Origin of the sequence: Peribacillus simplex NBRC 15720 = DSM 1321, from assembly GCF_002243645.1 — a bacterium.
Taxonomy (GTDB): Bacteria; Bacillota; Bacilli; order Bacillales; family DSM-1321; genus Peribacillus; species Peribacillus simplex.
The window spans coordinates 4,059,460-4,117,130 of record NZ_CP017704.1 but is presented as its reverse complement, the minus strand read 5'-3'; the positions used below and the strand labels follow the sequence as shown (position 1 = coordinate 4,117,130).

55 protein-coding genes and 1 riboswitch (2 of these 56 only partly in view) are annotated in these 57,671 nt (G+C 42.6%); of the genes, 11 read left to right on the top strand and 44 right to left on the bottom strand.

The features are described 5' to 3' along the window. Both citZ and BS1321_RS19870 read right to left on the bottom strand, forming a co-directional pair. Positions 1-248, bottom strand: partial view of a citrate synthase gene (citZ, locus tag BS1321_RS19875; protein ID WP_063232731.1) — the 5' end (the start) only. It extends 868 nt beyond the left edge of the window; only the first 248 of its 1,116 coding nucleotides appear in the window; it begins with the start codon at positions 246-248; its stop codon lies beyond the left edge, outside the window. 538 nt (positions 249-786) lie between these two features. Further along, positions 787-1,248 (bottom strand): DUF441 domain-containing protein, encoded by a 462-nt coding sequence (locus BS1321_RS19870; RefSeq protein ID WP_034309113.1) that lies wholly within the window; start codon positions 1,246-1,248, stop codon positions 787-789. Between the two features lie 193 nt (positions 1,249-1,441). On the opposite strand from BS1321_RS19870, the gene ytvI reads away from it, so the two are divergent. Continuing rightward, complete coding sequence (gene ytvI, locus BS1321_RS19865; protein WP_063232730.1) at positions 1,442-2,566, top strand: sporulation integral membrane protein YtvI; 1,125 nt, start codon at positions 1,442-1,444, stop codon at positions 2,564-2,566. A gap of 87 nt (positions 2,567-2,653) precedes the next feature. Here ytvI and aceA read toward each other — a convergent pair whose 3' ends face one another. The 10 genes from aceA to dnaE all read right to left on the bottom strand — a co-directional run bounded on the left by aceA (position 2,654) and on the right by dnaE (position 16,842). Continuing rightward, complete coding sequence (aceA, locus tag BS1321_RS19860; protein ID WP_063232729.1) at positions 2,654-3,937, bottom strand: isocitrate lyase; 1,284 nt, start codon at positions 3,935-3,937, stop codon at positions 2,654-2,656. Positions 3,938-3,975: 38 nt separating this feature from the next. Next, positions 3,976-5,568, bottom strand: coding sequence for a malate synthase A (gene aceB / locus BS1321_RS19855; RefSeq protein ID WP_063232728.1), 1,593 nt, complete (start codon positions 5,566-5,568; stop codon positions 3,976-3,978). A gap of 380 nt (positions 5,569-5,948) precedes the next feature. Continuing rightward, the gene (locus BS1321_RS19850) at positions 5,949-6,341 is read right to left on the bottom strand and encodes an FxsA family protein (protein WP_034309123.1); all 393 of its coding nucleotides are present in this window, start codon (positions 6,339-6,341) and stop codon (positions 5,949-5,951) included. 81 nt (positions 6,342-6,422) lie between these two features. Next, positions 6,423-8,183, bottom strand: a complete 1,761-nt coding sequence (gene pyk, locus BS1321_RS19845; RefSeq protein ID WP_063232727.1) for a pyruvate kinase — start codon at positions 8,181-8,183, stop codon at positions 6,423-6,425. Between the two features lie 122 nt (positions 8,184-8,305). Continuing rightward, positions 8,306-9,265: a 6-phosphofructokinase gene (pfkA, locus tag BS1321_RS19840; protein ID WP_063232726.1), complete on the bottom strand. Its 960-nt coding sequence runs from the start codon at positions 9,263-9,265 to the stop codon at positions 8,306-8,308. Between the two features lie 279 nt (positions 9,266-9,544). Beyond that, positions 9,545-10,543, bottom strand: a complete 999-nt coding sequence (accA, locus tag BS1321_RS19835) for an acetyl-CoA carboxylase carboxyl transferase subunit alpha (RefSeq protein WP_063232725.1) — start codon at positions 10,541-10,543, stop codon at positions 9,545-9,547. Further along, positions 10,540-11,403, bottom strand: a complete 864-nt coding sequence (gene accD / locus BS1321_RS19830) for an acetyl-CoA carboxylase, carboxyltransferase subunit beta (RefSeq protein WP_063232724.1) — start codon at positions 11,401-11,403, stop codon at positions 10,540-10,542. The genes accA and accD overlap by 4 nt, the downstream gene beginning before the upstream one ends. Positions 11,404-11,493: 90 nt before the next feature. Next, positions 11,494-12,123: a FadR/GntR family transcriptional regulator gene (locus BS1321_RS19825; RefSeq protein WP_094246639.1), complete on the bottom strand. Its 630-nt coding sequence runs from the start codon at positions 12,121-12,123 to the stop codon at positions 11,494-11,496. Between the two features lie 5 nt (positions 12,124-12,128). Next, the gene (gene ystJ / locus BS1321_RS19820) at positions 12,129-13,370 is read right to left on the bottom strand and encodes an NADP-dependent malic enzyme (protein ID WP_063232723.1); all 1,242 of its coding nucleotides are present in this window, start codon (positions 13,368-13,370) and stop codon (positions 12,129-12,131) included. Positions 13,371-13,482: 112 nt separating this feature from the next. Beyond that, entirely contained in the window at positions 13,483-16,842 is a 3,360-nt protein-coding gene (dnaE, locus tag BS1321_RS19815) for a DNA polymerase III subunit alpha (protein ID WP_311621469.1), read from the bottom strand. Between the two features lie 182 nt (positions 16,843-17,024). Between dnaE and ytrH the strand changes: the two genes are divergently transcribed. Further along, positions 17,025-17,360, top strand: a complete 336-nt coding sequence (gene ytrH / locus BS1321_RS19810; RefSeq protein WP_063232721.1) for a sporulation membrane protein YtrH — start codon at positions 17,025-17,027, stop codon at positions 17,358-17,360. Then, entirely contained in the window at positions 17,357-17,860 is a 504-nt protein-coding gene (gene ytrI, locus BS1321_RS19805; protein WP_063232720.1) for a sporulation membrane protein YtrI, read from the top strand. Before ytrH ends, ytrI begins: the two co-directional genes overlap by 4 nt. Positions 17,861-17,928: 68 nt before the next feature. Here ytrI and BS1321_RS19800 read toward each other — a convergent pair whose 3' ends face one another. Beyond that, a complete protein-coding gene (locus BS1321_RS19800; RefSeq protein ID WP_063232719.1) occupies positions 17,929-18,867 on the bottom strand; it encodes a DHH family phosphoesterase in 939 nt (312 codons plus the stop codon). A gap of 168 nt (positions 18,868-19,035) precedes the next feature. Here BS1321_RS19800 and BS1321_RS19795 point away from each other — a divergent pair, with 168 nt between their 5' ends. After that, positions 19,036-19,338, top strand: coding sequence for a YtpI family protein (locus BS1321_RS19795; RefSeq protein WP_034309143.1), 303 nt, complete (start codon positions 19,036-19,038; stop codon positions 19,336-19,338). A 27-nt stretch (positions 19,339-19,365) separates the two neighbouring features. On the opposite strand, the gene BS1321_RS19790 is transcribed toward BS1321_RS19795, so the two are convergent. The 3 genes from BS1321_RS19790 to BS1321_RS19780 all read right to left on the bottom strand — a co-directional run bounded on the left by BS1321_RS19790 (position 19,366) and on the right by BS1321_RS19780 (position 21,861). Next, entirely contained in the window at positions 19,366-20,685 is a 1,320-nt protein-coding gene (locus BS1321_RS19790; protein WP_063232875.1) for a DRTGG domain-containing protein, read from the bottom strand. A gap of 71 nt (positions 20,686-20,756) precedes the next feature. Next, positions 20,757-20,981, bottom strand: a complete 225-nt coding sequence (locus tag BS1321_RS19785; RefSeq protein WP_063232718.1) for a hypothetical protein — start codon at positions 20,979-20,981, stop codon at positions 20,757-20,759. Positions 20,982-21,180: 199 nt separating this feature from the next. Then, entirely contained in the window at positions 21,181-21,861 is a 681-nt protein-coding gene (locus BS1321_RS19780; RefSeq protein WP_063232717.1) for a metal-dependent hydrolase, read from the bottom strand. Positions 21,862-21,979: 118 nt separating this feature from the next. On the opposite strand from BS1321_RS19780, the gene BS1321_RS19775 reads away from it, so the two are divergent. Both BS1321_RS19775 and BS1321_RS19770 read left to right on the top strand, forming a co-directional pair. Beyond that, complete coding sequence (locus BS1321_RS19775; RefSeq protein ID WP_063232716.1) at positions 21,980-23,077, top strand: M24 family metallopeptidase; 1,098 nt, start codon at positions 21,980-21,982, stop codon at positions 23,075-23,077. Between the two features lie 221 nt (positions 23,078-23,298). Next, complete coding sequence (locus BS1321_RS19770; protein ID WP_063232874.1) at positions 23,299-23,733, top strand: universal stress protein; 435 nt, start codon at positions 23,299-23,301, stop codon at positions 23,731-23,733. 55 nt (positions 23,734-23,788) lie between these two features. On the opposite strand, the gene argH is transcribed toward BS1321_RS19770, so the two are convergent. Both argH and BS1321_RS19760 read right to left on the bottom strand, forming a co-directional pair. Further along, the gene (argH, locus tag BS1321_RS19765; protein ID WP_063232715.1) at positions 23,789-25,168 is read right to left on the bottom strand and encodes an argininosuccinate lyase; all 1,380 of its coding nucleotides are present in this window, start codon (positions 25,166-25,168) and stop codon (positions 23,789-23,791) included. Next, complete coding sequence (locus tag BS1321_RS19760) at positions 25,165-26,370, bottom strand: argininosuccinate synthase (protein ID WP_063232714.1); 1,206 nt, start codon at positions 26,368-26,370, stop codon at positions 25,165-25,167. Before BS1321_RS19760 ends, argH begins: the two co-directional genes overlap by 4 nt. A gap of 212 nt (positions 26,371-26,582) precedes the next feature. Between BS1321_RS19760 and BS1321_RS19755 the strand changes: the two genes are divergently transcribed. Further along, positions 26,583-26,897 (top strand): hypothetical protein, encoded by a 315-nt coding sequence (locus tag BS1321_RS19755; protein WP_063232713.1) that lies wholly within the window; start codon positions 26,583-26,585, stop codon positions 26,895-26,897. Between the two features lie 58 nt (positions 26,898-26,955). Here the strand turns inward: BS1321_RS19755 and BS1321_RS19750 are convergent, their stop codons facing one another. The 4 genes from BS1321_RS19750 to BS1321_RS19735 all read right to left on the bottom strand — a co-directional run bounded on the left by BS1321_RS19750 (position 26,956) and on the right by BS1321_RS19735 (position 30,900). Further along, positions 26,956-27,468, bottom strand: a complete 513-nt coding sequence (locus BS1321_RS19750) for a MogA/MoaB family molybdenum cofactor biosynthesis protein (protein ID WP_063232712.1) — start codon at positions 27,466-27,468, stop codon at positions 26,956-26,958. After that, a complete protein-coding gene (locus tag BS1321_RS19745; RefSeq protein ID WP_063232711.1) occupies positions 27,465-28,307 on the bottom strand; it encodes an EcsC family protein in 843 nt (280 codons plus the stop codon). The genes BS1321_RS19750 and BS1321_RS19745 overlap by 4 nt, the downstream gene beginning before the upstream one ends. A 222-nt stretch (positions 28,308-28,529) precedes the next feature. Beyond that, the gene (locus BS1321_RS19740; RefSeq protein WP_063232710.1) at positions 28,530-29,735 is read right to left on the bottom strand and encodes an acetate kinase; all 1,206 of its coding nucleotides are present in this window, start codon (positions 29,733-29,735) and stop codon (positions 28,530-28,532) included. Between the two features lie 178 nt (positions 29,736-29,913). Further along, on the bottom strand, positions 29,914-30,900 hold the full coding sequence (locus tag BS1321_RS19735) for a class I SAM-dependent methyltransferase (RefSeq protein ID WP_063232709.1): 987 nt from the start codon (positions 30,898-30,900) through the stop codon (positions 29,914-29,916). A gap of 280 nt (positions 30,901-31,180) precedes the next feature. Here BS1321_RS19735 and BS1321_RS19730 point away from each other — a divergent pair, with 280 nt between their 5' ends. After that, the gene (locus tag BS1321_RS19730; protein WP_063232708.1) at positions 31,181-31,525 is read left to right on the top strand and encodes a hypothetical protein; all 345 of its coding nucleotides are present in this window, start codon (positions 31,181-31,183) and stop codon (positions 31,523-31,525) included. A gap of 165 nt (positions 31,526-31,690) precedes the next feature. Here BS1321_RS19730 and tpx read toward each other — a convergent pair whose 3' ends face one another. The 9 genes from tpx to BS1321_RS19685 form a co-directional block, all read right to left on the bottom strand. After that, positions 31,691-32,191, bottom strand: a complete 501-nt coding sequence (gene tpx / locus BS1321_RS19725; RefSeq protein WP_034309176.1) for a thiol peroxidase — start codon at positions 32,189-32,191, stop codon at positions 31,691-31,693. 176 nt (positions 32,192-32,367) lie between these two features. After that, entirely contained in the window at positions 32,368-32,844 is a 477-nt protein-coding gene (gene ytfJ / locus BS1321_RS19720) for a GerW family sporulation protein (protein WP_063232707.1), read from the bottom strand. Between the two features lie 15 nt (positions 32,845-32,859). Continuing rightward, positions 32,860-33,552 (bottom strand): DUF2953 domain-containing protein, encoded by a 693-nt coding sequence (locus tag BS1321_RS19715; protein ID WP_063232706.1) that lies wholly within the window; start codon positions 33,550-33,552, stop codon positions 32,860-32,862. Positions 33,553-33,651: 99 nt separating this feature from the next. After that, on the bottom strand, positions 33,652-34,194 hold the full coding sequence (locus BS1321_RS19710; protein ID WP_232522711.1) for an RDD family protein: 543 nt from the start codon (positions 34,192-34,194) through the stop codon (positions 33,652-33,654). Between the two features lie 12 nt (positions 34,195-34,206). After that, on the bottom strand, positions 34,207-35,208 hold the full coding sequence (gene sppA / locus BS1321_RS19705) for a signal peptide peptidase SppA (protein WP_063232705.1): 1,002 nt from the start codon (positions 35,206-35,208) through the stop codon (positions 34,207-34,209). A gap of 306 nt (positions 35,209-35,514) precedes the next feature. After that, positions 35,515-36,510 (bottom strand): 4-hydroxythreonine-4-phosphate dehydrogenase PdxA, encoded by a 996-nt coding sequence (gene pdxA, locus BS1321_RS19700; protein WP_063232704.1) that lies wholly within the window; start codon positions 36,508-36,510, stop codon positions 35,515-35,517. After that, a complete protein-coding gene (locus BS1321_RS19695) occupies positions 36,510-37,802 on the bottom strand; it encodes a four-carbon acid sugar kinase family protein (RefSeq protein WP_063232703.1) in 1,293 nt (430 codons plus the stop codon). Before BS1321_RS19695 ends, pdxA begins: the two co-directional genes overlap by 1 nt. Before the next feature lie 28 nt (positions 37,803-37,830). Next, the gene (locus BS1321_RS19690; protein ID WP_063232702.1) at positions 37,831-38,805 is read right to left on the bottom strand and encodes a 2-keto-3-deoxygluconate permease; all 975 of its coding nucleotides are present in this window, start codon (positions 38,803-38,805) and stop codon (positions 37,831-37,833) included. A 155-nt stretch (positions 38,806-38,960) separates the two neighbouring features. Then, positions 38,961-40,628: a sigma-54-dependent transcriptional regulator gene (locus tag BS1321_RS19685; protein WP_063232701.1), complete on the bottom strand. Its 1,668-nt coding sequence runs from the start codon at positions 40,626-40,628 to the stop codon at positions 38,961-38,963. A gap of 333 nt (positions 40,629-40,961) precedes the next feature. On the opposite strand from BS1321_RS19685, the gene BS1321_RS19680 reads away from it, so the two are divergent. Further along, positions 40,962-41,762 (top strand): NAD kinase, encoded by an 801-nt coding sequence (locus BS1321_RS19680; RefSeq protein ID WP_063232700.1) that lies wholly within the window; start codon positions 40,962-40,964, stop codon positions 41,760-41,762. Between the two features lie 35 nt (positions 41,763-41,797). On the opposite strand, the gene BS1321_RS19675 is transcribed toward BS1321_RS19680, so the two are convergent. The 5 genes from BS1321_RS19675 to BS1321_RS19655 are packed head-to-tail and all read right to left on the bottom strand — an operon-like array spanning position 41,798 to position 45,390. Then, positions 41,798-42,568, bottom strand: a complete 771-nt coding sequence (locus tag BS1321_RS19675) for a TatD family hydrolase (protein ID WP_063232699.1) — start codon at positions 42,566-42,568, stop codon at positions 41,798-41,800. A gap of 15 nt (positions 42,569-42,583) precedes the next feature. After that, entirely contained in the window at positions 42,584-43,327 is a 744-nt protein-coding gene (locus BS1321_RS19670) for an ABC transporter ATP-binding protein (RefSeq protein WP_063232698.1), read from the bottom strand. Then, positions 43,311-44,093, bottom strand: coding sequence for an ABC transporter permease (locus BS1321_RS19665; protein ID WP_063232697.1), 783 nt, complete (start codon positions 44,091-44,093; stop codon positions 43,311-43,313). Before BS1321_RS19665 ends, BS1321_RS19670 begins: the two co-directional genes overlap by 17 nt. Then, positions 44,090-44,374 (bottom strand): thiamine-binding protein, encoded by a 285-nt coding sequence (locus tag BS1321_RS19660; protein ID WP_034309193.1) that lies wholly within the window; start codon positions 44,372-44,374, stop codon positions 44,090-44,092. Before BS1321_RS19660 ends, BS1321_RS19665 begins: the two co-directional genes overlap by 4 nt. A gap of 11 nt (positions 44,375-44,385) precedes the next feature. Beyond that, positions 44,386-45,390 (bottom strand): ABC transporter substrate-binding protein, encoded by a 1,005-nt coding sequence (locus BS1321_RS19655; RefSeq protein WP_063232696.1) that lies wholly within the window; start codon positions 45,388-45,390, stop codon positions 44,386-44,388. Positions 45,391-45,524: 134 nt separating this feature from the next. Continuing rightward, a riboswitch (TPP riboswitch) is annotated at positions 45,525-45,634 on the bottom strand. A gap of 313 nt (positions 45,635-45,947) precedes the next feature. On the opposite strand from BS1321_RS19655, the gene BS1321_RS19650 reads away from it, so the two are divergent. Further along, positions 45,948-46,775 (top strand): protein-glutamine gamma-glutamyltransferase, encoded by an 828-nt coding sequence (locus BS1321_RS19650; protein WP_069981688.1) that lies wholly within the window; start codon positions 45,948-45,950, stop codon positions 46,773-46,775. Positions 46,776-46,868: 93 nt separating this feature from the next. On the opposite strand, the gene rarD is transcribed toward BS1321_RS19650, so the two are convergent. The 7 genes from rarD to ezrA form a co-directional block, all read right to left on the bottom strand. Then, complete coding sequence (gene rarD / locus BS1321_RS19645) at positions 46,869-47,798, bottom strand: EamA family transporter RarD (RefSeq protein WP_063232695.1); 930 nt, start codon at positions 47,796-47,798, stop codon at positions 46,869-46,871. 80 nt (positions 47,799-47,878) lie between these two features. Continuing rightward, a complete protein-coding gene (locus BS1321_RS19640; RefSeq protein WP_063232694.1) occupies positions 47,879-49,480 on the bottom strand; it encodes an amidohydrolase in 1,602 nt (533 codons plus the stop codon). Positions 49,481-49,632: 152 nt separating this feature from the next. Next, the gene (gene mbcS, locus BS1321_RS19635) at positions 49,633-51,216 is read right to left on the bottom strand and encodes an acyl-CoA synthetase MbcS (protein ID WP_063232693.1); all 1,584 of its coding nucleotides are present in this window, start codon (positions 51,214-51,216) and stop codon (positions 49,633-49,635) included. A 750-nt stretch (positions 51,217-51,966) separates the two neighbouring features. Then, positions 51,967-52,173, bottom strand: a complete 207-nt coding sequence (locus BS1321_RS19630; protein ID WP_034309203.1) for an alpha/beta-type small acid-soluble spore protein — start codon at positions 52,171-52,173, stop codon at positions 51,967-51,969. 82 nt (positions 52,174-52,255) lie between these two features. Beyond that, positions 52,256-53,467 carry a tRNA uracil 4-sulfurtransferase ThiI gene (thiI, locus tag BS1321_RS19625; RefSeq protein ID WP_063232692.1) on the bottom strand — a complete coding sequence of 404 codons (1,212 nt, stop codon included), beginning with the start codon at positions 53,465-53,467 and terminating at the stop codon, positions 52,256-52,258. Beyond that, the gene (locus tag BS1321_RS19620) at positions 53,464-54,612 is read right to left on the bottom strand and encodes a cysteine desulfurase family protein (RefSeq protein ID WP_063232691.1); all 1,149 of its coding nucleotides are present in this window, start codon (positions 54,610-54,612) and stop codon (positions 53,464-53,466) included. Before BS1321_RS19620 ends, thiI begins: the two co-directional genes overlap by 4 nt. A gap of 229 nt (positions 54,613-54,841) precedes the next feature. Further along, a complete protein-coding gene (gene ezrA / locus BS1321_RS19615) occupies positions 54,842-56,536 on the bottom strand; it encodes a septation ring formation regulator EzrA (protein WP_063232690.1) in 1,695 nt (564 codons plus the stop codon). A gap of 166 nt (positions 56,537-56,702) precedes the next feature. Here ezrA and hisJ point away from each other — a divergent pair, with 166 nt between their 5' ends. Then, positions 56,703-57,506, top strand: coding sequence for a histidinol-phosphatase HisJ (gene hisJ, locus BS1321_RS19610; protein ID WP_063232689.1), 804 nt, complete (start codon positions 56,703-56,705; stop codon positions 57,504-57,506). 1 nt (position 57,507) lies between these two features. Here hisJ and refZ read toward each other — a convergent pair whose 3' ends face one another. Continuing rightward, on the bottom strand, positions 57,508-57,671 hold the final stretch of the coding sequence (gene refZ / locus BS1321_RS19605) for a forespore capture DNA-binding protein RefZ (RefSeq protein ID WP_063232688.1). Its footprint extends 493 nt past the window's final position; the window shows 164 of its 657 coding nt (coding positions 494-657); its start codon lies beyond the right edge, outside the window; its stop codon occupies positions 57,508-57,510.

Genomic DNA, 57,671 nt, shown 5'->3' with positions numbered 1-57,671 from the left:
TATGTTTTGAAGTGATTAACCACTTCAGCTGGAATTTCAGCATTTTCAGCAAGTTGTTTAGTTAATTCTTCTAGTTGGCTTTTGTTCGGAAGAGCTCCGTGCCATAAAAGATAGATTACTTCCTCGAATGTTGCGTTTGAAGCCAAATCATCGATGTCATAACCTACATACGTTAATGTGTCATCGATAATGGAGCTTACTGATGAAGTTGTTGCTACCACACCTTCAAGACCTTTTGTTGCTGTCATACTAAATCTCTCCTTTTCCTAAATATTCCCCTATGCCCTTGCTATTAGCGTATAAATATAGCGCTTCCAAGAAATTAGCTATTGTAAACAACCATCTATTTTTTAGCAGAAGACATACATCTTGTATTGGAAGCGTTCACAGAATATGACCCCAACAATAGTAAAATGTACGATAATCTTTAATAAGAAATTCTAAAAATAATGCTTGTAGCTATTCCTAGTGAGCGCTTGCTCAATAACTACATCTTTTTTTAAGATTCCTCAAAAATATCAATGATATTCTGAATCCCAATTTTAATAAATCAGAGCAGTTACATGATTATTATAAACAATAAACACTTTTTTGGGAATGAAAAGCACTTAAAATGTGAAAAAATTATTATTTTATTAGAAAAATTAGCTACATATTCTCTTGCTTTTTTTAATGCGATTCAAAACGTTTTTTTGAAAATTTGCCTCAAAGCAGAATAAACGAAACATTAAATAGAAAATTTACATTCCCAGTACTGACGGACTTTTCTACCCTTTGCGACTCTCTTCATTTAAAAAAATTGAATATCTGCATGCATAAATAAGCAATTCCCGCCCCGATTAACGGACCGACAGCCACACCTTTGAATAATGCGACCGCCAGAATCGTCCCAAAAACAAGAGCCGTGGTAATATGAGGATCATGTGATAGGAGCGTAATCCCATTTTTTGCTATGAGAGCAACCGCTATTCCTGATGCAAGCGCAATCCAGGCATAAGGAGATTTTATCGCGTCTCCAAGTTCCTTGAAACCTATCGCCCCGTTTGCTATGGGTATTAGTACGGAAATCGTAATGATCGTAACGCCCAGGTTGATTCCTTTCGCTTCCAGGTATGGAAACACTTTAGCGTCGAGGCCAATCAGTTTCATGCTTAAAAGAAAACCTGCAGCCATGATCAGTGAGGTATTTTTCCCAAACCAACCGATTGCAGCAAGCAGAATTAAAAATACAACAGGACCGTTGATCAATATCCCTACACCTTCTTCCTTCTGTTTTTGTTATTTTAACATAACAAACTCCCCTATTTCCTAGGAGAAAAATGATTTATGGAACGATGCATCGGCGGAAAAAAGTTAAGCCGAAAGATGAAAGAATCTTTCCTTTCTTTTCCATCATCGTTACAATTATAATACAAACTTTATGATTGAAGGAGGATATGACTTGAATCCGGTATATATGTATCGTTTCATTCGCTCTTTACTGGTCGTCGGAGGGATAATTTTAGGTGGAATTGCCTTGTTTTATTTATCTAAATATACATATCCATTCATCATTGCCCTGATAATCGCTTTCTTGATGAATCCCCTGGTCACTTTTTTCGAAAGGAAAGGAAGGCTGCCACGGGGGTTGGCTGTATTCGTTTCCCTTTTACTCATTTTCCTTTTATTTGCGGGTCTTATCACCTTACTGGTTACCGAAATCATTTCAGGGACCAACTACCTTGCCGGAGTCATCCCGAAACACATTGAAACCATCGTGGATTATATAGAAACATATATCGCTTCCACCGTCATCCCTTTATATAATCAAATAGCTGCCATGTTCAATAATTTGGATATCGAACAGCAAGACACAGTCCTCAAGAATATCCAAAATATCGGTGAATCCATCACTACCGGAGTAAGCGGCTTCATTCAAGCTTTCTTGAAGAACATCCCCACAATCATCGGATGGTTTCCAACTACAGCAACAGCACTCCTTTTTACCCTGCTGGGCACTTTCTTCATCAGCAAAGATTGGGATACCTTTGGCCGCATGACCGGAAAAGTGTTGCCTGATAAGATTTTTGCGGGTGCCAAGCGTTTATTTTGGGACTTAAAACGGGCTTTGTTCGGGTTTATCCGTGCACAATTCACTCTTGTTTCATTGACGACTGTCACGATTTTAATCGGATTTCTCATTTTGGGGGTGAATTACTCAATTACCATTGCCCTGATATGTGGACTGGTCGATATCATTCCCTATTTAGGGACAGGTACGATTTTCATACCTTGGATCATCTTTGAATTCATCGCCGGGAATACAAGTCTTGCAATCGGTTTGTCCGTCCTTTACATAATCGTCGTTGTCCAGCGTCAGTTAATAGAGCCAAAAGTACTTTCTTCCAGTATTGGTTTGGATCCGCTTGCCACTCTCATCGCCTTGTTCATCGGCTTCAAATTGATCGGTTTCCTAGGGCTGATTGCAGGACCTGTCGTACTTGTCATATTCAATACACTTCAGCGTGCAAATGTCTTCAAAGCCATATGGACTTTCATCATCGGAGATACAAAGAAAACCACTTAAGTTAATCCAGACATCTATTAGCATTCACCCATTTCCATTTAAAAATCCGCCTCGGCTACAAGGCGGATTTTTGGTTTTAAGCTAAAATTATTTTGACGTCTCGAATTGTTCTGTTTCAGTAGAACCTGCAAGTGCTGTTGTGGATGATGTTCCACCAGAAACGACTTGTGCCACTTCATCAAAGTAACCAGTTCCCACTTCACGCTGATGACGTGTTGCTGTATAGCCGTCGGGCTCACTAGCGAACTCCGCTTGTTGAAGTTCTGAGTATGCAGCCATGCCGCGATCTTTATAACCAAGAGCAAGGTTGAACATGCTGTGATTCAATGAGTGGAAGCCTGCAAGTGTAACGAATTGGAATTTATAACCCAATTTACCCAATTCCACTTGATAATTGGCAATCTCTTCATCACTTAATTTCGCTTTCCAGTTAAATGATGGAGAACAATTGTAAGCAAGCAGTTTGCCCGGGAACTCTGCATGGATCGCTTCGGCAAAGCGGCGAGCATCCGCTAGATTAGGTTCAGAAGTCTCACACCAGATAAGGTCGGCATACGGCGCATAAGCAAGGCCTCTTGCAATTGCTTGGTCAAGACCTGCATTCGTGCGGTAGAATCCTTCTGGGGTCCTTTCACCAGTGATGAATGGTGCATCGACGGGATCAATATCATCGGTGATTAAATCTGCAGCATCAGCATCCGTACGGGCAATCAAGATAGTCGGTGTACCCATTACGTCGGCTGCCAATCGGGCGGAAACTAAATTACGTACTGCCGTTTGGGTTGGAAGAAGGACTTTACCGCCTAGGTGACCACATTTTTTCTCGGAAGAAAGCTGGTCTTCAAAGTGAACGCCTGCCGCTCCAGCTTCGATCATGCCTTTCATTAATTCGAAAACGTTAAGGGAACCGCCAAAGCCTGCTTCAGCATCCGCCACGATTGGAGCGAACCAATCGATATCATTTTTTCCCTCAGCAAAGCTGATTTGGTCTGCACGCTGAAGTGTCTGATTAATGCGTTTAACTACTTGCGGCACGGAGTTGGCTGGATATAAACTTTGGTCAGGGTACATTTGCCCTGCAATGTTTGCATCTGCCGCCACTTGCCAGCCGCTTAAGTAGATTGCTTTTAAACCAGCTTTCACCTGCTGCATGGCTTGGTTACCAGTCAATGCTCCTAATGCGTTGATGAAATCCTCTGTATTCAATAGATTCCATAGTTTTTCAGAACCACGGCGTGCCAATGTTTGTTCAATATCGATGGAACCTCTTAGTTTAATCACTTCTTCTGCCGTATAAGGACGTTTAATACCAGTCCACCGTGAGTCATTTTCCCAGCTTTGTTGTAATTTTTGCGCTCTCTCATTCATCATCTTTATTTCCTCCTGATTTATAATATATTTTTTGAATATTAAGATAATTTTTCGTATGCCGCGTTGGTTAAGAAATCTGCAAAGTCATCCGCTTCAATCAATTGTTCAAATAGTTTAGTAGACTCTTCAAACTTTCCTGATTTGAAAGTTTCTTCCCCTACTTCCGATTTAATGACCGCCACTTCTTCTTCTTTGATTTGATGGAATAATTCCTTGGTTATTTTTCTGCCATCTTCGAGAATGCCTTTTGGATGACGAATCCATTGCCAAACTTGAGCCCTTGAAATTTCAGCGGTTGCAGCATCTTCCATTAAGTTATTGATGGGTGCCGCACCTCTGCCGCTTAACCAAGAGGCGATATATTGAATGCCTACGTTAATATTCGTCCTTAATCCTGCCTCTGTGATCGTTCCTTCCGGTACAGCCAGCAACTCTTGAGCTGTTACATGGACATCTTCCCGTTTTCGGAAAATTTGATTCGGTTTTGCGACGAGCAGGTCAAAAACCTCTTTTGCCGTGCTCACCATACCCGGGTGGGCAACCCATGTTCCATCATGACCGTCTCTTGCTTCGCGTTCTTTATCTGCCCGGACTTTCGCAAAAGCCTCATCGTTCTTAACCGGGTCATTTTTAACAGGAATTTGCGCGGCCATCCCGCCAATTGCAGGAGCATTACGAGTGTGACATGTTTTGATTGCCAGTAAGGAATACGCCCTCATGTTCGGGACGGTCATCGTGACCTGCTGCCGGTCTGGGAAGATAACATCATCCGAGTGACGGAATTTTTTCAGGAAACTAAAGATATAATCCCAGCGGCCACAGTTCAGGCCTGCCGAATGTTCTTTCAGCTCGTACAGAATTTCGTCCATTTCGAATGCAGCAAGAATCGTTTCTATCAAGACCGTTGCCTTGATGGTTCCTTGCGGAATTCTCAGATCGTTCTGAGCATATACGAATATTTCATTCCATAATCTTGCTTCGAGATGGCTTTCCATTTTTGGTAAGTAAAAGTATGGACCGCTTTGTTTTTCGACCAATGCTTTTGCATTGTGGTAAAAGTACAGTCCAAAGTCAAAAATGCTGGCTGATATAGGCTGTCCATCTAAAAGGACATGTTTTTCCTCCAAATGCCAGCCGCGTGGCCTTACCTTTAGGACAGCTGTTCTTTCATTTAACTCATACACTTTGCCATTTGGATTTTTAAATGAAATGGTTCCGCGGATTGCATCGCGCAAATTCAATTGACCATCAATGCAATTCTCCCAAGTGGGTGAATTGGCATCTTCAAAGTCCGCCATGAATACATTGGCACCTGAGTTCATGGCATTAATGATCATTTTACGATCGACAGGTCCAGTGATTTCAACCCTGCGGTCTTGCAAATCATTCGGGAGGGGCTCAATCGTCCAATCACTTTCACGAATATGCTTCGTTTCTTCAAGGAAATCAGGAAGCTTGCCTTGATTCAGTTCTTCCTGAACGCTTTTCCGCCGTTCTAGGAGTTCTGCCCTTCTTCCACTGAAATGCCGTTCAATTCTTTCGATGAATTGAAGAGCTTCCGCTGTAAGTATTTGTTCATATCCTGGCTTAATGTTGCCTGTAATTTGTAAGCCTTTTGCTTCCGTAATCATGTTGCCTCTCCACATCCTTTCCAACTTTTATATGTTATAATACAGTTGTTTTATTTCCTGTTTGTATTATATAACACGTTGTATAAATTTGTCACCAGTTTTTTCTAAAAAATCTAAAAAAAGATTTTTAAGCACGGAAAAGCCAGATTTACCAATGTTTCCAAGGGCTTAATAGTTTAAAAATCCTGTTATTATACACTTTTTCACTCTCGTGGAATTCATCATTTAATGATGAAACAGGCAAAACCCGATTTACATTGAAGCTCTCATTTCAATGAAAAGCAAAAAAAGCACCCTATAAAAAACTTGGATGCTTTTGTTGACCTTTTTTCCAGACCAAAAAGGCTGCCTAAAAGCTTGAGCCTTTAGACAGCCGTATATTATTTATGCCGAATGATGGTAACTTTCCCTTTATTCATCCTGTTCATGATAAACCGGATAACAATCGGTTTGAGGAGATTCCGGGTTGGCGGAAACACAAGGATCAATCCCATGATATCCGAGATGAGCCCAGGGGACAGCAAAAGTGCAGCTCCGATAAAGATACAGATTCCATCAATGATTTCATTTCCTGGCATCATTCCGTAACGAATCTGTTCCTGTGCCTTTTTCCATGTTTCCATCCCTTGCCGTTTAGCCAAATAGGCTCCGATCAAACCTGTGGCTACAATCAGGAACAGCGTTGGCCAAAAACCAATCAGATTGCCTGACAGCAAAAGGACAATAATTTCAACGACCGGCATCGCAATGATAAACATTAAAAAATATTTCATCTACATTCCTCCTGCACAGCCCATTTCTGGTGCGGTACATCCATCTTACCTCATTGGCACGGAATCAGCCAAAATTTCGTTTTACAGTACGTTGGCATGTCCATCATAAATGACTCCACGACCTGCATCGACTGTTATTCTTTGACCATCCTTGAAAACCTTGGTCGCGTCTTCCGCCCCAACGATGACCGGTATGCCCAATGTGACTCCTACAACAGCTGCATGGCTTGTCAAACCGCCTTCTTCCGTAATCAAGGCCGCACACTTTTCAATCGCCGGCATCATTTCGCGGTCCGAACCGATCGTAACCAATACAGAGCCTTCCGTCACTTTTTCCAAAGCTTCCTTGGCATTCTTAGCGATAACCACTTCACCTTTAGCTGATTTCCTGCCGATTCCTTGAGCTTTCAAAAGAACCTCTCCTAACACATGAATTTTCATCAAGTTAGTCGTACCTGTTTCACCTACAGGCACACCGGCCGTAATGACGACTAAATCCCCATGGGAAACTAAGCCAGAATGCAAGCTTTCATCTATTGCGGTTTGAAGCATTTCATCGGTAGTCGTTGCTTTTGGACCAATCTGCGGATAGACTCCCCAAACCAATGCAAGCCCTCTTGTAACATGATCATTGGATGTAACCGCAATGATCGGTGCTTTAGGGCGGTATTTGGAAATCATCCTTGCCGTATGACCGCTTTCTGTAGGGGTGATGATTGCCCCTGCATTAAGATTAAGCGCGGTGTGGGCAACGGATTGTCCAATAGCATCAGTGACATTATGACGGTTCACTTTGCTTCTGACTGATAATATATCCCGATAATCGAGGGCAGTTTCAGCACGTGAAGCAATGTTATGCATCGTTTGCACCGCTTCGACAGGATAGGTTCCAGCAGCTGTTTCACCAGAAAGCATGATTGCATCCGTTCCATCAAATATGGCATTGGCCACGTCACTTGCTTCTGCACGGGTCGGCCTTGGGTTACGCTGCATCGAATCGAGCATTTGTGTAGCCGTTATGACTGGTTTCCCAGCATTATTACATTTTTTGATCATTTGTTTTTGGACTAATGGCACTTCTTCTGCAGGAATTTCCACTCCCAAGTCTCCACGTGCTACCATCAAACCATCTGAAACTTCCAAAATTTCATCAAGACGGTCTACGCCCTCTTGATTTTCGATTTTAGGGATGATTTGAATATGTTCCGCTCCATTTTGCTGTAATAATTCACTAACTTCAAGCACGTCGGAAGCCCTGCGTACAAATGAGGCAGCAATGAAGTCGACACCCTGTTCGATTCCAAAAAGGATATCCTGTTCATCTTTCTCCGTTATGCCAGGCAGGTTTACCGAAACCCCAGGAACATTCACGCCTTTTTTGTTCTTAAGTGTACCGCTATTCAAGATCTTGGTATGGATTTCTTTTCTTACCTGATCTATCTTCAACACTTCAAGCCCGATCAATCCATCATCCAAAAGGATTTTAGATCCTGGGTGGACATCATGCAGAAGCCCTTCATAGGTAATGGAGAATTTTTCAGGTGTTCCCAGGACTTCATTCATGGAAATAATGACTTCATTGCCGGCTACAAGCTCCATAGAATCATTTTCCATATTATTCGTCCGTATTTCAGGTCCTTTTGTATCTAACAGGATGGCAACCTGTTTACCCACTTTTTCGCTCGCTTCTCTGATATTGCGGATTCTAGCGGCATGTTCTTCATGATTTCCGTGAGAAAAGTTAAGCCGTGCTACATTCATCCCCGCTTCTATTAATTGAACCAGCTTTTCTATACTTTCACTTGCGGGGCCAATCGTACAAACAATCTTGGTTTTACGCATCGTGTCATCCTCCTTTAAGGAAAACTCGCCGCCTGTCCACCTTTTGAAGACAGGGGCGCAGTGTTTTATGTCTTCTTTTAATACCCAATTCTTTAAAAAGCAATTCCTATCGGTGAATATGATTAAATGGATAGCTCAGAGGATAAATCATACATCTTCTTGTCAATTGTATGCGGTTTAGCAAGAGCTTCGATGATATCATAATCAACAAGTTGATTTTGTTCTATCCCGACAGCCCTGCCTCCTTTTCCTTCAAGAAGCAATTCAACGGCTCTTGCTCCAAGCCGGCTTGCCAATACCCTGTCATTTGCCGAGGGAGATCCTCCGCGCTGAACATGGCCCAGGACCGTTACACGGGTTTCAAATCCTGCTTTCGCCTCAATTTTCCTGGAAATATCAACGGCACTTCCAACACCTTCAGCTACAATGATGATACTGTGCTTTTTCCCACGGTCATGTCCGCGGTTCAGCTTCCCAATCAGTTCTTCTATATCATATTCATATTCAGGACAAAGAATCGTTTCAGCTCCGCCAGCCAATCCAGCCCAAAGCGCGATATCGCCGGCATCTCTTCCCATCACTTCAACCACATAAGTCCTTTCATGAGAAGTGGCCGTATCCCGAATTTTATCGATAGCATCGATGACTGTATTCAGGGCCGTATCGAAACCAATGGTAAAGTCCGTACCCGGTATATCATTATCAATCGTTCCAGGAACTCCGATACAAGGGAAACCCCTTTCCGTTAAAGCTTTCGCTCCGCGGTAAGAACCATCGCCACCAATTATGACAATGCCCTCGATACCAAGTTTATTCAATTGTTCAATCGCTTTTAGCTGGCCTTCCTCCGTCTTAAATTCCGGACAGCGAGCCGTATGTAACATTGTGCCGCCTCTATGAATGATATCCCCGACCGACCCAAGTTCAAGCTTCTTTATATTTCCATTTATCAGACCATGATAGCCATGATAAATTCCGAAGACCTCCATTTCATGAAAAATCGCTTTCCGGACAACTGCTCGGACTGCCGCATTCATGCCTGGAGAATCTCCTCCACTTGTCAATACACCTATTCTTTTCATAAATGTCACCTCTCTACAGCACTAATCAATTTTAAGCTTCGTTATTTCATTGTACCCTTTTTCAAGCTTCAATAAGCAGTAACTGTTTCACTTATGCACACTTGATGTTATAAGCCTAACCGATTATCTTCAGAAATTGAAGTAAAATGGCGTAAAAGTTTACATTCTACACACAAACCATATTCTTTACTCGTTTCGATAATGAATACATATGCGCCCATGAAAGGATGAAAAAACGTGTTGCCCCAGGCAGCACGTTTTTCCTTTTGCAAAATCTGTTTATGAATGCTGTTCCACTTCCTTAGGTTCGCCCTCAGGTTGTTTTGCAAATTCATATTCACCGATTTTCTTGAATTTCATATAACGCTGGTTGATAAGATCATCACTATTCAATGGCAGAAGTTCATTGAATGAACGTTTCAGGATTTCCTTGATGGCTTCAGCCTGTAAATTTGAATCCCGGTGGGCGCCGCCCCTCACTTCAGGAATGATCTCATCGATTACTCCTAAGCGGTTTAAGTCGGGAGCCGTGATTTTCATCGATTCCGCAGCCCTCTTAGCCTGAGAAGCATCCTTCCAAAGCAAGGCTGCAGCTCCCTCAGGGGAAATTACCGAATATGTTGAGTTCTCAAGCATGAAAATTCGGTCTCCGACACCAAGTGCCAATGCACCGCCGCTTCCGCCTTCACCGATGACAATACTGATGACCGGCACCTTCAGCCCTGCCATTTCGAAAAGGTTTTTCGCAATGGCTTCACTTTGCCCGCGCTCTTCAGCAGCTTTACCAGGGAAAGCTCCCTTCGTATCAATGAAACAAATAATCGGCCGGTTAAATTTTTCCGCCTGTTTCATCAGACGCAAAGCTTTTCGATAGCCTTCAGGATGGGGCATGCCAAAGTTACGACGGATGTTTTCCTTCGTATCCTTACCTCGTTGATGACCGATGACAGTCACGGCAAGTCCATTAAATTCTGCGATTCCAGCGACAATCGCTTCATCATCCCCATAATAACGATCCCCATGAAACTCGATGAAGTCATTGAATAATAGCGGAATGTAATCAAGCGTCGTCGGACGGGCTGGATGCCGGGCAATCTGAACACGATCCCACGGTTTTAGATGATTATAAATATCCACTTCCAGCTTCTCTAAACGCTTTTCCAATGTTTCGATTTCAGCTGTAAGGTCTACATCAGCATCCTTCGAAATTGCCTTTAGCTCTTTAATCTTATTTCTCAGGTCCGTAACGGGACGCTCGAACTCTAATTCATAAATCATAACCATTCACCGCCCGGGGCATGGATTTTAAGGATCGTCGTCAATGTTTCCTTCATTTCCGTACGTTTGACGACCGCATCCAATTGGCCGTGCTTCATCAAGAATTCAGCGGTTTGGAAATCTTCAGGAAGCTCTTCATGGATCGTCTGTTCAATGATTCTTCGGCCCGCAAAACCAATTAGGGCTCCAGGTTCGGCTAGATTAATATCGCCAAGTGACGCGAAACTTGCCGAAACCCCACCTGTGGTAGGATGGGTCATCATTGAAATGATCAGTCCGCCTTCATTGCTGAACATCTTGAGTGCTGCACTTGTCTTTGCCATCTGCATCAAGCTTAAAACACCCTCCTGCATCCGAGCGCCGCCTGATGCCGTAAATATGATGAACGGAATCTTCAATTCAGCTGCACGTTCAATAGCACGGGTAATTTTTTCCCCAACAACGGATCCCATGCTTCCCATCCGGAAATTCGAATCCATGATGGCTGATGAAACTTGGTACCCATTAATGCTTCCCACTCCTGTGACAACAGCCTCATTAATCTTGGCTTTCTTTTTGTCTTTTTCCAATTTATCCAAGTAATCCGGAAATTCAAGCGGGTTAACTGAAATCATTTCTTTATCAAATTCATTAAAACTGCCCGCGTCGAATAAAAATTCGATGCGCTCATGAGAAGACATCGGATGGTGGTACCCGCAATGCAGACAGACTTTCTTGTTTTTCACCAATTCTTTTGTATACATGATTTTTTTACAGCCGGTGCACTTTGTCATGATTCCTTCTGGTACATCTTGTTTCTCCCGATCTAAAGGAACCGTTGCATATTTCTTCTTAGACTTCGCAAATAGCTCTTTAAGCAAGCTTAATCCTCCCTTTACCACCAATTATCTATTTTATGATACTTGGTACAAACTATATCAGAAATAAAATTAGTATCGTGTAAAAAGGTGTCACTCGTCCTTCGACATATTTCTAATTCTAATAAGATACGTTTCGATGGCTTTTTCTTCATCACGTTCGAGCAAATATGTAAGAAGTGCCAGATAATCTTCTTTTTTCACATTACCCTGTACCATCTCTGATGTTCTAGCATAGCTGTTGACAATGCGCCAAATTCTTTCCAGCAAACGATTGCGATTCAAAATGGCAATTCTTAAGAAGAAATCATCATCATGAAACTCATCCGCTTTGACCCAGGCCATTAATCTTTTGATATCTTCAGCCGTAGCGAAAAAGGCAACGATCCGCAAACAGTCAATTTCAATCAGCCTTTTCGTCTCAGACAAATCTTCTTGTACTTTTTTATCTTGCAAAAAAAAGGTTCCCAGAAGCTCGACTAGCTTATGCTCCTGGAAATCCCTGATAAACGTCCCTTCACCACGCCTTGTTTCTATTAATCCTAATAGCTCTAAGGCACGCAATGCTTCACGGACAGAGGAACGGCCAACATTAAAACGATCCGATAACTCCCGTTCTGATGGGATTTTATCTCCCGGCAGGAGGCTGTCCGCTTCAATCATGCTACGTAGGCTCTCAACGACATCGAGATAAATTTTGGATGAAGAAGTACGACCTGCCAAATTAATTATTCCTCACTTTTTCCAATGATCGCTAATTTCCTTGTTTTTTCTTTAATTTCCTCGGGATCCACATTAATTCTAGCCACTCCCGTTTCCATCGCTGCCTTGGCAACAGCAGCCGCAACGGCAGGTGCTACCCTCTCATCAAATGGAGCAGGGATAACGTAGTCTTCGTTTAACTCATGTTCCTGTATTAAACCGGCAATGGCTTGTACTGCAGCAACCTTCATTTTTTCATTGATATGAGTCGCACGTACATCTAATGCCCCACGGAAAATCCCTGGGAAAGCAAGGACGTTATTGACCTGATTCGGGAAGTCCGAACGGCCTGTTCCAACAACCTTGGCACCCGCTGCTTTCGCTTCTTCCGGCATGATTTCCGGATCTGGATTAGCCATCGCAAAAATGATCGCATCCCGATTCATCGAAGAAACCATTTCTTTTGTCAATGCACCTGCGGCAGAAACTCCTATAAATACATCAGCGTTTTGAATGACAGTTTCCAAAGGTCCTGAAACCTTATTTCGATTGGTCACTTTCGCCACTTGTTCTTTTGTATCATTCATACCTGTCGAACGGCCCTCATAAATGGCACCCTTCGTATCACACATGATAATGTCACGAACTCCATAGCTATAAAGCAATTTAATGATGGCAATGCCCGCAGCGCCTGCTCCATTCGCTACCACTTTAATTTCCGACATTGATTTATTCACAAGTCGTAACGCGTTTACAAGACCGGCAACAGTAACAATGGCTGTACCGTGCTGATCATCATGAAAAACAGGGATATTCATTTCTTTCTTGAGGCGTTCTTCAATTTCAAAACAATTTGGTGCAGCTATGTCCTCTAAGTTCACTCCACCGAAAGTCGGTTCGAGTAATTTAACGGTCTCTACAATTTTGTCCACATCCGTCGTTTTTAAACAGATTGGGAAAGCGTCCACTCCAGCGAAGCTTTTAAATAAAACGGCTTTTCCTTCCATAACCGGCATAGCAGCTTCCGGACCGATGTTTCCAAGTCCCAACACAGCCGTTCCATCAGAAATAACGGCAACAGTATTCCCCTTCATTGTATAGTCATAAACGGTTTCCGGCTTATCGTAAATATCTTTACACGGTTCTGCGACACCAGGAGAATAAGCCAGGCTTAAATCTACTGCATTCCTTACCGGTACTTTCGATACTGTTTCTAATTTTCCTTGATTCAAGCGGTGCATATGTAATGCTTCTTCTCTTAATGTCATAGTTTCACTCCTAAAACAAATTGGGTATACCAAATCTTATATGCTGAAATCTAGTGGTCAGACCACAGCGGCCTGTTCTCAATATAACATAACTATTAAAGTTGTAAAACAGTTATTCTTTCTTGTAAACCACATTCCCTTTTCCAACCAAGTCAAATAGTGCCTGCATTAGACTATCGGTAGGATTGACCCAATCCCAATAAGATAGCTGTACATAGCGGTTTTCCCTCTCGTAAAAAAGCATGACCTTGGTTTCACCGCTATGCTGCATTAAAATTTTTTTTATTTTTTGCAGTGTATCCTTCGTTTGCTTGCCAGCCTCAATTTTCAGGAATATCGTTCCGTTTTTTTCCTCTTTCATCTGCTTCACTTTTTCAAGCGGGTATACGTTCCTGATCAGGAGCTGTGTTTTTCCATCCCGTTCTTCCAATGTCCCTTGCAGCATAACGAGTTGTCCGTGATTCAAGTCGGCGGAGTGGTTTTTATAAACATTTGGGAAAACGACCGCTTCAATATCCCCCTCTTCATCACTAACGCTCAAGAAAGCCATCACATCGCCCTTTTTTGTCCTTATGGTTTTAACCGACGTAATGTATGCGCCAAGTAAGACTTTTGATTCCTTTTTATTGGTAGCTTCCTCTATGGTCAAACAGCCGAAGTGCTGAAAAAGTTCTCTGTAGCTTGTCACAGGATGATTCGATAGATAAAGCCCCAATGCGCTTTTTTCCAACGAGAGTTTGTGCTCAATAGGGATAGGCTCGACCCGGTTGTATTTCGGTTTGAGTGAAAACTCGCCATCCGAAAACATATCGAATAGGTCATCATCTGGATTAACCAATTCCGTATGATTGATCGCTACGTCCAAGCTCGCCAACAATGTTGCCCGGTCTTCACCGAATTCATCAAATGCACCTGAATGTACAAGCGCCTCCAACACTTTTCTATTTACGATTTTCCCCGAAACGCGCAAACAGAAATCGAATAAATCAGCGAACTTCTTCTGCCGCCTCGCAGCAAAGATTTCTTTTAGGACCGTTCCGCCTATCCCTTTTATGGCTCCAAGGCTATAACGGATCCCTTCCTTTTCCGGTAAAAACGGGTAACCGCTCCGGTTAATCGAGGGAGTCAAAACCATTATCCCTTTCTTTTTTGCTTCACGGATATATTGCGAAATCTTTTCATCATTCCCGACGACCGATGTCAGGAGTGCTGCCATGAAATATTCCGGATGGTGGGTTTTCAAGTAACCCAGCTGATAAGCGATGAAACTATACGCCACCGCATGGCTTCGGTTGAATCCATAGTTAGCGAAGCGGACAATCAAGGAATATATCTCATCTGCCGTTTTTTCGGAGTATCCTTGTTTCAATGAGCCGCTCACGAAATGCTGCCTCTCTTGATCCAGAACATCCTTCTTCTTCTTCGAAACTGCACGACGGAGCAGGTCAGCCTCCCCTAATGAAAAACCGGCTAAGCGTGAGGCAATTTGCATGATTTGTTCTTGATAAACGATGACCCCGTATGTCGGCTCGAGGATATCCTTCAAATCCTCGTGCAGGTAATCAATCGGTGCCAGTCCATGTTTTCGCTCGATGAACAGCGGAATATTTTCCATCGGACCTGGACGATATAGGGCATTGACCGCGACGATATCCTCGAATCGGTTAGGTTTCAGCTTGATCAAAACCTTTCGGATGCCATCCGATTCAAATTGAAACACTCCGGTGGTTTCACCTCTCCCTAAAAGGGCCAGCGTCTCGGGGTCATCCATCGGGATATGGGACAAGTCCAGCTTTTTCCCCGTTCCCTTTTTGATGTTATTTAAAATATTATCGATGAGCGTTAAATTGCGGAGTCCAAGAAAATCCATTTTAAGAAGTCCCAGTTCTTCGAGAAGATCCATTGGATATTGAGTCAGATGGATGCCGTCATGCCCTCCTTGAATCGGGATATGCTCGGTCAGTGCCTGGTCGCTGATGACGACGCCGGCAGCATGTGTCGAAGCATGGCGAGGCAGACCTTCAAGCAATAACGCGGTTTGAAAAAGTTTTTGGTTCAGGTCACTCTCATTAACGAATTCCCTGAGCTTTTTCGATTCCTTGAAAGCCTCGGGAAGCGTGATGCCCAGACGGCCTGGAATCATTTTCGATACCGCTTCCTGTTCCTTTGAATTCAAGCCGAAAACACGTCCTGTGTCCCTTAACGCAGCCTTGGCAGCCAATGTTCCGAAGGTAATGATTTGTGCTACATGAAGTTCCCCGTATTTCTTCGCGACATAGGCAATCACTTCTTCACGGCGGTTATCCGGAAAGTCAATGTCGATATCCGGCATCGAGACACGCTCTGGATTCAGGAAACGCTCGAACAGCAAGGAATGTTCGATTGGATCGACATCCGTTATCGACAGCACATAAGCGACCATCGATCCTGCCGCCGACCCCCTTCCAGGACCAGTCAGGATTTGATGGTCCTTAGCGAATTTCATGAAATCCCAAACGATTAAAAAGTAATCGCTGAATTTCATCTTGGTGATGATATCCAATTCATATCGTAGGCGCTCTTCATATTGAATGGATGGCTCCGGCAATCTTTTCTTCAGCCCTTGGAAACAGATGGCTTCGAGCATTTCCTCGGCTGTGACTCCATCTTCAGTAGGGTACTTAGGCATCAGTGAACGATGAAATGGAATTTCCAGATTGCATTGCGCGTCAATATGTAGTGTATTTTCGAGTGCATCCGGTCTGTCATGGAATAGTTCTGCCATCTGAGCCCGACTTTTCAAATAAAATTGATCGGATTCAAGAACCGTATGCGTCTCATCCGCCAGCTTGTCGCCATTTCCAATCGCCAATAAGACTTCATGAGCGAGTGCATCGCTTTCGTTCAAATAATAGACCGGATTTGTCGCGACAATCTTTATCTCTAAATCTCTCGCCAGCTGACTTATAGCTTCGTTACCCTTTTCCTCATCCGCAATTGAAAGTCTCTGTATGGATACATAAAAGTTATCATGACCAAAAATTTGCAGAAATCGTCCTGCTGCCTGTTTGGCTTCTTCAGGATTTTCTTCTCTCAATAGCGTTTCTATTTGCCCCTCCGCACCCGGTGTGATTGCAATCAAGCCCCGGGAATAGGCTTTAAGCCAATTCATTGGAATGCCTGACGAGGATTTAGTTTTTATTGCACTGCTTATTTTAAGCAGGTTTTGATATCCTTGGAGACTTTTTGCCAATAAAAGAAGTCCATGTGCCGATTCCCGTTCATCAAGGACATCCGCAAGTATGCCGATGATCGGCTTTATCCCCTGTCTCTTGCATTCTTTATAAAAATAGACCGAACCGTACATAACATTTCGATCGGTTAAGGCAAGACTTTTACAGCCATCCGCTTTCGCTTTGGCCACAAGTTCAGTAATCTTCACCGTACTTGTCAGCAGGCTGTATCCGCTCTGAATATGGAGATGAGTATACACGTTTTTTCTCCCACCTTTGTAAGGCATGTTTCTTTTCATTATAGTGTTTATTTCAAAAAAAGAAAATATGTTCTCATTACCAATGCAATTTAACTTCCTGATTTCCGACGACTATCATATTACCTCTGAACTTCCCATATAAATGGAATAGAAGAATATCAAGCAAAAAAGGATGATGATATATGAATGAAGCCTTTGTTCCAGCCTTTCTCAACAGCTTTTTCATAGCGCTTGGCGTATTACTTGGCGGATCGATAATCGGGGGCCTCGCCGCTTTTTTTACTGGACAAGCCCCGATGACGACTGTATTCCGGCTGTCGGACAGCCTTCGTATTTGGGCGATTGTCGCTGCAATCGGGGGTACTTTCGATATGGTCTATAATTTCGAACGCGGTATTTTCCACGGAGAAACGAAGGATATAGTCAAGCAGGTCCTATTGATTCTATCTGCACTTGGCGGAGCACAGACAGGAGCACTGATCATAAACTGGTTCACGCAGGAGCATATTTCATCATGAGGATTCCTCCCTATCACCGGTCTCCCACCTGGCAGCGTTTTTTTGCCGGAGCCGCAATTGGCGGATTGATCAGCTGGGTGATTTTCTTTTATATGCATGGTGTCCAGCAGGAGAAGCAGATCCGGACCCTTCACGAACAAAGAGAAGAGATCAAGGATTTAAACGGGAAAATCGCAATTTGGGAGCAGGATTATAAAAAATTGAACCAGAAAAACGAGGAGATCCTGACGATTCAGGAAGTGGAAGTAACCATTACGAATGAAAAATACAGTCTGGATCGGCTGAGTATTGCAGAAGCGGAGGATGTGATTGAAGACAACCTTTCCTCTCTTCTCGCCAAAGATGTCGCCAGTGTCTATGATGGAAAGGTGCTTTTGAAAAAATCCATAGAAAATAAGATCGTAACCATCAATAAAAAGCGCTATCAACTTGAAGTCGTTGAAATCATGTTTTATACGAAAATGAATATTGAAATCAAATTAAAAAGGACTACTTCTTAGATCTTGGCTTAATTGATTTCTACCAAATTTAAAGACCAAATCATATGCGATTTGGTCTTTAAATTTTTTCATTCCGCTTTATTCAACTCTTCCATGTCGGCAAGGATATTATCCACTTCATCCCAAGAATGGATCGAAGCTCCTGCCGCAAGCGGGTGGCCTCCCCCGTTATATTTACGGGCAATCGTATTGATGATTGGTCCTTTAGAACGGAAACGGACTCTGATTTCTTTATCTTCCTCAATGAAAAAGACCCATGACTTAACATTTTTAATCGAACCGAGCGAGGAAACGAGCTGGGATGCCTCAGATGTAGAAGCATGGAATTTTTCAAGTATATCTTTTGTGATGATCATTTTCCCCGTTCCATATGGAAGGATTTCAAAATGCTGCAGCACATAGCCATTCAACCGTACTATGCTTTCCTCGACGTCATACATCTCCTGATATAACTGCGGGCGGGAGAACGAATAGTGAATCAATTCACTGGCATAGGCAAATGTCTTTTCAGTCGTACTTTGGAATAGGAAACGACCTGTATCGCCAACAATGCCTGCATATAGAAGGCGTGCCGCTTCATCACTCATCTTCAAGCCCTGTTCTTTACCGAACTGGTAAAACTCATAAATCATTTCACTTGTGGAACTTGAGGATGTATCGACCCAACGCATATCCCCATATGGATCTTCATTAGGATGATGATCGATCTTAATCAGTTTATCCCCCGTCGTGTACCGTGCATCACAAATCCGGTCCGTATTTGCGGTATCACAAACGATGACCAAAGCACCTTGATATGTTTCATCCGAAATCTCATCGAGCCTTCTTAAGTAATTCAATGACGGTTCTTCTTTCCCGACCGTAAAAATTCGCTTTTCGGGGAAAGATGCTTTCAGGATTTCCGCCAATCCCCCCTGTGAACCATAAGCGTCCGGATCTGGACGGACATGACGATGGAGAATGATAGTATCATAACGCTTTATATCTGCTAATATTTCAGCTTTCATATAGATCTCCCCTTCACATATGTATCATCGAGCCTAATAAAGATGATATATTTCATTTAATCAAAAAATTGGGGAAATAGGAAGACTCATCTTGTTTACTGTGGCATTCTCTTTCATTTCCCGCTACAATAAAAAGGTACATATGTTAAATTGGGGGAATTTCAAACGATGCCTATTCTTGTCACCTTGATTGTTCTTTCACTAGGGGTCTATCTGTTTTATAAAATCAAATCGGTCCGAACCAGAATGCCGATGGAGAAAAAGTGGATTTCAGGGAAGTCATCCATTGCCCTTGGTGCGTTTGTCGCACTATTCGGAATCAATCAGCTTTTTCTATTCCACACGACCATCACTTATATCATCGCTGCCGTTTTCATCTTCGTTGGCCTATTCAGTATTTGGGGCGGCTATAAAATGTATAAATTTTACCTGCCGCATGCAATCGAAGAAGCTGCAAATCAAAAAGGATAATCGAATTTCGATTATCCTTTTTATTTTTCATGATCGGTCCAGCAATTGGCAAGTCAACATCGCCTTGCCGACAAGTTTGCCTTGGTTAAACACCTCGACATCCACTTTTCCGAATTTACGTCCTACCTCAAGGACACGCGGATGGATTTCAAGCGTACTGTCGATCTGTACTGGTTTGATGAAGTAGATCGTCATGTTCTCCACGACCAAGTCACCGCGCTTATAGCTTCGAAGTGCACGGTTTGCTGAGTCGGTGACTAATGTCGTGAACACACCGCTTGAAATGGTCCCAAGGTAATTGGTCATCTGCGGAGTGACGCCATAGTTATACACTTCCTCGCCCTTGCCTCGATTCGAAGTCATCACTAGTTGGCTGGTGATCGTATCGTCGATCGTTTCGCCGACCTGAGGCTGCCTTTGACTCATTTGCAGTGCCTTCAGCACATCCTGCCTGCTCACGATACCCTTTAGGATATGACTGTCATTCACGACCGGGATTAACTCTATCCCTTCCCAAACCATCATATGTGCAGAAGATGCCACACTCATTTTATCGCCTACGGTCATCGGGTTTTTCGTCATCACCTTGTCAATGAGCGTCAGCTCTTCCTGTCCGATGATATCTTTTGATGTGACCATTCCTTGAACCTTCATATTGTCATCGACAACAGGGAAACGGCTATGCCCGGATTCCTGATTCAGTTCATGCCAAGTCTGAACCCGGTCACCCACTGTTAAAAAGGTCGTTTCCTGTACGGGTGTCAAAATATCCTCCACCAGCAAAATTTCCTTTTTGATCAATTGGTCATAGATCGCCCGATTGATCATCGTTGCGACGGTAAACGTATCGTAACTCGTTGAGATGACTGGCATCTCCAATTCATCGGCTAACCTTTTAACGGGCTCTTCCGTATCGAATCCCCCGGTGACCAGCACCGCTGCACCAGCTTTTAACGCGTGCTCGTGGGCCTGTGTACGGTTCCCGACGATCAGCAGGTTTCCTGCACCTGTATATCTCATCATGGCATCCAGCTTCATTGCCCCGATGACGAATTTATTTAATGTCTTATGAAGTCCCGTTTTCCCACCAAGAACTTGTCCGTCAACAATATTGACTACCTCTGCGAAAGTTAGCTTTTCAATATTCTCTTTTTTCTTTTTCTCAATACGGATCGTGCCTACCCGCTCAATCGAGCTCACGTAGCCCTGGTTCTCCGCCTCTTTAATTGCCCGGTATGCCGTACCTTCACTAACATTCAATGCTTTCGCAATTTGACGGACGGAAATCTTTTCGCCAACAGGGAGCCCATCGATATGTTTTAATATTTGTTCATGCTTTGTAGCCAAGCGCTTCACCCTTTTCACGGTATTCCTATTCCCCATTATAAGGTCAAAGAGCCTAGTTTATCAAACAACTACTAGTATTGACGCAACCTTTTGTATTCCATCTGTCGTTTTACCTTTTGTTTCTTAGGAGAATATAGTATGCCCGTCAAGTTTCCAGCTACCGCCAACAATGCAAACAACAGCCAGGATCCAGCAAACAGACTCTCCAGACCGCCACTTTCCAACGACAAACGCGGCACGGCATAATACAGCATCACACCGCATAAAAGCAAACAAAGTAATAACCTCTGTTTCATCCAATCCCCCCCTTTTTTCATCTATTCATTTTATGCCTGTGAAAGGAAAAAAGACTTGGCTGCTGAACGAGACTTTATTTTCCTATCGCTGGAAACAACTGAGCAAAAGGCAAATGCTAAAGGGAAATCCGTCATTTCGGTCGGCTATCCCCATACAATCCACATAAAAAACGGAAGCCCCTGCAGGCTCCCGCTCTTATTAAAATTCTATTTCATCCCCGGCTTCCATGATCAATCCATTTCCCTCTTCAAGCAAGTCGATGAATTTGTCAGGATCCTGTTTGATGACAGGGAAAGTATTGTAATGAATCGGCACGACTTGTTTGGCTTGAAGGAATTTCGCTGCAAGTGCTGCATCTTCCGGGCCCATGGTGTAATTGTCACCGATTGGCAAGAATGCCAAGTCAATCGGATGTCGCTCCCCGATCAGTTTCATATCGGAAAATACCGCTGTATCCCCTGCATGATAGATCGTTTTCCCTTCTATCGTAAGCAATATGCCAGCAGGCATTCCCAGATAAATGATTTGCCCCTCTCCGTTATTGAATCCCGTTCCATGGAAAGCTGGCGTCAGTTTCACTTTTCCAAAGTCGAACTCGAAAGCTCCGCCGATGCTCATCCCGTGGGTCTTAACCCCTTGAGCACCCAGGTAGTCGGCAATCTCTGCAATGCCGATGACAAGTGCATCATGCCTTTTGGCCAATTCAACCGTATCACCGACGTGGTCATTGTGGCCATGTGTTAAGATGATCACATCTGGTTTCACATCTTCTACCTTCAAATCGGTCAATTCGTTTCCAGTAATGAATGGATCGATTAAAATTGTTTTACCATTCGTTTCGACTTTTACAACTGCATGTCCATGAAAAGATACTTTCATTTTTGATGCTCCCTTCCCATACCCACTAATTTTTTAAGTAGCTTTCTTAGGTCTTTACCATTTACTATACTTTTAAATATTGCTAAGGTAATTATATCTTATTAATGGAGGTATCGTCATGAATGAACGTTTGACAGAACTACAAAATTGGCTACAGGTCAATGAGACTGAAGCCGCTTTACTTACATCTACAGAGAGCATCTTCTATTTGAGCGGTTTTTTTAGTGATCCTCACGAAAGACTGCTGGCACTTGCCATTTTTGCAAATGCCGACCCATTCCTTGTCTGCCCGCAGATGGAAGTTCCGGATGCTAAACAGGCTGGATGGGCTGGAGATATCATCGGTTACACCGACATTGAAAATCCATGGGAAAAAGTTAAGCAAGCAGTGGAGAATCGCGGGTTAACCATTAATACAATGGCCATTGAAAAAGAGCATATGAATGTAGAACGTTATGAAAAGGTCCAACAATACTTCGGAGCACCAAAGCTCGTTTCCGCAGAAGAAAAACTTCAAAGGATGCGAATGATCAAATCAGAAGATGAAATGGTCAAAATCCGTGAAGCATGTCGCCTTGCCGACTTTGCGATTGAAGTGGGTGTCAGCGAAATTCATGAGGGTAAAACGGAAATGGAAATCCTTGCAGCGATAGAATATGAATTGAAAAAAGCCGGAGTCAGCCAAATGTCTTTTTCCACCATGGTCCTGACTGGTAAAAATGGCGCTTCCCCACATGGCACACCCGGGAATACGAAGGTTCAGCGCGGCGACCTTGTCCTCTTTGACCTGGGCGTCGTTCATGAAGGGTACTGCTCTGACATCACTAGAACGGTTGCTTACGGAGATATCAATGATAAACAGGCAGAGATATATGAAACTGTACTTAAAGCACAAGAAGCTGCCGTTGCAGCCAGTAAACCTGGTGTATCCTGTTCCGAGATAGACTTGACTGCCAGAAACATCATCAGGAATAACGGATACGGTGAATTCTTCCCGCACAGGCTCGGCCACGGACTTGGGATCAGCGTCCATGAGTATCCATCCTTGACTGAAACGAATTCCCTTGAACTTCAATCTGGAATGGTTTATACCATCGAACCTGGCATATATGTTCCAAATGTTGCAGGAGTCAGGATTGAAGATGATCTACTGATCACCGATACCGGCTGTGAAGTTTTGACCAAATTCCCGAAGAGCCTGCAAATCATAAAGTGATAATGTATTAACCATTTAATATAACGTAACCCAGATACCCCCGCCTTCATTTAAGACGGGGGTATCTTTTCTCATAATAAGTTTAGAATCATTTTTTCATTTTGCGATTTCCAGATCATTGGCTAAAACATTCGCTAATTTGTTACAATTGAAATCAGATCCATTAGGTAAATCATTGTATAATAGGAATTAAATAGAAGGAGGAGATTCACTTGAATAGTATAGATTATAAAAATATTCTTGTAGCAGTGGACGGTTCGGAAGAAGCAGAGTGGGCCCTAAAAAAGGCAATCTATTTAGCAAAAGTCAGTGACGCTACCCTTGTGCTCACACATATCGTGGATACAAGGAATTTCCCTACTGTCGAAGCTTATGATATGACTATCCGTGATCACTCTGAAACCTTTGCAAATGAGCTACTGGACAAGTATAAAACGGAAGCCATTGCATCCGGGATTGCAAAGGTTCAAACAGAAGTTGCATATGGTTCTCCTAAAGTTCAAATTCCAAGGGATTTAGCGAAAAAGCATTCGATCGATTTAATTGTATGTGGTGCAACGGGCCTTAACGCAGTCGAACGTTTCCTTATCGGCAGCGTGTCGGAAGGCATCGTTCGCCATTCTAACTGTGATGTAATGATTGTGCGTACGAATTGATAAAAGAAAATGATAAAAAGCTCGTTCGCCAAATCGGTGAACGAGCTTTTTCCTGTTATTCACTTACCAGTTTTTCCGCTTTTTCTATCGCCAGCAAGACTTGGGCAAAACCTGTACCGCCCGCACTGTTACGGCGTTTAACTGCTTCATAGGGATTTAATGCATCATAAATATCATGCTCAAACAACTCGGAAGCTTCCTGGAATTGTTCAATGCTTAGGTCCACTAAATAGCAGCCATTCTGGACACAGAACAATACAAGCTTCCCGACCACTTCGTGCGCCTTACGGAAAGGCATTCCCTTTGAAGCTAGGTAATCAGCTAATTCCGTTGCATTCGAGAAGTCATTTCTTGTTGCTTTTTCCATTACGTCCGTTTTCACTTTCATCGTTGAAATCATGCCGGCAAATATTTTAAGTGAACCAACAATGGTCTTAACCGTATCAAAAACGCCTTCTTTATCTTCTTGCATATCTTTGTTATAAGCAAGCGGCAGTCCTTTCAAAACAGTCAATAACCCCGTTAGGTTCCCATAAACCCGTCCTGTTTTACCACGGATCAATTCCGCCATATCAGGGTTTTTCTTTTGCGGCATAATGCTGCTTCCCGTGGAAAACGCATCATCCAATTCAATGAATTGGAATTCCTGGCTTGACCAGAGAATGATTTCTTCGCTGAAACGGGATAAATGCATCATCATTGTCGCACTGTTGCTCATGAATTCAATGGCAAAATCACGATCACTTACCGCATCAAGGCTGTTTTCGTAAATTCCGTCAAACCCCAATAGCTCGGCACTGAGGTCACGGTCAATCGGGAAAGTCGTCCCAGCTAATGCCCCAGCACCCAATGGAGAAATATTGATCCTTTTGAAACTCTCGGTGAAGCGCTGCTTATCACGCTCAAGCATCCAAAAATAAGCCATTAAGTGGTGGGCAAATGAAATGGGCTGTGCACGCTGCAAATGTGTATAACCTGGAATTAGTGTTTCCACATTTTTCTTGGATTGTCCCAAAATCGCTATTTGCAAATCATTGATGAGTTCCAGAATCACTTTCGTTTGGTTCCGCATATACAGATGAAGGTCGGTCGCAACTTGGTCATTACGGCTTCTTCCTGTATGAAGCTTTCCGCCAACTGGACCGATTTCGCTTATTAGCATACTTTCCAGGTTAAGATGGATATCTTCCATCTCTACCTTAAAAGTCAATTCACCCTTCTCAGCTTTTCCCTGTAAACTTTTCAGACCCGCAATGATCTGATCCGCATCTTCTTCAGGTAAAATGCTGCATTGCTTTAACATGGTTACATGAGCTAAACTGCCTTGAATATCTTCAAGCACAAGTTCCTGGTCAAAGGAAATGGAAGCTCCAAACTCATCTACCCATTCTTCTGCAGATTTCGTGAATCTTCCTCCCCAAAGCTTGCTGCTCACACTGTCACCTTCTTGTTATTGACCATGCTGTTCACTTTCGTTGGAAGTCCCCATAACTTAATGAATCCAACTGCTGCATCATGATCGAATTCGTCTGCTTTTGTATAGGTAGCCAATTTTTCGTCATATAGGGAGTACTCGGATTTTCTTCCTTCAACAATCGCATGACCTTTGAATAGTTTCACACGGACCGTACCCGTTACATTCACTTGTGTTTCTTTTAGGAATGCAGCCAAAGCTTTTTGAAGCGGAGAGAACCAAAGTCCTTCATAAATCAATTCAGTCATTTTCTTCTCGATCACCGGTTTGAAGTGAGCCAATTCTTTTACAAGCGTGATATCTTCAAGTTCTTTGTGTGCAGCTATCAATGTCATCGCACCAGGAGCTTCATAAACTTCACGTGATTTGATTCCTACTAATCTATTTTCAACGTGATCGATACGTCCAACTCCGTGTTTGCCGGCAATTTGATTCAACTCGACAATCAGGTCAGCCAATTTATAGTTTTTATCATTCAATGTAACCGGTACACCTTGTTCAAAACCAATTTCAATGATGTCAGCAGTATTTGGCGTATTTTCAAGGCTAGTTGTCAGATCATAAGCCTCTTCTGGCGGAGCTGCCCATGGGTCTTCTAGGATTCCGCATTCGTTACTTCTTCCCCAAAGGTTTTGGTCAATCGAGAACGGACTTGCTAAGCCGATTGGAACGGGAATGCCATTTTTCGCTGCATACTCAATCTCCTCTTCACGAGACCATTTCCAATCACGAACAGGTGCAAGTACTTGCAAATTAGGGTTCAAGGCGGAGATGGATACTTCGAAACGCACTTGGTCATTTCCTTTTCCCGTACAACCGTGTGCAACGGCTACCGCGTTTTCCGCTTCAGCCACTTCCACTAATTTCTTCGCGATCAGCGGACGTGATAATGCTGATACCAATGGATATTTCCCTTCATACAGAGTATGTGCCTGAAGAGCAGTCAATGCGAATTCATCAGCGAATTCGTCTTTCGCATCAATTACATATGAACTTACCGCACCAACTGTGATCGCTTTTTCTTTAATGAAGTCTAAATCTTTCCCTTCACCGACATCCAAGCAGCATGCCACAACTTCGTACCCTTGATCTTGTAACCATTTAATTGCAACGGAAGTATCCAAACCTCCGGAATATGCTAAAACAACTTTTTGATTTTTCATTTTCATCGTCCTTTCGTGTGAATAAAAATTCATCGTTTGTTATTTTTATTCAATCTATGATTAGTACTTTATCATCTTTATTAATGGAATACAAGTAGTATTTCAAACATTTTGCTAAATAATTCGCTAATATTTCAGGGAATTTACACATTGGATGCTTCCGCAAGAATATAGTAAACTAGGAGTATGAAAAATCGAAAAGCGGAGGGCATATGAAAAAGCTATTTACCTATGATGAACGGCTTGGCATCTCAATTCCCGATTTGAATCTGGAGTGGGATGAATATACAAAAGGCGAGCAACAGCAAATACTCGTACACTGGGAGAATATCCGGGGAAGCATCCCGGACCGCATCAAGGAACTGGAATCCACCATTAACCGAAAGCAGTATCGGCTCTCCGATGAGAGTAATTTCGCCAAATCATGCCAAATCAATTCCGAAATTGCGGAACTTGCTTCCATCATTAATGATTTATGGCTATGGTATCGTGCCAATCAAGCCGTGAGTGAAAAGATGCATAATTAAGGCCTATTCCATGCAAAAAAAGCCACAGTTTAAAACTGTGGCTTTTTTTGCATCCCTCTTATAAATCCTTGCGAAGTTCACCAACGACATGTCCCAATTCCGGAAGAATCAATTTATTCATCGCAAGCCGAACCGCCCCTGATGATCCTGGGGTGGAAAAAACTGCTTTGTTGTTCACGACTCCGGCAATCGCCCTGGATAGGATGGCGGCAGATCCGATATCCTCTTGATAGCTGAGCATTCGAAAAATCTCGCCAAAACCGGGAATTTCCTTGGTCATCAACTCTTTGAGCGCCTCGATCGTAACATCCCTATTGGCGATGCCTGTGCCTCCATTGGTTAATATGACATCAACCATGCTGCTTTGGCTACCAGAAGTGACCGCATCCTGAATCGCTTTCCGCTCATCTTTAACGATTACATATTCCGTCACTTCATGACCATTCGATTTCAGCAATTCCATCATCAGTGCACCGCTTTTATCCGTTTCTTCATTACGTGTATCGCTGACGGTTATCACCATGCAGCGAACTGCCTCCGTGATGGCTTTTTTATGATTCTTGACACTCATTCTTCATCAGCCTTCTTCTCCAGCAAATAACGATATTGATAGAACTTCTGGGCAAATTCACTGACACTCCGGGTCATTTGATAATTGGATCCAGCCCCGATGGCCATGCTGATGAATGGTATGCCCCGAACCAGTTTTTTTCGAAAAACAATTATGGATAATGCTTTCAACAGCTGCTTCAGCGGCTGTTCCATCCAGGTAGGGTTCGTCAGTTCTTCGATCCCCAAATAAAAATAGTCATCTTCTGCGGTCTGGACCTCGCGGATCAATTCTTCCCAGGCTATTCCTTGGAGCCTTTTTGGCATCGCTCCTGCATTGAATACCTTAAGGGCCAACATCATTTCAAACGGCGTATTCACCTCAACACCATAAGACATCGCAATCAACTGTACGATCCTTACATTGATGACCGTCATGGCCGGAATATCGCTCCCTAGCAGAAGCAGACCTCCTGATCCGCTCATCCCGCCTTGTGCAAATGAATATAAGCGATGCTTAGCGATATGCTGATTGGCTATGTAATTCAACTGATCGATCGATAAGTGATTCAAATCACTCAACGTTTCTATTTCTTCATTAAACACGCGCGCAGAAGCTAAAATCCGCTCTCTTGCATCTATTTGAACTTGTGAGCTCTGAACCATGGCATGCAAATGAAAAAGCCAGGTATCAAGCTTTTCAAAAAACTGTTGTTGGACGTTTTCCGGAAGCAGGGCGAACCCCTCCTCCAACCATTTATCATACAATGCAGCAAGGTCCGTTGGTTCATATTGATAAAGCTTTTCCTGCCATTCACTAATTTCATTCCAAACTTTCATTTCCCGGTTCGTGAATTCCATGCATCAAGCCTCCTATGTACAGAATTGGTGGATTCTCCCTTAAGTATACCATAGAGGGAAGCTTTTCAAGAACAGATGATGGGAATCCAGTGTTTAAAGGGATGGGTTGCATGGCCGTATAATCCATCAGAAGGCGGATTCAGAGGATGAAATTTGAATACTGCCTTCACGGGAAAGACCCCTTACCAGAGAGATAAGGGGATAGGTATAAAAAACAGGAAGTCATGTTTTCCAAGTTTCGCTCAAAGCTATTTTCATGGTATCCCTGACAATCATTATTTCTTCATTAGTGGGGATGACCATAACTTTCACAGGGGAATAGGGAGTATTGATGAACGCTTCCTTACCCGAGGTGCGATTGAGATCCTTATCCCAATATACCCCCATGAATTCAAGTCCCTCCAAGATTCGCCCCCTAATGGTTTGACTGTTTTCTCCGATGCCCGCTGTAAAAATGATGCCGTCCACACCTCCCATTTTAGCTGAATAGGAGCCTATATACTTGTGAATCCGGTCTGCAAATACTTTAAGTGCGAGTTCAGCCCGCTCATTGCCTTTATCCGCTTCAACTTGAATATCGCGCAGGTCGCTGGAAAATCCGGAAAGGGCCAGAATGCCGCTTTTCTTATTCAGGACATCCAGAACTTCATCTGCCGTTTTTCCCGTCTTCTCCATGATATAAGGAATCAGTGCAGGGTCGATGTTCCCTGAACGCGTTCCCATAGTAACACCGGCCAATGGTGTAAATCCCATTGATGTATCAATTGATTTGCCGCCCTTTATGGCCGTAATGCTTGCACCATTCCCTAAATGGCACGATATCAATCGAAGCTTTTCAATTGGGCGGCCAATCATTTCGGCAGCCCGCTGCGATACATATTTATGTGAAGTACCGTGAAACCCATACTTCCTTATTCCGTAATTTTCATAATATTCAAGAGGTAAGCTGTACAAATATGAACCTGCTGCCATCGTTTGATGGAAGGCAGTGTCGAATACCGCAACCGCTGGCGCATCATCCAGAATTTTCCCGAAGGCTTTGATCCCGGTGATATTGGCGGGATTATGAAGGGGCGCCAACTCGGAAAGCTTTTCGATTTCCTCTATTACGTCCTCCGTAATCAAGACCGAGTCGCTGAATATCTCACCGCCATGCACCACCCGATGACCTACGCCCTCTATCTCTTCAAAGGAGTCAATGATGCGATGGTCAATCAGCTTTTTCAATAAAAGCCCTACAGCTACTTCATGATTTGGTATATCCATCGTTTCAGAAATCTTTTCGCCTTCGACGCTTAAGGTAAATGCGGAATTTTTCAAGCCGATTCTTTCTACAAGTCCTTTTGTAATTACTTTTTCACTTGGCATCTCAAAAAGCTGAAACTTCAAAGAAGAGCTGCCCGCATTAATAGCCATGAATTTTGACATCCATCCTGCTCCTTTACTCTAAGCTAGTTCTTCCAATGTTCATCTCAACGAAACGTGAAGTATATTGTACAATCTTATCATGGCAAGCGGATTCAACCAAATAATAATGAAAAATTGCAAATAATCACTCTTTCAAAAAAAAATGAAAGCCAATGCCTGCGGCATCAGCTTTCATTGACTATTTTTCCTCTTTAAACCAATCGTCCATCTGTTGCATGACAGACCTGGTCGCTTCGAAATCCGACATCTTCGGAAGTTGTACGAGCAATGCTTTCTTCGGTGCTTCGATACCCTCTTTTTTCTTTTGGAGGATCAGGATGCTTTTCGCAGCCTCTTCACTCTTAAACATGGAAAGCGGTAGTTGCACCATCCCTTGGATATGTGTATGCTTCTTCAGGAAATCATTGAGTTTCGGAGCTTCCTCCGAGACGAACAGGTTATTCGGGACAATGAAGAATAGGTGTCCGCCATCCTTCGCGTGTTTAATACCTTGTTCAATAAACAAATGGTGTGCATACGAATGTCCCTTATCGGCCTTCAATTCATATTCAGCTGCCCGCACATCATTCGGGTAATAACCAATCGGCAAATCACTGACCACAACATCTGAAGGATCGATGAAAAGCGGCTCCAAGCTGTCCTGGTTGAAAAATTGCAGCGGGTGTTCTTGCAGGTTGGCACCTGCATAAGCAAGCCTGATCAAGGTTTCATCGATCTCGACACCATATGAAGCGATGTTTTTATCAGTAAGCTGATTCAAGTTCGCAAATAGTAAGTTCCCCGTTCCGATGGCTGGATCGAGCATGACTATCTCTTTTTGGTCCTTGGTGAATTTACCGACTAAATAGCTGACGAACATGCCGACTGCATCAGGGGTCATATGATGATTCGGCTGAACGCTCTGCTGCATGCCTTTTAAAATAGCAAGCTGGTACGCTTTACGGATTGCTTCCTTCTCATATTTCTCTGGTGAAAAATCTGCATAATGCTTCCCTAACCTTTTCTTCGATACTTCACTTATTTCCTCCTGCAGGACTTTCCCTTGGAAGAAATTCTCGCCCGTTTCACCCAGGGCATCCAGATACGTACATGATAGTTCACTTTGCAATATTTGGGCTGTTTCATCAAATTCATAAAATAATTGTTCAACTGGGGTAGACTTCACTTATTAATTCCTCCTGTTTGCTTCTGTCCCTATTTTAAAGGTAAGAAGAAAGAGTTACAAGCCGTACGTCCTGCTTATCATTCTTCGTTTGTTTAACGTACTGTTTTCCGATTTGAAAGTCCGCATATGAGGGAACTCTCGCACGCCACTCTTTTTTCAAAATTTTTAACCATGAGTAATTAAAAGGTAAATAAAATACAGGGTTGTTGCCCTGTATTTTTTTATTTGGAAAGGCTCAATGAATGCCCAAACAGAATACCATACATGAGGTGGTGATCTTATGGATAATGAATATCAATACTATCATGGGCCGGTTAATCCGATAAATCAGCAACATGGTATACAGTCAGCAGAAGAACTTAACAGGCAGCAACATGGTGTACAGTCAGCAGATGAATTTAACAGGCAGCAACAAGGGTTTCAACAAGGGTTTCGACAAGGATTTCGACAAGGGTATCGAGAAGGATTTCGAGCAGGGCAACAAGCGGGGTTTTTTCCAGGGCCCCATCAAAGACAATTGCCGTCGTGGCCTAATGAAATTGATATAAAAGTTGGTACACCTAATGGTCAAGAGTGGTCTGGCAAGATTGTTTTACCACTAAATGGTCCGACTTTAGAGCCTTAACTAAATCCAGTATATAAAAAATGAAACTCGTCAAAAATCATAAAAAACCAGTGTATTAGAAACGAATGCCCTGTCCACTTCAACGACAAGGTGTTTATCAACAAGAAAATTAACATTAAAACAAAAAACCGGGCACATTGTGCCCGGTTTCTTAGAGTTCGCATCTTATTTTGCCGCTTTAGCCGCTTCGATTGCACCTTCGTAATTTGGATGGTTGGTACCTTCACTCACATATTCTACATATGTGATTTCATCAGAGCTGTTCACTACGAATACAGAGCGAGCCAATAGACGAAGTTCCTGCATGACGACACCATATGCTTCACCGAATGAAAGGTCACGGTGATCGGAAAGAACTTGAACATTGTCCAAGCCACTAGCAGCACACCAGCGTTTTTGCGCGAAAGGAAGATCGTTACTGATCGTCAGTACTTTCACATTATCCAATTTTGCCGCTTCTTCATTGAATTTACGTGTCTGTGCATCACATACACCTGTATCCACGGATGGAACCACGCTGATAATGCGGACAGAACCTTTGGAGTCGCTTAATGTAACAGGTGATAAGTCATTAGCCAATACTGTAAAATCAGGTGCTTTGTCCCCAACTTTTAGTTCTTGTCCCACTAAAGTGATTGGGTTGTTTTTAAATGTAACTGAAGCCATTAATAATTCCTCCTTTTTTGCTATATGTACAAGCATAATAATATTTGTTTTGCCGGAATTTTGCAATTAATTGAATTGGGAAATGTGAATGGTGCTTGCACATTTCCGACATCCAATCTTTTGATGTTGATGGCAGACTGCAGCAAAAAGAAAACTCGGCGGATGCCGAGTCACAGTTAGAAATCTATATCCTGTTTAGGTTCTTGGTACCTCTTTACAGCTGGTTGACTGCCGCCTTGATTACTTCCTTGCTTTTGATTACTGTCTTTCTTGGATAGCATGGACTGAATCTTATCGACGACTTGTGGAGCTAAATCCATCATTTTTTCGAGAAGGTGCGTCCCTTCATCCAGATGAATCATTTTCACCCCATGGGAACCGACAATTAAAAAGGCAATTGGTGTTATGGAAACCCCACCGCCGCTACCTCCTCCAAAAGGCTGCTTGGAATCACCTTGCTGTCCTTGATGGTTACCATCCATAACAAATTCGCTGCCACCGGCTGCAAAACCAAATCCAACTTTGGATACGGTTAAAATGACACTTCCATCCGGAGTTTCCACCGGATCTCCGATGATCGTGTTCACATCGACCATTTCTTTCAGATTTTCCATCGCTTCTTTCATTAAACCTTGGATCGGATGATCTGACATTTAAATTCCTCCACTCTAGAACGATTGTTTATTGGAATCACCTGATAGCTTCGCTAATTTCCTGGACTTGAAATGCGGCTTTCCGCCTTTCCAATAACGAAGCAGTTTTATTCCAGTCACCATAGCCTGCCCGATTCTAAATTGTAATATGCAGGAAATCGACGTGTTTGCCTGCCATCTCTGAAAGTCGGGTGTAATGGAATAGGAGGGCATGATCCGGAAGTTGAAATAGGTTGTCAGCAAACCGATGATTGAACCTTTAAGTGCCCAGCATGCTCCAGTTAAAACACCGGTGTGTGCAGCGTTTTTAGTACCGACCATACTATGCCAGGTGAATTTTTTGACTTGGACTTTCCCTGTGAATTGACGGACGATCCCATGAAATCCGATTATATGCTGAAGCATCTCCAGACTGTCTGCGAATCCGTCACGCAAATCTTCGGCCGTGTATTTTTTCATTTCTTCCTTTTCGGTTTTTCCGTTCATTTCTTGCTCTTCCTTTACTACTACAGCTGCCGAGTCATCATCCATTTTGATGACTGGAACCTTGAATGTATAGTGAAAAAGCCCATACCAAGCTGATAATTTAATATGTATTAGGTCATTCGTTTGGACACGTTTGTAGTCGATCGACACTCTTACTTTAGTGAAAACAACAATTAGCAGCACCAAAATGAGGATACCCATAATCAACAAAAGCCACTTCATGCACCCACACCCCTTCAGCCTATCATTATCGGCATATGCAAAAAAAATAAACCTGCAAAAGCGAAAATCACGCTCTTACAGATTTATGAATCGAAGAAATCATCTTCTGATCAACACAACGCCCGTGTCTGCAAAGACATCATGCAAAGCCTGTTTCTTCGGTAATAGGCCTGCCAAGAGATAGCCAATCCAAGTGACTTTTGAAATATAGCGGCCAATTAGCTCCCTGAACAATATCGTACCCCATGAAATGTTTTTTTTCTCATCCTTCAATGCAACGACTTTCAGTCCAAAAATCATCTTGCCAAGGGTTTGGTTCAAGAATTTGGTCATCAAAACAAAGTATAAGAAGAATACGACCCCTGTTAAGAAGCCCTCTGCTGAAAACCAGAGATCATCTGTCCCTTCATAAAATTTGAAGATGGGATGAATCAAAATCCGGTTCAAACTTCCGATAACCAATAGATCGGCTAAATAGGCCCAAAACCTCATCCAAAAACCAGCAAAATGTACTTTCTTGACTTCGTCATCCGCCACGGCCTTCTTGGCTGGTGTAAATTCCTGCTGCTGAACGGGAACCCCTGGATCTGCCATTAGATTGGATGAAGCGATTTGTTCATTGTTTTCATTTCGTTCCGTCATCCTTCAGCCCCCCTATTCCGCATACAAATACATTAAGCGTGGAGAATTTGAAGAGGAAAGGATTTTTGTCAAGACTGCCGTTTCCACATCATTTCCCAACATTTTTTGTGCACCCATACTGAATAATGAACCGAAACCTGCCTCATCTGTATAACGGATTACTTGAGCATCCTTTTTACCGATATCAGTTTTCATCGCGGCAATTACATCATCCAAATGGCCGAAATCATCGATTAGATGGTTTTCTTTAGCCTGACGTCCATCATAAATGCGGCCATCGGCTATTTCCCTTACTTCCTTCTCTGTCATACCGCGTCCGTCTGCAATCACTTTTACAAATTGATCATAAGAATTATTAATCATATTTTGCAGTATTTCACGTTCTTCCCCAGTCATTTCCCGGGTCGGGCTCATAATATCTTTGTGTGGTCCGCTTTTGATGGTTTCGAACTCAACACCATACTTCTTGGCCAGCTTCTCGTAATTATACCCATGCATGATGACGCCAAGTGAACCCGTCATCGTTTCTGGGCTGGCGTATATCTTATCCGCTGGTGCAGAAATATAATATCCACCGGAAGCCGCCATTGACCCCATGGAAACATAGACAGGTTTTTTCACTTTCTTGATATCAAGGATCTTGTCATAGATCTCTGCACTTTCGACGACACCGCCGCCTGGAGAATTCACCCGAAGGATGATTCCTTTGATATCATCATTTTCCTCTGCCATCTTCAGCTTATCCATGAAGGCACGGTGATTATATGTTGCTGAACTAAGTAATGAGGCTTCTCCTGTATCTTGAATCGTGCCCTCTACATCAAATACGGCAATAACATTTGAGTAATCATCACCTTCTATGACTTCCTCGTAAAATGCACTTTCGGAAGCAAATAGTTCATCAATGATATTTTCCGTATCCGCTGTAAATAGAGTCGTAGCCGCCCCTACAGCAATAGAGACAAAAAATAAAACGGCTGCGATTCCAAGTGCCGCCCAACGCTTTCCATTCATCTGTTTTCCCCCTTAAGATATATGTATCCTTCTTACCATACGAACTAATGACGAAAATGTTTCATTCCATGATAAACTAAGACATATAAAATTGTAGCAAATAATCCTCTAATTGGAAATGCATTGGTGCATTTTGCACAATCTCCATTTATATTTCTCTCCATTTATACAAAGAGAGATCACGATATACACGGAAATAAATATTCTTTTTTCCCCAATTTATTCTTAGCAGGAGTAGTAAATGCCTTAAACGGAAAATCAGCCAAACTTAAAAGCTGCCGGGATTCATCCCGGCAGCTTCTATATTTATTGCTTTGGAGCTAATTCAATTGCTGACTGAATGGCCGCAAGCATACTTTTTTCATCAGCGATGTTCTTCCCAGCGATATCAAAGGCTGTACCATGATCTACGGAAGTTCGGACAATGCCGCCTTTGAGCCCTACTGTAATATTGACCCCAGCCTCAATTCCCATAACCTTTATAGGGGCATGTCCCTGATCATGATAACAGGCAATGACAATATCAAAATCTCCACGGCCAGCCCTGAAGAACAATGTATCTGCAGGAAGCGGCCCGCTTACATTGATTCCCTCACCCTGTGCCCTTTCTATTCCAGGCATTAATTTCTCTTCTTCTTCACCATTTCCAAATAAGCCATTTTCCCCTGCATGAGGGTTTATACCACAAACGGCAATGCTTGGGTTTTGGAAGCCCGCCTTTGTCAGCGTTTCATGTGCAAGCTTAATCACTCTGTACGTCCGCTCAGGATTAATGCTTTCGATAGCTTCAATCAGCCCCATATGAGTCGTCAGATGGATGACCTTTAAATTGGGAGTAGTTAGCATCATCGAAAAGTCATCTGTACCTGTAAGGTCAGCAAGAATCTCTGTATGGCCAGGATACATATGACCACCTTTGTGAAGCGCTTCTTTATTCAAAGGGGCGGTACAAATTGAATGAATCTTCTTCTCCTTTGCCAAGTCGATGGCCTTTGCCAAGTATTGAAAGGCACCGTCTCCTGCTATTGCAGAAACCTCTCCAAACGGAAGATCCAAAGGTAGGATATCCAAATCCAGAACATCTAGCGAACCGAACTCATACTTTGCCTCTGCAGGATCTTTTATGGCATGCACCATCCCCTCAAAGCCTACGATAGGCTTTACCTTTTCTATTATTTTCGCATCTCCGATAATAAGCGGCCTGCACTGTTGATACACCTCAACGTGAGCCAATGCTTTTACTATAATTTCCGGGCCAATTCCCGCCGCATCTCCCATAGTAATTCCGATAATGGGTCTCATCAAGCATTCTCCCCTTTCAACTTATTCATCGCATGGATAAATACGTCCTCTGAACCAAATCCTCCAGCTTTCGTGACGACATAAATAGCGTCATTACCTAAGAATTTGGAGATAGGAACTCCTATTTCCAGTTCATCCAGCAATTCGAAACCTTTTACATCCCATAGATTGCATATTTGCTTGGCTGTATCGCCGCCGGTCATTGTCACACCTTTAAAATATTGTTTCTCTAACAGGACAGAACATACTGTTCCAATCGCTTTCACAATCTCGTTACTGACCTGAGTATGAGTAAGTCCTTTAGATTCGCCTGTTTTCCAAGCCTTTTCAATATCTGGTTTTTCTGCAGTGGAATAAATGACAACATCGTGCCCTTCTGCTGCCATTTGGATGGCCTCATGATAGACTCTCCTGATTTCCTCTGTTCTTTCCCGGTCGTCCCCTACAGCTTTATGGGACTCGAATGATATCGCATGTACCTGGGTCTGTTCCAACATTTTTTTCAATTGTTTCCGTGAATTCTTATTTACACTTCCGATCACTGTAAGAACCGGCAAAGTTGAAATAGGGATATTCAATCGATTTTCCTTGTGTGGAATGGAATAATGGTCAGGCAGGTAATTGGCGATCCCTGCCGATCCCGCCCAGGCCACTTCAAGATTCATTTCTTTTGTATAATTCAATATGTCCTTCAAATGCTGCTCTTCAGTTGCATCGATGATGATATACGTTATCGAATCCTCTGTAAACCCTTTTAACTTATCGTTCACATGGTTTTTGCCTTTTTCCAAATCCTTCACTGTAATTGTACCAATTTGATGTGATGTCTGGGCACCAATCAACTCTGGCAGATATGATTTTGTCACAGGCGTTTTTGGATCCTGGGAAATCTCTGTTTCTCCAAGAGGAATACCATTTAAATAGTGGGTAGAATCCAGAATGGATCTTCCATTTTTAGGATATCCTGGAGCAATCATGACTAAATCCGGTTTTATAGCATCATACATGGCATCAATTTCAGCACCGATATTTCCGCGCATTGTCGAATCTAGCTTTTTGAAGATCGTTGAGAAGCCAGCCCGCTTTAGAAAATCTGCTGCTGCCTTGACTTTATCGTAAGCATCTTGCCTCTCCAGGGAGCGGCTGTCCGTATCAAATACGACGGCATCATAATTCCTTACATTTTCTTCATCCAACCCAAATAGTACGGTCGTTTTAAGACCATGTCGAGCTAATTGGACACCGCTATCATTGGCACCCGTTAAATCATCCGCGATGATCGCTAATTTCATTTCAATCCCCTCCAAAACATGGGCTAGCCTAATTATTGTATTTAGCCACTCCACCCTTCTTATCCAAGTGCTTGGATAGGAAGCCGATGAATATCGGGAGAAGGATAGCTGTTGTCACAACACTTGCTGCAATTTGTACAGTAGCAAGCTCTGCATGGATTCCGAATGAAGCATTCGCTGCCACGATAGCCACCGGAGTCCCGACAGCGTTACCCGCAGTGGAACCTTCAGAAGCACCGACAATCGGGTTCCATCCTATCCATTTAAAGATCAGATACCCTCCTCCACCAGTTAGGAGAACTGTAATCACACCAAGTAATACCCCACTTAATCCCCCTTGGATTATCGCTGTGAAATTAATCCCCATTCCTAATGAAAAAGCAAAGAACGGAACAAGCTTATCGCTTCCTTTAGAAAGAAAATCTTTCATCTCGGAATCTAAATTCCCTAATACCACCCCGACTAGCAGCGGAAGCAATACGGCAATGAACGAAGTTGGAGAGAACATGCCATCAGCGAAGCCCATTGTCCCGAAAATAGCAAGCGCTACCATTGTTAAGAATGGACCGTCACTTAAAGCGAGAAATGGGTAAGCGGCCTTGTCTTCTTCCTTTCCATACTGACCGGCTAATGCAATATAAAGCCCGCCATTGGAATTTGTCATGGCAGCAATAATTGCCAATGGTGCCATTCCTAAAAACAATCCGTTACTATCGGCCAGCCAGAATCCAAGTAGGCCGACCAGTGCTCCTAACACCCACTTATATGTTAAAAGTGTAACGCCCTTTTTCACCGAAGTGCCTGCTGTACGAAGATTGATTTGCGTTCCGGCAATTAAAAGGAATAATGCTATCAAAGCACTTGAACTGTTCACGAACAGTGCTTCCGTAAAACCGCCAATCCTTAATAGACTAGGAAATAATGTATTGATAGTGGCTGCCAGCAATAGCGGAACAACCATCATCCCCCCTGGGATACGATCAAGCGTTGCTTTAATTCTCATAATAAAAACCCCTTTGTTTTATTATTAAAGCGCTTACAATGTTTATATTAAAATATGATGTTAATAAAAGCAACACTTACAAAAATATTAAACTACCTTTAATGAAAATAGTTTAAAAATGCAACAATTTGATCAAAAAAAAAGCAAACTTAAAGTCATTCTTTAAGTTTGCGCCATAATGTTGCCCGGTTGATCCCCAATCGTTCGGCAGTTTTCGTTTGATTATAATTTTCCTCTTTCAGAACTCGCTGAATGATATACTTTTCCATTTCTTTTAGCGTCGCTTTTTGTGAAACGAAGATATCAGTCGGAATGTTATTATCTGCTATTATTTTCTCAATGGTTTCCTTTCGTATCACATACTCTTTTTCATTTAAGGCTATTTGCTTAATTAACTGTTTTAAATCGTCGATGTTGTTAGGATACGAATACTCTTCCAGAAGAGCAAGGGCATCACTTTTTATATTCATAGCTGTCGTTCCATACGTTTGATGATAATAGGATAAGAAGAATTTCGTTAAGTTTCCTATATCGCTCTTACGTTGCGATAAATCCTGCATATGAATCGTGTTTATTGCAAAATTTCCAGCAATGGCTTCGTTGATTTGAACATTTGATACAATGAATATCGATAGATTTTTTCTGCAGCAAGTGCTTAGAAATTCTCTTAATGGTTCATAATCCTGTAGACAATCGATATTCTTCAAAGTTATGGTGCGGATATGCTCAAGAGGCAACTTGTTAAGATCGGCTTCCTTGAATTCTTCGAAATCAATTATAAGGAGCTTTCCATTTTTTGTTTGTTCATTATGTATTTGATTTACAAGAAACTCTTTACCCGTCCCTCGATTTCCTTTTAATTGAATGATTTCATGGTTCTTATAGAGTGCTGTTACATTATTTATCAGAACGGTATCCATGGCAATCGGTTCTGATATAGAAGCTGCCTTGATCTGCACACCTTTTTGATCGAATCGTTTCACAGGACTCGCATCTAATACATAAACCCCATATGACGAGTACAAACCATCATGCCAAAAGCCGTCCACCTCTATACTGCTGCCATCCTGTGAAAAACTGGTATGAAGCTGCTTACTTACGTTCACTTCTCCATTCATGGTTCTATATTGATCATCGCTCAATGGGTTGGAGTCAAAATCCGTTAAATGCTCATAGACGATTTGATTATCACTATTTAAAATGACGATATTATGGACTTCTTTGACTAAAAGCCTTTCAAACATCCTATTGATGTCGCTTTTGTATTGAAGATAGGTAATCATTTCCCTAGCATCATTGATGGCCCTTATGATTGATTCCTTTCCCGATTGAATGAGGAATCCTTTCATTCCATAAGAGATGGTTGTATTTATTGTAATCACATCACCAACGATCTGTTTATAACCCTCGTTTTTCAAAGTCAAAATGAGAGGAGCTACATCTTTTGATTCACGGACCGTATATACCTGTAAAGGAAGGTCCAATAAGTCGATAATCGATTGGGCGCCTGATGTTATGTTAGAAAATCCTACGATGGCCGTTTTATCTTTAAGCTCACTGGCTAATGTCAGGGAACGAATCATATCATAACCGGAAAGGTGCATGTCGATCACTGGAATATTGACGGACCTCTTAATTAACTTGGCCGTTCCTCCCCTGCTGATTATGGCATCCGCTCCGTTTTCCTCTTCCATTTTCGCAAGTTCGACACCCTTTTCCAAGTCGCCTATCGAATACCCTATTTCTAAATCTGGATAAAGAGGCACACACGCTTTTATAATTGGAATCATTGATTCATACGGGGCAATGATATGTACTTTCATATACATAACCTACTTTCTTATATATCCGAACCCTATTCTCCATTTGGTAATATACCCTTTGTATGGCAGGGATTGAAAGAGCCCTTATTGAGAATTAATTATACCATCATTCTATTTTCACTTCCTAAAAAGAACTGCTTCGCTATCCAGTTAATCATTCTTTCTTTTCGATACTGCTTCCTCAAACGAATAACAAAAGTGCGTCATTCCATGATAAACTATGTCATATAAAAGTGTACGAAATGAGCAGCTGCATTTAGTACTGGCGGGCTTTCCCTTCTCAAAAAGAAAGGAAAGCCCTTTCATCACCATACATAATAGGGGGGTAACATGATGAACACTCGAAGGAATATTTATTTTTTCCATGCACCGAATGCAGAGATGCTTAGCAAGGTTGAATACTTGTCAGACTTGGCGAAGCAACATTCGTATGAAGTCATCCAGGATTTCACAAAAGCAAACATCATCGTAAGCATCGGTGATGACGGCACATTCCTGCAGGCAGCCCGTAAAACCGGGTTCAGGGATGACTGTTTATATGCAGGCATTTCCACCACAGGTAACTTGAATATGTATTGCGATTTCCACTTGGAAGACAGTGATAAAATGATCGATGCCATGACAAGAGAGCAAATCGAGGTGCGTAAATATCCAACCATCGATATCCAATTGGACGATCAGCCCTCCTTTTATGCCCTTAATGAACTCAGTATCCGGTCTTCCATCACCAAAACGTTCATCATGGATATTTTCATTGATGAACTCCATTTTGAAACTTTTCGCGGGGACGGAATCATCATTGCGACTCCGACAGGAAGCACCGCCTATAATAAATCGGTCAATGGGGCCGTTGTCGATCCCCTTCTCCCTTGCTTTCAAGTGAGCGAGCTTGCTTCCATCAATAATAATACCTATCGGACCTTAGGTTCCTCATTCATCCTAAGCGGTGATAAGACGTTGACAGTCCACCTTGAACAAAACGGACCAAGTTATCCGATCATCGGAATGGACAATGAAGCCTTAAGCATCGACCATGTCGAAAAGGTAAAGGTCCGGTTAAGCGGTAAAGTCATCAAGACCGTTAAGCTAAAAGACAATTCCTTTTGGGAAAAGGTTAAAAGGACCTTTCTATAACGAACTAAAGGTACCGGGTATGATAACCGGTACCTTTATATATAATAAAAATCTTTCGTATTTTGATAAAGGATTTCATAGACATCCTCAATCGGCAATCCTTTAATCGAAGCAATTTGACGCACACTGTCATGCATCATGCCGGGATGAGTCCATTTCCCATTGAAAACCCCTTCAAACGGCCATGGGCCATCCGTTTCAATCATCATCAGCTTAAGTGGATATGCCGAAACTAATTCCTGTATTTCCCTTTCATAACAAACATCAGGTGTAATCGAAATGCTGTAGCCCTTTTCGGCCATTCTTTCGACTGTCCGGATATCGCCTTTAAACCAATGAAAGTGTGCCTTTGTGATTTGATGCTTATCCAAAAGGTCGCAAACGATAGGTGCATCGTCATGGACGGCATGAAGGATAACCGGCTTTTCAACCTCTTTAGCTAAGGTCATGAACCTCTCCAGTATCACTATATACGCTGAGTTATCAATATCGGGATTTTCCTGTCTTAAGTAATAGGGCAGCCCAACCTCACCTATGGCAACCATATCTTGACAATGTTCCCGCATCCAGTTCAATAATTCGTTCACTTCTTCATCACTCGGGAGGGGCTGCTCTGGATGAAAGCCAAAGGCAGGCTTAATTCGTGAATCTTTGAGTGAAAGCTGATAATTGTTAATGGAAGAAGACAAATTCATGGAAACAGTCAGCAAGGATTCAATATGAACCTTTTCCATGTCTGACAGAATCTGCTTCCGCTTAACAACATCATACCGATCCAAATGGATATGACTGTCGATGATTCTCAAGTTTAATCGCCTCCCCTAAGTAGAAACAGTTGGCTTTAGTGCTGCATATAATTCTCTCTTCATATTAAAAAATTCATCACTAAGAAGCTGTTCTTCTCTTCTTGGCCTTGGAAATGGAACTTCCACTTCTTTGATGACAGCAGCCGGTTTTGCTGATAACACATAAATTCTATCTGATAGGAAAACCGCTTCATCTATGCTATGAGTAACAAAAAGTACCGACCTCCGATTTTCTTCCCAAACCGACAACAGCCATTTTTGCATTTGCAATCTTGTCAGTTCATCCAAGGCAGAAAAGGGTTCGTCCAGGCACATCAAGTCCTGTGGACTTAAGATACTCCGAATGAATGCGGCCCTTTGCTTCATGCCTCCAGATAATTCATGCGGATATGCTTTCTCGTACTCTTCTAATCCAGCTTTCATCAAAAGGGTTTTTGCCTTTTCTTTATCTCTGCTCCCAGCAAGTTCACTTCCAAGCAAAACATTTTCCAATACAGTTCTCCAAGGTAAAAGAGAAGGCTGCTGAGGCATATAGCTGATATGGCCCTTTAAGCCATTTATCTTTTTACCATCCAGTGAAATGATGCCATGTTCCGGCTTCAAAATACCGCCGATCAAGTGGAACAATGTACTTTTACCGCTGCCCGATGGCCCAAGGATCGTGACAAATTCCCCATCACCCACATGGAAATTCATATTCTCTAATATATTCTGTTTACCATCGAAAGAATAGGAGACGTCATTAATTTCCAGCTTCATCCTTTTCGCCCTCCTTTCTCTTCCAAGAAACTAAGTATTTCTCCAGGAAGGTGATGATTCCAAAAAAGATCAGACTCATTCCCATAATGATGAAAATGGCAACAAACACCCGATCTGTCCTGAACGCAGAGGAAGCGAGAGTCATATAAACACCAATCCCCGATTTTGCCCCAAGCCATTCCGAAATAACCGCACCCATTACACTATAGGTGGCCGAAATTTTCAGGCCGGAGAAAATGAACGGGATCGAGTGAGGAAGTTCCAGCTTCCAAAATAACTGGTTTTTTCCCGCTCCCATCATCTTGAAATAATGCTTAAGTTCGTATGGTGTCTGACGAAAACCGTCCAATGATGCAACCGCAACCGGAAAAAAACAAACAAGCGAAATCACTATTAACTTAGGCAGCATGCCAAAGCCAAACCAGATCACCAACAGCGGCGCCAAAACTATGATAGGTATATTTTGTGATAGTATGAGCAGAGGATAAACCGCGTCCTTCACACCTGGAAATAGGTGTAAGATTGCCGCGATTAATAAGCCGATGCAGCTTCCAATAAAAAAACCCGACAACGCAAGCTCGGTTGTGGATATAAGGTGTCCGTAAAGATTGCGGGACGACTCAATTCCTTCCATGAAAATGGCCGATGGAGCGGGAAGCAGCCATTCTTCAACTTTCAATAAGACTGTCACTGACTCCCATACTATCAGCAACAATAATAAAAGAAAGAAGGGAGCCCCCTTCTTCCAAATTCCCCTTCCGATCATGCCCGATATTTCTCCGTTAGCGTATCCATCGTAATCCCGCTTGGCTGATATAATATTTTCACTTGGGAAATGACATTCGGTGATCCTATTTCAATCATTCTTACATTCATTTTTTCTATCACGGCAAAAAGTTCGGAAAGCTCACCCTCCATTGTCGTTTCAAGCGGGTGAACCTCATACTTGACACCTGATTCTTCAATGATCTTGATTGCTTCATCCACCATAGGGATGACATTTTCCCCTTTAGGAATAATTTGTATGCTAATTAATGAATTGGCCATTGTATTTCCTCCTATTTTGGTAAAAATTCATTGGTAAATGCCTTTTCAGGATCGAAATCACCTTCAAGAAGCTTATTTTCAGTCATCCAATCACTGTAATTCTTCCAGATTTCAAGCTTTTGTTCACCCCATCGCGGAGCATCATCCTGATACTTGGCTGCAAGCCACTCCTGGCTTTTCTTCACTAGTTTTGCATCAAGATCCGGTGCAGACTTAATTAACATGTCTGCAGCATCATCAGGATTCTTAATCGCAAACTGGTACCCTTTCGATGCTGCATGAACGAATGCTTTAACCGTCTCGGGATCCTCTTTTATCATTTTTTCATTTGTTGTCAAAACAGGCGTATAGTAATCAAGCTTATCAGAGTATTCGGTTAAGTAAACCATATTAAGCTTTTCATTTCGCAACTCAGCCTCAATGCCTGTCCATCCATAATAAATCCAGGCAAAATCAATATCCCTTTTAACCGAAGTGAAAAAATCCGTGTCTCCTGTATTGACTATGTCCACTTTATTTACATCCGCATTCTCTTTTTTCATGAGTGAATCTATAATGGCCTTTTCAACTGGAGACCCCCAGCCACCATACGTTTTCCCTTCAAAATCCTTGGGAGTTTTAATGTTCTTTGCCTCAGGGGAAGCAAATCCAGAGGTATTATGCTGGATGACGGCAGCTACCGAAACAATCGGTACGCCTTGCACGCGGGCCTGCGTAATGCCCTCCTGGTAACTCACGCCAAATTCAGATTTCCCTGAAGCGACAAGCTTATCAGCTCCAGCTTCACCTGGCATGATAATTTCTACATCAAGACCTTGTTCTTTAAAATAACCCTTTTCCTTGGCTACATACAATCCTGTATGGTTTGTATTCGGTGTCCAATCAAGCACGACCGATACCTTTTTTAATTCTTCATTTCCTTCATTTTTAGATGCTTCTTCTTTTTCATTAGTTCCGCCTGCACCGCATCCAGCCAAAAGGAACAACGAAGTTAACAGTGGTAAGAATTTATTCAAGTTATTATCCTCCTACACATCATATAAGATCCATATGACGGAACCATAATGGGGCTCCAGGGTCTATTCAAATACTGGATAAAAAAGCAAAAAACGCCCGAAGATGAATTCGGACGTTAACATACAAAACAGAAAGTCAGTAATAATATGTTCCCTCCGCTGGCATCATCCAGATCAGGTTCAAAGAGTCAGCATCTAAAGGACGCAATCTCAGCCAGCAGTACTGGCCCCCCTACATTTCTCGCACATATGATCTTTTCTCTCTCATTATATCAAGTCATAGGGAAAAAGGAATACTAATTTGCTTCTTCTCACTAATTGGAAAGGTATTCCTTGCACTTTATGATATCTAGCAAAACAACTCTTGGAACGAAAATCATTGAAAGCAAAATAATACTGCCGCTTTTCATTCCAATCATTCTTGGCTGCAACGGTGGCTGACACGTTCCAAATAGTCATTTCTTTGCTGGCATTCATATAATGAGCATTACCTGTAGACATTTTTGTTTACTGGTTTTATAAACCCTTAATTTCATAAGTAAAAGGTGGATATGATCATGATAAAGATTAATCACAAATGGTTAGATGTCAGTCAAATCCAACCAGGAATAGCATCTGCTAAATCGCTTGAAATTCTCCAATTGCTGGCGGAAGATTCTAACGTTTTTGAATACCGGAACTTTGGAGAGTTTAATTTCGAGATACAACTGAGGAACCGAGTCATTGAGGCAGCTTATGCTTTGGACAAAAGTGATGCAGAATTTTCCACACTTGAGGAATCGGAATGCAATAAACAATATTGGCGCCTTTCAAAGGATGGCACCTTTACACTTCAGCCAGGGATTCTCCCTCATGCTGCACTCGTTGACATTTTCATAAATGGAAGGCTTTATGCTTTCGAATGCGGGACAGCGATAGTCGTCACTTTTTTAAAGGCCATTTTGGATTTGATCGGCCCTAGGAATTTCGACTATCTTTTTTCAGACCTATTTTTATATGACTTTCGCCCTCCACAGAATATGGCTCTCATTATTCATCAAGGAAGGGATTATTTGCCAGGTGATTGCGTTTACTTCAAAAACCCTGATCACGACGAGGCAACCCCTGAATGGCAAGGTGAAAATGCCATATTATTAGGGAGAAACCTCTTTTATGGCCATGGGATCGGGATTACCAGTTCACAGGGAATCATCGATGAATTAAATAGCAATAGAAGGCCGAACGCCACCATATCGGCATTCCTGACAGATCATATCATTTTCCTGGATAGTTCCTTCTATAGACAATTCCAATTAAATATCCCCCGTGCAAAGCCCGATCACAGTCCTGTCAGCCTTTCCAATTGTATTGTTTCTGAAATAGGTCCGAAGATTTACCTTTCATGACCCCGGCATTTTCCCTATGCCGTAAAACCGTTTTATTAAATACCGGCATAAAAAAATGCTTGGGGAGAGATCTCCCAAGCATTTTTTTCTTATTCACGCACCAATTTTCCCTTTGCCTTTGAACCTGCGGGCACTTGCCTGACCCCATTTCGTTATGGATAGTGTATAAACAGCCAAGGCTGACCATATGAACAAAAAGGCTAAAAGATGTGCTTTGGTAAAACTTTCATGATAGACGAATACCCCGATCAATAAAGATAAGGTCGGAGCGATATACTGAAAAATGCCAAGCATCGATAACGGGATCTTCTCCGCCCCTTTTGCAAAATATAAAAGAGGCAACGCCGTGACAATCCCGCCGCCCACCAACAGCAAGCTAGTGCTTCCCGCTGTAAAGAATTGCATTTCCGATCGGTTCATCAAGTATATCAGGTAACCCAGCGCCAGAGGCGTTACCATCATCGTTTCGAGCATCAGCCCGATCGCCGATTCGGCCTTGATCATTTTTTTTGCCAGACCGTATAATCCAAAGGTCATGGCCAAAACAAGTGAGATCCACGGGATCGTGCCGAAATGAATGCCAAGGATCAAGACTCCGATTCCTGCAAGCAGGAAGGAAATGATTTGGGCCCCGCTCAATTTTTCTTTTAAGACTATCACTCCCAATAGTACACTGACTAGCGGATTGATATAATATCCAAGACTCGTGTCGAGGATCCGTCCAGAGTTAACGGCCCAGATGAACACTCCCCAATTAGCTGTAACAAGTAGTGACGCAGTAAGTAATGCCGCAAAGAGTTTCGGATTTCCCATTATGTTTTTGACATAATCAAGAAACGCTTGCCATTTTTTCATGAACATCAATAAAACCAGCATGAACACGAAAGACCATAATACCCTCTGAGCCAAAATTTCCGTTGCACCGACTCCCTGAAGGAACTTCCAGTAAATCGGCACGACTCCCCACATCATGTAAGAAAGGGCTGCATAGATCGCCCCTTCTTTTTGTTCATCCACTTTCATAACCTGCCTTCTTTCCATTTACATTCCTTTATCTAATTCCATCTAACAATTTTGTATGTCCACTTCTTTTTTTGCAACTGTTATTTTTTATCATACATGATTTTGTCATCGATGACCGTCATGACGGCCTCGGCTTTTAGGAGATCATCCGCCGCAGCAGCAAAGACATCCAGATTAAACACAGTAAAATCGGCATCGTACCCTTTAATGATCACACCGCGACGTTTTTCCTGGCCGATTGCTGCAGCACTCCCTTTTGTATACAGTGCGAAGGCCTCGTAAACGGAAAGCCTTTCACCCAAGCCATATACGGTACTGTCCTCACTGTTGATTTTCATCCTTGTGACAGCTGCATGAATGCCCAAAATTGGATTCAATGGCTCAATGGGGGCATCAGACCCGCCCGCACAAATGATGCCCAAATTCAAATAGGTTTTCCAGGCATAAGAGGACTCCAATAGATTGGCTGGAACCTTTTCTTCCACCCACGGAAAATCGGATGGGACGAAACCCGGTTGGATATCAAAAATTACTGGCAGCTTTGCCGCCCGCTTCAACAGCTCCGGCCGGACAATCTGCGCATGGATGAGCCGGTCCCTCTGTCCCTTTTTCGGGGGGAGGGCTTCAATTGCATTCAAGACGTATTCAAAAGCGAGATCGCCAATCGCATGGACAGCGATCGGCATTCCGGCATCCCTTGCTTTTTTCACCCATTCCTGAAGCTCGTTTTCAGTGAATATCGCGACTCCATTCGTATTCTTTTGATCTACATAAGGCTCGCTCAACAGGGCTGTGCGTCCGCCTAAGGAGCCATCGGTAAATATCTTCATGCTGTCGAACTTGATATATCGCGTACCTTTCTGATAGCCGCCGCCTGCTGCCAGCATTTCTTCAAACGCTTCGTGATGGACGAGTAAATTGGCACGAAAGGCCATTCCCCGTTCCTCGATCACTGATTTAAACGCCTGATATGTCGGCATAAAGCCATTGTAATAATGGAGGTCCTCAGTATGTCCGCCAGTCAAACCTAGCTTATATGCGTCTTCTATGGCCTCTGTGAGCGCGTTTTCGATATACTCTTGATCAATGCCGGGAAGACTGTCTAAAATAAGGTTCTGCGCCTGACTTTCTTTAAATAAACCATTTAAACGTCCGTCAGGATAACGGCAGATCACCCCGCCTGAAGGTTCTTTAATATCTTCTTTAATATCCGCTTCCAAAAGGGCACGGGAATTGACCACCAAGGCATGACGGCAGATCCTTTTCAATACGATGGGATGTTCGGTCGATATCGCGTCAAGCTCATCCCGTAATATCAATTCAGGACTCGGCCATTCGTTTTCATTCCACCCTTCGGCCACAATCCACTTTCCAGCCGGGGTCTTTGAGCACTTTTCCTTCAAGGATTTCATGATTGACTCCCTGCTATCCATCAAAGAGAGGTCTAAACGAAGCAGCCTTTCACCATGCCCGACCAAATGAAGGTGACTATCCACTAACCCTGGCAGCATCGTTTGTCCTTTTAAGTCGATTTCCCTGGAAATATTGCCGGCATATTCATTTTTCAAATAGTCCAGGCTGCCGGTATCAACAATTACCCCCTTTTCAGTGAAGACTGCCTCCACTTGATCGTTTTCTTTAACCATCGTATAAATCGACCCATTGAACCATAACGTTCCCATTCCGGCTTTACACTCCTTATTAAATGATTGTTACTATGCAGATATGCAGTAAGTGTACCATCTCATATCACGAATTCCCATATTTATGCTTTTATCCAAACCCCTTTTATAAAAAAAACGCCAGCCGGGTGGGCTGACGGTAATGCTTTCAATCAATTGTTAAGGAGTGCTTCTTCCCTTTTCCGTAAATCCACCCGTTTGATTTTACCCGATGTCGTTTTGGGCAGCTCTTCTAAAAATTCGATTTTCCTTGGATATTTATATGGGGCAGTCAATTCTTTCACGTGCGTTTGGAGCGTCTTGATTAAGTCTTGGCTGTTCGGATCGATATCATCCATCAAGACTACATATGCCTTGACCACATTTCCCCTTATTTCATCAGGACTTGCGATAACTGCACACTCTTTAACATATGGATGCTTAACGAGTGCATCTTCCACTTCAAACGGTCCAATCGTATATCCCGAGCTGATGATGATATCATCAGAACGACCCTCAAACCAGAAATAACCATCCTCATCCTTTTTCGCTTGGTCGCCGGTGATATAATAGTCCCCACGGAATTGCTGTGATGTTCGCTCGGGATCTTTAAAATATTCTTTAAAGAGAGCAGGTGTATCGACATGTACGGCAATATCCCCCACTACGCCAGGAGAACAAGGTTTACCGGAATCATCAATGATTTCAACATGGTTGCCCGGAGTCGGTTTGCCCATGGAGCCCAATTTAATTTCCATGCCTTTCGTTACACCTACCAAAAGGGTATTTTCGGTCTGTCCATATCCATCACGCACTTCAATGTGGAAATGGTTTTTAAAGACCTCGAACACTTTTTGATTTAAAGGCTCTCCCGCTGATACAGCACTATGAAGATGCGATAAATCATAGTCATCAAGGTTATCCACCTTTGCAATCAATCGATACTCGGTTGGTGTGCAGCATAATGCATTCACTTTATAGTCCTGAAGCAGTTGCAGATATTTTTTTGCCTCAAACTTCCCATGATAGGCAAGGCCGGTCGCTCCTGTTCCCAGAACCGCCAGGAAAGGACTCCAGATCCACTTTTGCCAACCTGGGCCTGCAGTGGCCCAAACCACATCCGTTTCGCTGATGCCGAGCCAGTTTGCAGCAGACGTTTTCAAATGAGCATAAGCCCATCCATGTGTATGGACGACCCCTTTTGGATTTCCTGTCGTTCCGGAAGTATACGATAAGAACGCCATATCCGCACTCTTCGTGTCGGCCATAGTCAGCTGATCGGATTCCTCATCGGCAAGCTCATTCAAATCCAGCCAATTTTCGATTCGTTTTCCGATTGAAAATTTCAGGAGGCTTTCCGCTCCTTCTATTTCATTCAATTCATGAGTATATTCATGATAACTGATGATTCCTTTGACATCACCATGGTTGACTCGATACTGCAAGTCCTTCGCACGAAGCATTTCAGAACAAGGTATGACAATCATGCCAATTTTCAATGCGGCTAAATACACTTGATAAGCTTCCACCAAACGTGGGATTATGATAAGGACCGTATCCCCTTTACCCAGTCCTTTTTTCTTGAAAGCATTTCCAATTTTATTTGCACTTTTTAATAAACTCTCATATGTAAGTTGTTTTTTATCTCCGGTTTCGTTCTCCCAAAGTACGGCAACTTTACCTGGATCTTTTGCATAACGTTCCATTTCACTCACTAAGTTGTAATGTTCCGGAGCCAATAAGTCTTCACGCTTCATATTCTTCCCCTCCAATTATGAACTCTTAGTACCTACTCATTATACAAGATACTTCTCTAATATTTCTATTTATTTTTACAAATAAATAAAGAGAGCGGGTGTTGGAACCCGCTCTCTTTAGCCTGTAGACAAACTCGAAGAAAAGTGAGTTTGCCTGCAGTTTTTTATTAATAAACGTTTCAGTTGATTTCAGAAATCCGCTCCCTTTCCGCCGACTGTCTGCCAAGCCTCCTCGACGCAAGCGTCTGTGGGGTCTCGGCTAGCCAGTTATTCGGCAGGAGTGTCGCAAATTTCTTCAATCCAATAAGAATTACACTAAAAAACCATTAAGGATAATTTAGTCTTGTTTTAAAATCATGGATCGGCATTAGACCATTCCGAACCTCGATAATAGACAAATTCTAAGAAAGCCAGTTTGCCTGCAGTTTTTTATTAATAAACGTTTCAGTTGATTTCAGAAATCCGCTCCCTTTCCGCCGACTGTCTGCCAGGCCTCATCAAAGCAAGTTTCTGTGGGGTCTCGGCTAGCCAGTTATTCGGCAGGATTGTTGCAAATTTCTTCAATCTAACGAGATTTCATATTATATAAAACAGTAAAAGATTATGTAGTATAACAAAGTCTTATTCGATCGTTAACGCACTTTTTTGACATACACCGCACTGCACTTTATTCGGCTGTCCACGAATTTTATCCGCAAACTTAAAGAGAGCGGGTGTTAGAACCCGCTCTCTGTAGCCATATTTATTAAATTATCTGTTGAATCCTCCGCCTAATTGTTGTTCAGCCATTTGAACAAGGCGTTTTGTGATTTCTCCACCAACTGAACCGTTAGCGCGAGATGTTGTGTCGGCACCAAGTTGTACGCCGAATTCTGTAGCGATTTCATATTTCATTTGTTGTAGAGCTTGTTCCACTCCAGGTACCAATAATTCGTTTGAGCTGTTGTTGTTTGCCATGTGTTTTTCACCTCCTTGTGATTATAGAGTGTGTTAAAACACATGGCTTCATTCGCACTATTTTATTGGTAATTACAGGATATTAAAATAAGTCTTCCATCGCTTCTTCCTTATCGAAAGTCTGACCAGGTTTAACTGTCAATACTTCTGTTTCGGAGACTGCTTTTTCAATCAAGGAATCAAAGTCGACGAAGCTTTCATAGTAATTGACTTTTTCACGTTTCGGTTTCGTTTTTGGGCTTGCCGGCGTAAAGACCGTACAGCAATCCTCATACGGCAGATTGGATATTTCAAAAGTATCAAGCTCTCTTGCAATTTTGATGATTTCTGTCTTATCCATGGTAATCAGCGGACGCAGGATTGGTGTATTCGTCACCTCATTGATGGCAAACATGCTGCTCATCGTCTGGCTTGCAACCTGTCCAAGGCTTTCACCGGTAATCAGTGCCATGGCTTCTTCCTTTTCACGGATTCGATCGGCGACCCGCATCATTAAACGACGAGTTGTAGTCATTGAGTAGTTTTCCGGGATTTGTTTTTGAATCAATAATTGGATTTCCGTAAATGGAACGATATGCACTTTCATGCTTCCATTTATTTCTGCCAGCTTGCCCGCCAAATCAATGACCTTTTGACGTGAACGTTCGCTCGTGAACGGTGGGCTGTAAAAATGGATCGCTTCCACGTCCAATCCCCGTTTCATCGAAAGGAAGCCCGCAACAGGGCTATCAATCCCGCCTGAAAGCATCAGCATCCCCTTTCCGCTTGACCCGAATGGAAGACCGCCTGCCCCCTGGATGATTTCACCTGTCAAATACACGGCTTCGCGTCTCACTTCCACTAGCAGGTTCAAATCAGGGTTCTTTACATCCACTTTTAAATCTTCTGTATTTCGAAGCAAATGCCCGCCGATCGCCCTGTTAATTTCATCGGTATTATATGGGAAATCCTTATCCGCGCGTTTTGTCGTGATTTTGAACGTGTTTACCTCTTCAAGAGTATGATTAAGGTAATACAATGCTGCCGTTTTCATCACTTCCAGATCACGCTCTATTTTTATCGCAGGGCTTAATGACTGAATTCCAAAAATGCCTTTCAATCGGTCAATGACAGGCTTATGGTCCGCACCGTTCAGGAGTACGTACATCCGCTCCCGGTTGGCTGTAAGCACTACGCCTTCTATATCTTTTAAACTCCAGCGGATATGTGCCTTCATTTTTTCTACAAAGCCTTTACGGTTTCTTTTTTTCGTGGAGATTTCTCCATAACGGATAATTATATGATCAAATTTCATTTTGCAACCCTCATTATTTTTTCTAAATTAGCGACTATTTTCTGTATCGCCGCCAGAACTTGCTTTGCTTCTTCCATTTCATTGCCATAGGTAGTACTGATTCGGATGACGCTTTCGGAACGAGCTGAATTATGGAACATCGCATCCACCGTTTTGCTTATCGTCCTTTTTTTCGAAGAACAGGCACTAGTCGTCGAAACATATATTCCTTCCGATTCAAGTGCATGCAGCAATACCTCGGATTTAAGTCCCGGAACGGAAAAATTCACAATATGGGGTGCACCCTCTTCGGGACTGTTAACCAACACCCCGTCCATTTCCTTCAAACCTTTATATAAATAAGTTTTGATTTGCTGCAGCTTATCATGATACATCAATTGATTGTTCATACTAATACGCAAAGCCTTCGATAAGGCGACGATTCCCGCGACATTTTCGGTGCCGCTCCTGATTTTCGTTTCTTGATTGCCACCATGGAAAAGCGGATCGACCCGAACGCCTTCACGAACATAAAGGATGCCCGTCCCCTTCAAGCCGTGCACCTTGTGGCCGGAGATTGTACATAAATCCACATTGGCATCACGCAATGATAACGTAACTTTGCCTGTACCCTGAACATTATCGACATGAAAGAGCACGTTTGGGTATTGTTTTAACAATTTGCCCACTTCAACAATCGGCTGTATCGAGCCAACTTCATTATTAACATGCATGATGGAAACCAAAAAGGTATCTTCCCTCAATGCATCCTTAAGATCCGTTACATCAATTTGCCCAAATTCGTAAACTGGAAGATATGTGATCTCATAACCCATTTTCGTCAATGATTGGCATGCATCTTCTACAGAAGGATGTTCAATCGCTGTCGTGATTATGTGTTTGCCGCGATTTCCCTGAGAGTGGGCGGCCCCTTTAATGGCAAGATTATTTCCTTCCGTCCCCCCGGAAGTGAAATATATTTCCGAACTCTTCACCTTCAATAAATCAGCGATCTGCTTTCTTGCAGCGGAAAGCAGTTTTTCGGATTGCACCCCAAGTCCATGAAGTGAAGAGGGGTTCCCGAAATAGTCCGAAGTTACCTTCATGAATGATTCGATTACTTCGGGATATGGTTTTGTTGTTGCACTATTGTCAAAATAAATCATGGGTTCACCTTCCATGTTTTTGTATCTATGATGATCACTCTACTAAATATTAGTTTCAATGTTGCTGTTGCAACTTCTAATATTAACATAATTGAATTTGAAAGAGAATGTAAAACACTGGTCCATGAATGATAGGAGACCTGCTTCTTTTAATTCCCGCAGAATGATTTAACTTCCCACCTATCTATTCAGGGGCCGGTAAAAGAAAAAAACCCGCCATGGCGGGTTTTCAGGAAAGGACTTCTTCTATGTTCGCCCCGATTTTTTGTAAACTGCCTGGGTCGACCTTTTCTATGGCGGTGGCTGCCGTTTCCAATGCGGCTTGATATTCATAGCTTCGGAATTTGGCTTCCGCTTCCCTTAGGCTCTCGGCAACCATATCGTGACTGCTTCGATAGCGATTTCCGAATTGGATCACCTTTTCGGCCAAATACATATGTTCGATCAATTCTTGCGCTTTTTCGTGGACCCTATTCACCTGTTGAACCGCTTTTTCCAAATAAATATAAACAGCGGCCATCTCAAGCGGCTTTTCTTCAAGTTTCCCCTGAACGTCATCCATGCATTCTTTAGCGTCCTGAAGCACCACTTTATACTCTTCTGGAAGACCTGGAATATTACTTTTTGCAATTAAGCGTCCAGTATCGACCATTTTGCGTTTCAATTCGGCCAGTGAATCCCTGGCATCCATTTCATCTTTTCGTAAAGCCTGTAATTTAACGGTAAAGTCTTTCTGATTTTCCTGTAATTCCTTCAACTGTACAGCCAGCCCCTGCATCTCTTCGCTGATAAGGGAGCTTGCCATCACATTATCCTCCATTTTCAAGTTGAGCAATTGATGGCGTTTCGAAATCTGGGCAATCTGCTTTTCCATTTTCCGTTGTGCATCGAGCTCATTTTCCGTCAGATGATACGTGTGTTGAACATGTATGGTTTCAACTTTAAGTTTATCGTTTTCATATTCTAGGTCACTTATCGTTTTCCTAAGAACTTCATCATTTTTCAAGATATACTGTTTTGAAAGTACTTCTTTTTCCAAAAGGTCATAAAGCACCTCAATGCTTTCACGCATTTCTTTAATGCCTTTTTCCACGGCTTCCGTTTCGGCATTTTCCAATTGTGTTTTATATAATTCCAGTTCCTCCTCAAGCCGTGATATTTCCTGCTCGAATTGGATATGGCTCAACTGATACCCTTGTCCTGACATCTCCTCATAACCATCCTTCAATTCATGAAGCTGGGAATGCAGCTCGGATTGGCTATCCACCAATAATTTAGGGAGCATTTCCATTTTAACTGACAGAACCGCCAATTTTTCCTTAATGGATAGAACAAGCTCCCTCGCATTCAAATAATTGCCGTTCACCGTCTCTTCTTCATACTTCTGAAGGATCTGCAATACTTCATCCAAGGAATTTTCCAGCTTATCAGCCGCTTTCCCATAATTATGCCTGTGTGCAAGCAAGGATTTCTTCAATTGACGGTAGGACTCTTTGATATCCTCAATTTCCAATCGATTCTTTTCCTCACTGCCTACGAGTTCATTCAGTTCGTATAAGATCTTTTTGATCATTTCCTCGATTTCATTCAGCTTGACTGTAATTTTGCGCTGTACCTCTTTTGAACGGCTGAAACGGTATTTATCTACGAATTCCTCGGCATCGAATAAAAGTTCTTCGACTTCGGGCATATGATCCGTAATGATGGCGTCCCATTCAATGCGCCAGTTTTCGAACATTTCCTCTGTTTCACCTGTCATATTCAATTGTTTGACTTTAGAAAGCTCTTCCAGCACGGGGCGGTGCGTGATGCTTATTTTCCAGGATTCCAGTCGATCGATTTCTTTAAAATATCTCTTTTTGAAAAAATAACCCCAAATGATGAAAATCAAAATTAATACAATTACCCCAATTATGTAATCCATGGTAAGCCCCCTGTTCTAGTCCTTACAGTCTTGCTCGTTTATATCAATTTTAAAAATGTTAAATTTAATGCTTTTATGATACCATGTTAGCAATAATTTTTGACGAGAAAAATGATTTTTTTGTAGAAAATTGCTACAAATACCTGTTTTTTGGGAGGGAAGGACTATGAAAGCTGACGGTCATGTGCACACTCCGTTTTGCCCTCACGGCTCTACGGATAAATTCGATGAATATATTACGCGGGGAATCGAGCTAGGATTAAAGGAAATCACATTTACGGAACATGCTCCATTGCCACGAGATTTTCAAGATCCTACGCCTGAAAAAGACAGCGGCATGGACGCTGCCCTGCTCCTGGATTACTTTCAAGAGCTCCGCGTACTGAAAAAACGCTATAAAGACAAAATCCTGATCAAAACAGGTCTGGAGGTTGACTTTATAGAGGGGTATGAAAAAGAAACAAAAGAATTCCTCGACGAAATCGGAGAATTCCTTGATGATAGTATACTTTCCGTCCACTTCATCAAGCATCAAAACAGTTGGCATTGCATCGATTTCAGCGAAAATGGGTTTGGTGAGATTGCCAATGAACTAGGTTCAGTGGAATCGGTGTATGCCAAATATTACGATACGCTGGAAAAATCAATAGAAACTGATTTAGGCATTTATAAACCAAAACGGATCGGGCATATTACGCTTGTCCATAAATTCCAGCATCGATATCCGCCGGCATCAAGTTTTGACGAGCGTGTTTACAAGGTTCTCGATATGATCAAGGCTCAAAGGTATGAACTAGATTATAATGGGGCCGGGCTTGTAAAGCCGCTATGCGGTGAACCCTACCCTCCTGAACGATTTGCAAAGCGTGCTTTAGATCTCGGCATTCCGCTTATTTACGGTTCCGATGCCCATCAGGCTAAAGATTTGGGTCAGGGTCATCAGGCACTGATTGCAGGGTTCAATGGTTAACTCATGTATACACTTTAGGCCGGCCGGCTAACAGGGGCTGTAGGTCTTCGGCGATGAAAAGGGTATCTTGCAGAAAACGTCCGACTTCATTGGCATAAATATTCGTGTAATAGGCTTCCTGCGGGAAGACATGAAGCACATCCATCGCATAATGGGTATGCAGGA

Coding starts and splice junctions, on each gene's coding strand:
- aceA (WP_063232729.1), bottom strand. CDS start 3,937: ATGATGAATGAGAGAGCGCAAAAATTACAACAAAGCTGGGAAAATGAC.
- aceB (WP_063232728.1), bottom strand. CDS start 5,568: ATGATTACGGAAGCAAAAGGCTTACAAATTACAGGCAACATTAAGCCA.
- BS1321_RS19850 (WP_034309123.1), bottom strand. CDS start 6,341: ATGAAATATTTTTTAATGTTTATCATTGCGATGCCGGTCGTTGAAATT.
- pyk (WP_063232727.1), bottom strand. CDS start 8,183: ATGCGTAAAACCAAGATTGTTTGTACGATTGGCCCCGCAAGTGAAAGT.
- pfkA (WP_063232726.1), bottom strand. CDS start 9,265: ATGAAAAGAATAGGTGTATTGACAAGTGGAGGAGATTCTCCAGGCATG.
- accA (WP_063232725.1), bottom strand. CDS start 10,543: ATGATTTATGAATTAGAGTTCGAGCGTCCCGTTACGGACCTGAGAAAT.
- ystJ (WP_063232723.1), bottom strand. CDS start 13,370: ATGACATTAAGAGAAGAAGCATTACATATGCACCGCTTGAATCAAGGA.
- ytrH (WP_063232721.1), top strand. CDS start 17,025: ATGAATGAAGCCTTTGTTCCAGCCTTTCTCAACAGCTTTTTCATAGCG.
- ytrI (WP_063232720.1), top strand. CDS start 17,357: ATGAGGATTCCTCCCTATCACCGGTCTCCCACCTGGCAGCGTTTTTTT.
- BS1321_RS19800 (WP_063232719.1), bottom strand. CDS start 18,867: ATGAAAGCTGAAATATTAGCAGATATAAAGCGTTATGATACTATCATT.
- BS1321_RS19795 (WP_034309143.1), top strand. CDS start 19,036: ATGCCTATTCTTGTCACCTTGATTGTTCTTTCACTAGGGGTCTATCTG.
- BS1321_RS19785 (WP_063232718.1), bottom strand. CDS start 20,981: ATGAAACAGAGGTTATTACTTTGTTTGCTTTTATGCGGTGTGATGCTG.
- BS1321_RS19780 (WP_063232717.1), bottom strand. CDS start 21,861: ATGAAAGTATCTTTTCATGGACATGCAGTTGTAAAAGTCGAAACGAAT.
- BS1321_RS19775 (WP_063232716.1), top strand. CDS start 21,980: ATGAATGAACGTTTGACAGAACTACAAAATTGGCTACAGGTCAATGAG.
- BS1321_RS19760 (WP_063232714.1), bottom strand. CDS start 26,370: ATGAAAAATCAAAAAGTTGTTTTAGCATATTCCGGAGGTTTGGATACT.
- BS1321_RS19755 (WP_063232713.1), top strand. CDS start 26,583: ATGAAAAAGCTATTTACCTATGATGAACGGCTTGGCATCTCAATTCCC.
- BS1321_RS19750 (WP_063232712.1), bottom strand. CDS start 27,468: ATGAGTGTCAAGAATCATAAAAAAGCCATCACGGAGGCAGTTCGCTGC.
- BS1321_RS19745 (WP_063232711.1), bottom strand. CDS start 28,307: ATGGAATTCACGAACCGGGAAATGAAAGTTTGGAATGAAATTAGTGAA.
- BS1321_RS19740 (WP_063232710.1), bottom strand. CDS start 29,735: ATGTCAAAATTCATGGCTATTAATGCGGGCAGCTCTTCTTTGAAGTTT.
- BS1321_RS19730 (WP_063232708.1), top strand. CDS start 31,181: ATGGATAATGAATATCAATACTATCATGGGCCGGTTAATCCGATAAAT.
- tpx (WP_034309176.1), bottom strand. CDS start 32,191: ATGGCTTCAGTTACATTTAAAAACAACCCAATCACTTTAGTGGGACAA.
- ytfJ (WP_063232707.1), bottom strand. CDS start 32,844: ATGTCAGATCATCCGATCCAAGGTTTAATGAAAGAAGCGATGGAAAAT.
- BS1321_RS19715 (WP_063232706.1), bottom strand. CDS start 33,552: ATGAAGTGGCTTTTGTTGATTATGGGTATCCTCATTTTGGTGCTGCTA.
- BS1321_RS19710 (WP_232522711.1), bottom strand. CDS start 34,194: ATGACGGAACGAAATGAAAACAATGAACAAATCGCTTCATCCAATCTA.
- sppA (WP_063232705.1), bottom strand. CDS start 35,208: ATGAATGGAAAGCGTTGGGCGGCACTTGGAATCGCAGCCGTTTTATTT.
- pdxA (WP_063232704.1), bottom strand. CDS start 36,510: ATGAGACCCATTATCGGAATTACTATGGGAGATGCGGCGGGAATTGGC.
- BS1321_RS19695 (WP_063232703.1), bottom strand. CDS start 37,802: ATGAAATTAGCGATCATCGCGGATGATTTAACGGGTGCCAATGATAGC.
- BS1321_RS19690 (WP_063232702.1), bottom strand. CDS start 38,805: ATGAGAATTAAAGCAACGCTTGATCGTATCCCAGGGGGGATGATGGTT.
- BS1321_RS19685 (WP_063232701.1), bottom strand. CDS start 40,628: ATGAAAGTACATATCATTGCCCCGTATGAATCAATGATTCCAATTATA.
- BS1321_RS19680 (WP_063232700.1), top strand. CDS start 40,962: ATGAACACTCGAAGGAATATTTATTTTTTCCATGCACCGAATGCAGAG.
- BS1321_RS19670 (WP_063232698.1), bottom strand. CDS start 43,327: ATGAAGCTGGAAATTAATGACGTCTCCTATTCTTTCGATGGTAAACAG.
- BS1321_RS19665 (WP_063232697.1), bottom strand. CDS start 44,093: ATGATCGGAAGGGGAATTTGGAAGAAGGGGGCTCCCTTCTTTCTTTTA.
- BS1321_RS19660 (WP_034309193.1), bottom strand. CDS start 44,374: ATGGCCAATTCATTAATTAGCATACAAATTATTCCTAAAGGGGAAAAT.
- BS1321_RS19650 (WP_069981688.1), top strand. CDS start 45,948: ATGATAAAGATTAATCACAAATGGTTAGATGTCAGTCAAATCCAACCA.
- rarD (WP_063232695.1), bottom strand. CDS start 47,798: ATGAAAGTGGATGAACAAAAAGAAGGGGCGATCTATGCAGCCCTTTCT.
- BS1321_RS19640 (WP_063232694.1), bottom strand. CDS start 49,480: ATGGGAACGTTATGGTTCAATGGGTCGATTTATACGATGGTTAAAGAA.
- mbcS (WP_063232693.1), bottom strand. CDS start 51,216: ATGAAGCGTGAAGACTTATTGGCTCCGGAACATTACAACTTAGTGAGT.
- BS1321_RS19630 (WP_034309203.1), bottom strand. CDS start 52,173: ATGGCAAACAACAACAGCTCAAACGAATTATTGGTACCTGGAGTGGAA.
- thiI (WP_063232692.1), bottom strand. CDS start 53,467: ATGAAATTTGATCATATAATTATCCGTTATGGAGAAATCTCCACGAAA.
- BS1321_RS19620 (WP_063232691.1), bottom strand. CDS start 54,612: ATGATTTATTTTGACAATAGTGCAACAACAAAACCATATCCCGAAGTA.
- ezrA (WP_063232690.1), bottom strand. CDS start 56,536: ATGGATTACATAATTGGGGTAATTGTATTAATTTTGATTTTCATCATT.
- hisJ (WP_063232689.1), top strand. CDS start 56,703: ATGAAAGCTGACGGTCATGTGCACACTCCGTTTTGCCCTCACGGCTCT.